This window comes from Allofournierella massiliensis (assembly GCF_004345265.1).
Classification (GTDB): Bacteria; Bacillota; Clostridia; order Oscillospirales; family Ruminococcaceae; genus Allofournierella; species Allofournierella massiliensis.
Genome location: NZ_SLUM01000014.1, coordinates 56793 through 103766 on the forward strand (window position 1 = coordinate 56793; position 46974 = coordinate 103766).

Below are 46974 nucleotides of genomic sequence, written 5' to 3' on the forward strand. Positions count from 1 at the left end.
GCCGAACTCTTCGCAGTAGGTGTCGATCAGTTCCTTCAGCTCCAGAACGGTCAGCTCTTTAACAGCGTCAATGATTTTGGTGATTTTCTCAGAAGCCATTGTCATATACCTCCAATGTACTCAATTTTAAAATGATGTTCGTTCAGCGGCAGCGCTTATGCGCACCGCCCGGACGGGAAATTGCGTAACTTACGCAGCGGGCTCTTCCTCGCACTTGTCGGCGTAGGCCTGCATAGCAACGGCCAGACCGCTGAGGGTGCTGGTGAGAGCGCCAGCAAACATGGACAGCATGCCTTCGCGGTTGGGCAGCTTGGCGATGGCCTCAACCTCTTCCTTGGGCATAACAGCGCCTTCCATGTAGCCGATCTTTACGTTGTAAGCGCCCTTGGACGCCTCAGCGTACTTGCACAGGATGCGGGCAGCAGCCATGGGATCCTCGTGGGCGATGGCGATGGCGGTGGTGCCTTCCAGCACTTCGCTCATAGCCTCCAGCTCGGTATCCTTCAGGGCCAGACGCAGCATGGTGTTCTTCACAACCGCATACTCAACGCCAGCCTCACGCAGCTCCTTACGCAGCTTGGTATCATCGGCCACGTTGATGCCTTTGTAGTCAACGACCACACCGGCAACGGAAGCGGCGATCTTCTCCTTCAGAGCGGCAACATAAGCCTGCTTCTCGCTCAGAATTTTTGCACTGGGCATTTCGATTCACCTCGTTTCAAACCTTCGTAACTTCTACTTCGCACAAAAAGCCCCTTTCCCGGCTTGGCCAAGAAAGGGGCATAAACATACACAAGGCAAATTTACGCGGCTTCTCGGCAGGCGGGCGGGATGGCCTCTTATGCTCCTTATATCACATGAGCACCTGCTGTCTTAAAAACAGCATGAATAGTATACCGCAAAGCGCGCGGATTTGTCAAGTGATTTTTTGCGATTTTTCGCAAAAAAACCGCCCCGCGGTTTGCGCGGGGCAGCGGTCTGCATCCTCGCAGCCGTCAGGCTGTGATTAGCCGCCGAACTTGGCGCCGTTCACCTTGATGCCAGGGCCCATGGTGGTAGCCACGGTGGCGCTCTTGATGTACTGGCCCTTCGCAGCAGCGGGCTTGGCCTTCACGATGGCGTCCATCACGGTGCGCAGGTTCTCGCCCAGCTTCTCAGCGCCGAAGCTGGCCTTGCCCACGGGCACATGGATGATGTTCTGCTTGTCCAGACGGTACTCGATCTTACCGGCCTTGGCTTCGGTAACAGCGCGGCCGATGTCGGGAGTAACGGTGCCGGCCTTGGGGTTGGGCATCAGACCACGGGGGCCCAGAACCTTACCCAGACGGCCAACCTGGCCCATCATGTCGGGAGTGGTAACCAGAACGTCGAAGTCAACAAAGCCTTCGTTCTGGATCTTGGCGATCAGGTCAGCGTCGCCAACCATCATCGCGCCGGCTTCCTCAGCGGCCTTGGCGGCATCGCCCTTGCAGATGGCGATAACGCGAACGTCGCGGCCGGTACCGTGAGGCAGCACAACAGCGCCGCGAACCTGCTGGTCAGCGTGGCGGCTGTCAACGCCCAGGCGGACGTGCAGCTCAACGGTCTCGTCAAACTTGGCCTTGGCGGTCTGGCAGCACAGAGCCAGAGCCTCGTCGGCCTCATACAGCTTAGAGCGGTCGATCAGCTTGGCGCTGTCGACATAGTGTTTACCATGTTTCATTACTTTTTCCTCCTGTGTGGTCTATCGGATTTAAGTTCCTCCCACGAATCCAGCGGGGTGATTACTCGGTTACGGTAACACCCATGCTGCGGCAGGTGCCGGCGATCATGCTGACAGCGCTTTCCAGGTTGGCAGCATTCAGGTCGGGCATCTTGGTCTTGGCGATCTCTTCCAGCTGAGCCTTGGTGATGGTGGCCACCTTGGTCTTGTTGGGAACGCCGGAACCGCTCTCGATGCCGCAGGCCTTCTTGATCAGCACAGGGGCCGGAGGAGTTTTGGTGATGAAGCTGAAGGAACGGTCAGCATACACGGTGATAACAACCGGGATGATGTAGCCCATGTCCTTCTGGGTACGCTCATTGAATTCCTTGGTGAACGCCATGATGTTCACGCCGTGCTGGCCCAGAGCGGGACCAACAGGGGGAGCCGGAGTCGCTTTGCCGGCGGGGATCTGCAGCTTAATATAGCCAGTTACTTTTTGCGCCATTTTAAATGCACCTCCAAAATTTGTGGTAAGCTAGCGGGCCGGGCTTATCCGGCCCTCCCACGGGCACCGGCAACCGCCAGCGCCCTATAAAAACCGCATATAGCGGCTCTTACCATAAGGGTTTTTGCTGTCACAGGGGTTTGACCTGATCCAGCTCCAGTTCTGCGGGCGTTTCGCGCCCGAACATCGAAACCTTCACGCGCACCTTGCGATGCTCCATGTCGATTTCTTCCACGAGACCCACGAAGCCCTCCAGAGGACCAGCGTTGATCTCCACATTGTCGCCCACTTCGTAGTCCACAGTGGGCTCGGCCACGGTCTCCACGCCCAGCTTGTCCACCTCTGCCTGAGACAGGGGCACCGGCTTGGACGAGGGGCCCACGAATCCGGTCACACCGCGGCAGTTGCGAACGATGTACCAGCTTTCGTCGGTCATGACCATCTTCACCAGCACATAACCGGGGAAGATTTTGCGCTCGACCATGCGCTCCTTGCCGTCCTTGATTTCGGGCTCCATCATAACGGGAACCTTCACTTCATGGATCAGATCCTGCAGGCGGCGGTTGGCCACGATGGTCTCAAGGTTCTGTGCCACTTTGTTTTCATAACCGGAATAGGTATGCACAACATACCACATTGCCTGTTCTGCCATACGTTTACTCCCTTCCGCGTTTCAGGATGCGGCCGCTTACAGGTTTGCGGCGGCCTGCAGCACCAGATGCATGACCTCGCCGAACAGCAGGTCAAGCAGCAGGATGACGACGGCGGCAATGATCATAACCACCAGCACCACGATGCTGTTGTTGATGATCTGGCTCTTGGAGGGCCAAACCACCTTTTTCAGTTCGCTCTTGGTGTCGCGGAAGAACTTCCCGATCCCTTTGAACCAATTTTTGACCTTAGCAAAAAAACCGGGCTTCTTGGCAGTATTTTCAGCCATGGATGTTCCCGCCTTTCTTACTTGGTCTCGCGATGGACAGTATGCTTCTTGCAGAAACGGCAATACTTCTTCATCTCGAGCCGGTCGGGGCTGTTCTTCTTGTTCTTCATGGTGTTGTAGTTGCGCTGTTTGCACTCAGTGCAGGCCAGGGTGATTTTCACTCTCATTTGTCTTCGGCACCTCCATTTAACGGTTTGTTTAGCCTCCCTCGTGCTTGCAGGCCGTACCCTGAAAAAAGGCACAAAAAAATAAGCCTGCAAAATGAGGTGTAATCATCATAGCACATCCCGCCGGGGCCGTCAATACCAATCCCACAGATTTTTTTGCGGCCTGCCACCAAGGCTTTTACCTTTTGCCCATAGCCTGTCAGGCATTTTTATGGTATTATTAGAGTACTTATGTGCAACCGCCTTTGACCGGCTTTTCGGGCCCGGTCAATGTTGGATGAATTTGTGTTTATTTCCTTGGAGAGAAAGGTCTTTGCAGCTATGAACAAACTGAATGTGGCGCTGCTGTTCGGCGGCGTTTCCAGCGAGCACGAGGTGAGCCGCGTTTCGGCCAGCACCATCGCCCGGGCGCTCAAGCCCTCCTCATACCATCTTTACACCGTGGGCATCACCAGGGATGGCCGCTGGCTGTACTACTCCGGCCCCATTGAAAAAATGGCGGACGGCAGCTGGGAGCAGGACCCCTCCTGCGTACCCTGCATGATCAGCCCCGACCGCTCGGATCACGGCCTGGTGCTCTGCCGTCACGACGGCACCTGGGCGGTGCTGCCCATGGATGTGGTGATCCCCGCCCTGCACGGCAAGAACGGCGAGGACGGCACCATTCAGGGCCTGCTGGAGCTGGCAGGCATTCCCTATGTGGGCTGCGGCGTACTGGCAAGCGCCGTCTGCATGGACAAAGCGGTGGCCAACACCCTGATGGATGCGGCAGACATCGACCGCTGCGCCTGGGACTGGGCCAGCCGGCACGACTGCGCGGATTTTGACGCGCTGGAGGCCCGCCTGGCCGAAAAGCTCCACTACCCCATCTTCGTGAAGCCCGCCAACGCGGGCAGCAGCGTGGGCATCAGCAAGGCCGCGAACAGGGCCGAGCTGGAAAAGGCCATTCAGGTGGCCCTGGCCGAGGACAACAAGGTGGTCTTTGAGCGCTTTGTGCAGGGCCAGGAGGTGGAATGCGCGGTAATCGGCAACCAGGTCTGCGTCTCCACCCGCCCCGGCGAGATTCTGGCCAGCGAAGCCTTCTACACCTACGAGGACAAATACGTGCTGGGCACCAGCCGCACCGTGATCCCCGCTCACCTGAGCGAGGAGGTGCTGGACCGGGTGAAGGCCCAGGCGGAAAAGGCCTACCGGGCCCTGGGCTGCGAGGGCCTTGCCCGGGTGGACTTTTTTGTGGAAAACGGCGACACCATCCTGCTCAACGAGATCAACACCCTGCCCGGTTTTACCTCCATCAGCATGTATCCCAAGCTGATGGAAGATGCGGGCAAGCCCATCGACCAGCTGCTGGATGAGCTGATCGGCCTTGCGCTGGAGCGCGCGGGGGTTCGCCATGGATAAGCGGCCCATCGGCGTGTTCGATTCCGGCATGGGCGGCCTGACGGCGGTACGTCAGCTGCAGGTCATGCTGCCCGGGGAGGACATCGTCTACTTCGGCGACACCGGCCGGGTGCCCTACGGTACCCGCAGCCCGGAGACCATTCGCCAGTACGCCGAGCAGGACATCCGCTTTTTGCTCAGCCAGGACGTGAAATTTCTTCTGGCCGCCTGTGGCACGGTGAGCAGCACCCTGCCCAAATCCTACACCGAGGCACTTCCTGTGCCCTATGTGGGCGTGGTGGGTGCGGCGGTAGCCGCGGCAGCGGCCGCCACGAAAAATGGCCGCATCGGCGTGATTGCCACCCCGGCCAGCATCCGCAGCCGCAGCTACGAGACCCGCATCCGGGACATTCTGCCCGACGCCGAGATCTTCACCAGAAGCTGCCCCATGTTCGTGCCGCTGGTGGAAAACGGCTATGTGGGCCCGAACGACCCCATCACCACCGCCATTGCCCACGAGTATCTGGACGAAATCCGCGCCAAAGGGGTGGACACCCTGATTCTGGGCTGCACCCACTACCCGCTCATCGCCCACATCATTGCACAGGTGATGGGCCCCGATGTGACCCTGATCGATTCCGGCCGGGAGGCAGCCCTCAAAACCCGGGATATGCTGACCCGAATGAATCTGCTCAGTGACGCCGGGCAGGGCACCACCCGCTATTTCATGAGCGACTCCCCGGAGAGCTTCTCCTCGGCGGTCCGGCTGTTCATCGGCCCTCAGGGCGAGGGTACAGCCAGCCAGATCGCCATTGAGCAATACTGAACCCAAAAGGAGGTCCCCGCCATCCCATGAACGAGGATTTTCTCATCCGAATTGACGGCCGCATGGAGCAGGCCGGCGAGACCGATTCGGTGGAGCTGATGACCCGCGGCAGCTTTGTGCGCCGGGGCGGCAGCTTTTTCATCACCTACAAGGAAAGCGAAACCACCGGTTACGCCGGCTGCACCACCACTGTGAAGGTGGCTGAGGACGGCCGGAAGGTTGCCATGCTGCGCTTCGGCCCCGCCGCCAGCCAGCTGATCATTGAAAAAGGCACCCGCCATCTGTGCCACTACGAAACCGGCTACGGCTCCATGACGCTGGGCGTGGCCGCTGACGAGATTGAAAGTCAGCTCTCCGACGAGGGCGGCCAGGTGAAGTTCAGCTACACGCTGGATGCTGATCAGGATGTGGTCCTCAGCCGCAATCTGGTAACCATCACCGTGAAAAAAGCCGAGCGCACTCCCCTTTGATGTTCCCGGCGCGGCACGCGCCTGCAAAGTTTAAAAGGAAAGGAATACCGATCACTATGACCAATACGGAATACGAATCCATGATCGCCGAGATGAAGGAAACCTACAAGAATTACAACCCCCGCAAGGCTGCGCTGGACGAGGCCCGCGCCCTGCTGACCCAGGCCGCTCAGGCTGCCATGGCCGCCGGTGAGCTGCCCCAGACCGATCTGCCCGACTTCATCGTGGAGATCCCCGGCGACGTGAAGAACGGCGACGTGGCCAGCAACCTGGCCATGGCCGGCGCCCGGGTGTTCAAAAAGGCTCCCCGCCAGATTGCCGATGCCATTCTGGCCCATCTGCCCAGCCTGGAAAACAGCATCTTCTCCAAAGTTGAGGTGGCCGGCCCCGGCTTCATCAACCTGTTCCTGGCTCCGGGCTGGTTTTCCAGCGTGGTTTATGGTGCAACCCTGAACGAGCAGTACGGCCGCACCGATTTCGGTGAGGGCAAGAAGATCAACGTGGAATTCGTTTCCGCCAACCCCACCGGCCCCATGCACCTGGGCAACGCCCGCGGCGGCGCTCTGGGCGACTGCCTGGCCGCTGTGATGGACTGGGCCGGCTACGACGTGACCCGTGAGTTCTATGTGAACGACGCGGGCAACCAGATCCAGAAGTTCGGCAAGAGCCTGTCCGCCCGCTATCTGCAGCACTTCAAGGGCGAGGAGGCCGTGCCCTTCCCCGAGGACGGCTATCAGGGCGAGGACATCAAGGTTCTGGCCAGCGAATTCGCCGCCATCGAGGGCGACAAGTATGTGGACGCCGACGAGGAGACGCGCAAGCAGGCCCTGATCAACTACGGCCTGCCCAAGAACATCGCCGGTCTGGAGCGGGATCTGGCAAAGTACCGCATCACCTACGATGTGTGGTTCCGCGAGAGCACCCTGCACGACTCCGGCGCGGTGCAGGCCGTGATCGACAAGCTGCTGGCCACCGGCGCCTGCTACAGGGCCGAGGACGGCGCCATCATGTACAAGAGCGCCCAGTTCAGCGAGAAGTACGGCGCAGCCAACAAGCGCAAGGATGAGGACGAGGCCAAGGACGAGGTGCTGGTGCGCGCCAACGGCATTCCCACCTACTTCGCGGCGGACATTGCCTACCACTACAACAAGCTGGCCGTGCGCGGCTTCGACAAGGCCATCGACATCTGGGGCGCCGACCACCACGGCCATGTGGCCCGCATGAAGGGCGCCATGGACGCTGTGGGCCTGAACGGCGAGGATCTGGACGTGATCCTGATGCAGCTGGTCAAGCTGGTGAAGGACGGCCAGCAGGTGCGCATGAGCAAGCGGACCGGCAAGGCCATCACCCTGACCGACCTGCTGGACGAGGTGCCCATCGATTCCGCCCGCTTCTTCTTCAACCTGCGTGAGGCCGGCAGCCAGATGGACTTTGACCTGGATCTGGCCGTGAAGGAGGACAGCGACAACCCGGTATACTATGTGCAGTATGCCCACGCCCGCATCTGCTCCATCGTGAAGAAGCTGGCCAGCGAGGGCATCTCCTACGAAGGCCACACCGCCTGGGCCGGTTACCAGTTCACCGAGCCTGCCGAGCTGGAGCTGATCCGCGCCGTGAGCGCCTTCCCCGCCGAGATCGTGACCAGCGCCAAGAACTACGAGCCCGCCCGTATCACCCGCTATGTGATCGATCTGGCCGGCTCCTTCCACAAGTTCTACAACGCCTGCCGCATCAAGGACGCGGAGCCCGCTGCCCGTCAGGCCCGTCTGGCCCTGTGCCTGGCGGTCAAGCAGGTGATTGCCAACGTGCTGACCATGTTCAAGGTCACCGTACCCGAGAGCATGTAATCTGCAAAAACATAAAACGCCAAACGGCCCGTTTCCTCAAGGGGAGCGGGCCGTTTCTTTTCTGGACACAGTGCGCGGCCGTATGCTATAATAAGGAAAAAGTGTCTTCTCTTGGAAAGGAAGTGTCTGTATGCTCTGGTGTTCTCACTGTCGGTGCAGCGCACCGGACGGCTCTCTGGTCTGCCCCCGGTGCGGAGGCCCTCTGGAGCCGATGCCCCGCGCGGAATGGAACTTTTCCCTCAAGAACCGGCCCGGCCATCACACCCTGCAGGATCCGGTTCATCTGGCCAACCTGCCGGACTATGCGCTGGCCGGAATGCTGGCGGAAATTCTGGAGGACAACGGCATACCCTGTCATATTCAGGAATCCGGCACACTGGGCAAGGCCTCCAGCACTTATCTGGGCACCTCCCTGCTGGGGTATGATCTGTATGTGGAGCGCGACCGGCAGCAGGAAGCCGGGGAATGGATGAACGCCTTCCTGAATGCGCCCGACGAAACGGCTGATTCCGAAGATTCTGAATTTCCATCCTGTTAACCGGGGATTTCTGCCCCGGTCAGGACTTTGGCCAGTCTGCCAAAAATCTTTTTCCTGTTTTATGCAGATTGACAAAGCCCCCCTTCTGTTTCATAATAAAAGCCAGAGTGTCGCCCGGAACCTTCCGATGCGTGCTCTGGCTTTTTTCTGTGCCGCCACGGCACATCCCAATGAGATTGTTAGGAGGAATCCCCTTATGCGTATGAAAGAAGGCAAGCTGGTGCTGATCGGCGCCGGCATGGTGGGCAGCGCTACGCTGAACGCCATTCTGGCCCAGAGTGTGGTCAGCGAGATCGTGGTGATCGATGCCAACGAGGACAAGGCTCTGGGCGAGGTGCTGGACGCTCTGCACACCACATCCTTTGCCTACTCCACCAACACCACCATCCGGGTGGGCAGCTACGCTGACTGCGCGGATGCCTCCATCATCGTGATGACCGCCGGCCCCAGCATTCAGGCCGGCGACAACGACCGCCGGGTGCTGGCGGAGAAGAACATTGCCGTGATGGACGCGGTGATGGCCGAGATCACCCGCTACACCCGCAGCGCCATCCTGATCGTGGTCACCAACCCGGTGGATCTGGTCACCTACTTCGCCCAGACCAAATACAACTACCCGGCCGACAAGATCTTCGGCACCGGCACCCTGCTGGACACTGCCCGCATGCGTCAGCTCATCGCCGCCCAGTGCGACGTGGACTCCAAGAACGTGCACGGCTATCTGCTGGGTGAGCATGGCGAAAGCGCCTTCATCCCCTGGAGCATGGTAAACGTGGCCGGCATCCCGGTGGATGAGCTGCCCCGGGCCTTCGGCCTGAGCGCCGCGCTGGACAAGGAAAAAATTCTGGCGGACACCAAGGCCTCCGGCCTGCGGGTGCTGAAGCTGAAGGGCTTCACCTCCAGCGGCATTGCCCAGAGCGTGGCCCGTCTGGTTCGTGCCATTGTGCTGAACGAGCGCTGCGTACTGCCAGTAAGCTGCGTGCTGCAGGGCGAATACGATCTGGAGCAGGTAGCCATGAGCGTGCCCTGTGTGATCGGTGCGAACGGCCGTGAGCGGGTGCTGGAAGTGACCCTGCTGCCCGAGGAGCAGGATCAGCTGGCCGCCTGCTGCGAGAGCCTGCAGAAAATGCTGCTGCAGCTGGGCCTGTAATTTCTGCCCCACAAACAAAAGCGCATCCCGTCAGGGATGCGCTTTTGTTGTTATCAGATTCTAAAAAGCAGGCAGGTTTTCCACAAACTTCGCCCGGGACTGTTTAAAAGTAGCTGCGGATCTGGAACTTGTCCACCTTTTCCACCTTTTCCTCGATCAGGGCGGTGTGGTCCTCGTTCCAGTGCACCGGAATGGCTTCGTTGCGGGTCAGCCGCAGCAGCTCGTCCACCCGTTTCTGCTCCTCGGCGGTGTACAGCAGGTAGGACACGCCCTCCCGCTTGGCGCGGCCGGTGCGTCCGATGCGGTGGGTGTAGTGCTCATTGGCGCCGGGCACATCGTAGTTGACCACCGCGTCCACGTCGTCCACGTCGATGCCGCGGGCGGCCACGTCGGTGGCCACCAGCACCGCGATGTTGCCCTCCCGGAAGCTGGCCATGATCTTGTTCCGGTCGCTCTGGGAAAGGTCGCCGTGCAGGCAGTCCACCACAAAGTTCAGCCGGGCCAGCTGGTTGGTCAGGATGGCGGTGGTGAACTTTGTGTTGCAGAATACCATCACCCGCTTGTACTCGCCGGAGATGATGATCTGGGCCAGATCCGCCAGCTTGTTGCGGCCGTTGGTGAGCAACTTATACTGGTGGATCTTGGGCTGGCTTTCCAGCACCGGCTGCACGCTGATCTCCTCCGCATCCCGCTGGTAGAGCCAGCCAATGTCCATCACCTCGCGGCTGATGGTGGCGCTGAACATGCACAGGCTCTTGCGTGCCTTCATGGAATCAATGATCCGGCGCACGTCCTTGTAGAAGCCCATGTTCAGCATCTCGTCCGCCTCGTCCAGCACGATGCTGGTCACACCGCTCACGTCGATGTTCTTGTGGTGCATGTGGTCCATCAGGCGGCCGGGGGTGGCCACCACGATCTGGCAGCCCTTCTTCAGCTTCTCGGCCTGACGCTGGATGTTGGCGCCGCCGTACACGCAGACGATGCGTACCTTGGGCAGGAAATGGGCCAGCTCGGTGAGCTCCTCGGCAATCTGCTGGGCTAGCTCACGGGTGGGGGCCAGAATCACCGCCTGGGGCTTGTTGCTCTCGGGATTGATGCGCTCGATGATGGGAATGCCGAAGGCGCAGGTTTTGCCGGTACCGGTGGGGGCTTTTGCAATGACGTCCTTGCCGGCCATCATCACCGGGATTGCCTTCTCCTGCACCTCGGTCATCTCGGTGAAGCCCATCCGCTCCACCGCCTGCAAAATTTCGGGGCTGCATTTCAGCTCGCTGTATAACATATTTTATTTTCTCCGTTTCGTATAGCCCCGCCCGGTCCCGTGCGCTGCTGCGCACATCCGGCCGCGGGGGTTTTCTTTTTTGTGCATACATGGTTATTATAGCATGCCCGGGCTTGAAACGGAATAGCTCGCCCTCAGCCCTGTTCCGAATCGGTCGCGGGATGCTGCCTCCGCAGCGCCCACACCAGCAGAAACAGCGCAATGGCAATGGACAGATAATCCGCGGTGGTCTGGGTGAAATTAATGCCCTTCAGACCAAACACCTGCCCCAGCACAAACAGCAGCGGAATGAAAAACAGCCCCTGACGGAACAACGAAAGCAGCGTGGCCGGAATCGGCCGATCCATGGCCTGCAGGCTGTTGATGGTCAGAAACAGCAGTCCCAGAATCGGCCCGGCCAGCGAAGTGGCAACCAGCATATCGGCGCCGTATTCGATCACCTAGGCGTCGTCGATGAACACCCGGATCACCTGAGGGGCAAATCCGATGTAAATTCCGCTGAGCAGTGTGCCGCACACCAGCGTGAGTGCTCCGCTGAACCACAGAATGTCCCGGAATCGCTTTGCTGCCCCGGCCCCGTGGCAGTAGCCCAGCAACGGTTGAATGCCGTTGGTGATCCCCATGTGAACAAATACGATGAACATGTATACCTTGGTTACAATGCCCATGGCTGCCACCGCTGTGTCGCCATAGGGCACCAGCGCGTTGTTCAGCAACACGGTGGAAATGCTCATCAGGGCTGAATTGATTCCCGCCGGAATTCCGATGCTCACCACCCGCCGGGCGATCCGGCCACAGCCGGCCAGATACCGGGGATTCATGGAGAGCATTGCACTTTTACGGGTCAGATACCAGATATAATATACGCAACCGAACACATTGCCCAGCACCGTGGCAATGGCTGCACCGGCAGTGCCCATGTCCAGCGTCAGAATGAAGATGGGGGTCCAGCACAATGTTCACCACCGTACCGATCATGCCGCCCAGCATGGAGGCGTTGGCCGCACCCTCGCCCCGCACCACATGGCCGAAGGAATTGGCCAGCAGAATAAAGGGTGCGCCCACCGCAATATAAAACAGGTAATCCCGGGAAAATTCCCAGGTGTCCGGCGTGCTTCCCAGAATGCGCAAAAGCGGTTCCATGCCCAGCAGGATGGCTGCCGTAGCCAGTAGCCCCACAGCCAGCGAACTGTAAAAGCAGAAGGCCGAAGCCGCCCTGACCCGCTTTTCCTCCTTCTGCCCCAGCAAAATCGAGATGGTCGCACTGCCGCCAATGCCGATCAGATTGGCCACCGCCATGTACATCACAAACACCGCGTTGGTCAGCGAAACCGCCGCCACCTGGCAGGCATCGTGGGTCTGGCCCACAAAAAAGGTATCGGCCATATTGTAAATCACCAGCACCAGCGACGAAATCACCGTGGGGATGGCCATGCGCATCACCGCTTTTCGTACCGGCGTGCGCAGAAACAGTTCCTGATCACTTTTCATTTCTTTCCCTCTTCCCTCTTTTGTTTGGTAGCAAACAATTGGCGGACAACTGCCCCTTTCAGGGCCGCCCGCTTACAGGTTGGCCTGCATGCGGGCCAGAAAACGGCGCAGCTGCTCCAGCTCCTCCGGGGAGAAGCCGTTCACCAGTTGTCGTTCCAGCTCCTGCCGGATGGCGGAATACCGCTGCTGCAGCTGACGGCCCGCAGGCTCCAGCTGCAGCGCCTTGCGCCGGCCATCCTGTGCGTCACTCACCCGCCGGATCAGGCCCTTCTCCTCCATCAGCGCCAGCATTTTGGAGGCAGTGGCCCGGTTGATGGCAAACTCCTCCTCCACATCCCGCTGGAACACCGGCTCACCCATCTGCTCCTGATGGAACAGAAAATCGGTGATCCACATGTTCTGCAAGGTACACTCCTTCATCTGCCGCCGGTCATACAGCGAATGGATGCGCCGCAGAATCTGGTTATCCAGCTTTTTGATCTGAAGGCTCACGTCCTGATTCTGAGGATTTTGCTGCACGATCCATTCCCCCTGTTTTTGTTTGCTTGCAAATCAATTGTAGAGAGATGTGCCCGGCTTGTCAACCCTTTTGTTCTGCCTCACACAAAAAGGCACGGCGTTTTTCCACAAAACGCCGTGCCGGGGATGCTTATTTGTATTCTCAGCCGGGCAGCTGCTGTTGTGCCGGGGCTGTGGGTTCAGGCTGGCGGTTCAGGATCTCCATGAATTCCTCGCCGGTGATGGTCTCCCGCTCCATCAGGAAGGTGGCCAGCTCGTGCAGCTTGTCCACGTTGTCCTTCAGGATTTCCATGGCCTTGGCGTGGGCAGATTTGATCAGCTCCAGCACCTCCTGGTCAATCTTCTCCGCAGTGCCCTCGCTGCAGGCCAGCGAAGCATCGCCACCCAGATACTGGCTGTTCACGGTGGCCAGCGCCATCATGTCGAACTCCTTGCTCATGCCCAGACGGGTCACCATGTTCCGGGCCAGACGGGTGGCCTGCTCAATGTCGTTGGAAGCACCGCTGGTGTAGCTGCCGAAGATCAGCTCCTCGGCGGCACGGCCGCCGGTAAAGGTGGCAATCTTGTTGAAGGCCTCCTCCCGGCTGAGCAGGTTGGTCTCCTCCTCCGGCACCTGCAGGGTGTAGCCCAGTGCGCCGGAGGTGCGGGGTACAATGGTGATCTTGGCCACCGGGGCGCTGTTGGTCTGCTTGGCAGCCACCAGCGCATGGCCGATCTCGTGGTAGGCCACAATTCGCTTTTCCCTGGGGTTCAGCACCTTGTTCTTGCGCTGATAACCGGCGATTACCGTTTCCACGGCCTCCATCAGGTCGCCCTGATTCACGATGCGGCGGTTCTGCTTCACCGCCCGCAGCGCGGCCTCGTTCACCATGTTGGCCAGCTCGGCGCCGGAAGCGCCGCTGGTGGCCCGGGCAATGGCCATGAAGTCCACGTTCTCGTCCACCATGACCTTTTTGGCGTGCACCTTCAGAATGGCGGCACGGCCTTCCAGATCCGGCAGCTCCACCGGGATGCGCCGGTCGAACCGGCCGGGACGCAGCAGGGCCTTGTCCAGGGTTTCCGGGCGGTTGGTGGCCGCCAGAATGATCACACCCTTGCTGCCGTCAAAACCGTCCATCTCGGTGAGCAGCTGGTTCAGGGTCTGCTCCCGTTCGTCGTTGCCGCCGCTGATTCCGGCCGCATTGTCACGGCTCTTGCCAATGGTATCGATCTCGTCGATGAACACGATGCAGGGGGCCTTCTCCGCGGCCTGCTTGAACAGGTCACGCACTCGGGCCGCGCCCATGCCCACGAACATCTCCACAAATTCGGAACCGGCGATGCTGAAGAAGGGCACGCCCGCCTCACCGGCGACCGCCTTGGCCAGCAGGGTTTTACCGGTACCCGGAGGGCCCACCAGCAGCGCACCCTTGGGCAGGGTGGCGCCGATGCTGTTGTACTTGCTGGGGTTATGCAAAAAGTCCACGATCTCGGCCAGGGCTTCCTTGGCTTCGTCCTGCCCGGCCACATCGGCAAAGGTCTTGCCGGTCTGGGCCTCCACATACACTTTCGCATTGGATTTGCCGAAGCTCATGGCGTTGGGGCCGCCCATCCGCTTCATCATAAAGCGCATGAGCAGCTGGCCCAGCAGCACCATGAACAGCACCGGCAGCACCACGCTGAACAACAGGTTCATGATGGGCGAGGTCTTGGTGGGGATCACGCCGCCGTACTCCACCTCGCCGCCTTCGGGATTTTTAGCCTCCAGCAGCCGTTCCACGCGGTCCGGGTCATTGACCCACGCGGTTTGATAGATCCGCTCCTTGCCGTTTTCATCCAGTGCCTGATAGGTGATGGTGCCATTGGACGCATCCTCCTGCACCACGCTCACCTTACCCTCTTCCAGATCGGTGACGAAGCGATTGTAGCTCACCTCGGTCACCGATCCGCGCATGATGTTGGGGAACACCAGCGCATTGAGCAAAAGCAGGATCACCACCGCGGCCACATAGTAATAAATCAGTGCCTTTTTGGGATTTTTGGGTCCTGTCGTTTTCATATTCACTCCGCCTTTTTCAAGTGGTATCGGTTCAATTCTACTATTCTAGGATACATTCCCGATATGAAGAATATATGAACGTTTCTAAAAGATTTCGCGCACAATTCAGGGCAGCTCCACTTCGCCCAGTTTCAGTGGCATTTCGCCGTAGGGATCCAGTGTGATCTGAACGGTTTTGCCCTCCATTTCCTCCGGGTCCACCTCCAGAATCAGCTCCACATCTCCGATGCAGCCCACCGGCACACAGGGCTCGGTTTCCATCGTTACATTTTCATCCCAGGGCTCCCACACATCCACCGCATAACGGTCGCCTTTTGCCGGAGCTACCCCCAGATTCCACCCGGCAATAAAGATGTCCTGATTGCTGTTGTTGGTGAGCACGAAGCGCAGGCGATAGTAGTTGTAGCCCTCCTCTGCTCCCTCAGGCTGCACCGGCTCGATTTCCACACCCTCCATGGACGCATACCAGCCGGGGGCCATGTTCAACGCACTCAGATGCACCGCACCCCATATACCTACCCCCAGCACCGCCAGCACCAGAAGTCCGGCCAGCACCCAGAGACCCATTCCCTTTCTGGTATCCTCAATCATTGCCGGCCACCTCCTGCGCAAAGCTCACAGGCACGCCTGCCGCCTGCACGCTTTCGTTGTTGTAGTCCTCGTCCTTTTCCAGCCAGTGCATCCAGAAGGTGCCCTCGCTCACGGATTCCGGCACCAGAAAATATACCCAGCCTTCCTCCATGCCGCTCTCGCACAGCTCATAGCCGTCCAGTGCCCGCATGGCCCATTCCGGATGCTCCTGCTTCAGCCGATAGCCCCCCAGATTGGGATAATAGGTTCCGCCGCACTGCAGATAAAAGGCTCCGCTGCAGTCCCACACGGCATCGTTCACAGCGCCCATGCGCAACGCTACCCGGACGATTTTCTCATCCTGTGCCGCACCGGTGATTCGGCCCATGTCCTCGCCCTGACCGCTCACCTTCATGGCGCGCTGCAGCGGGCCGAAGGAAAAGCTCTCGTCCGCCGGGTAAACGTTTTGCTCTGCACTGGGCACATAAACCGCGTTATTGCGCTGCATCTGGGCGCTTTTGCCCCAGATAAAAACACCCTCCACCAGCAAAACCGCCAGCAGGATGGCGCAGATGACCAAGGGAACCAGCCTTGCCGATCCCCCGCCTGCCCGCTCCGGGGTTTCGCCGGAAAAGTGATCCGGCTCCTGCCAGGGCTCTCGTTCCGGTGCCTGCGCGTTCCAGGCATCGGAATGTGGTGCGTTTCGCTTCATGGACCCCGCCTCCTCTTCCGGCACATGCCCCGCTGGGGCAGCCGGTTTTCGTTTTCTTTTATTATACCGGTTCGAACAGATTCTGTCAGCAAAATGCATAAAGAAAACGCCGCCGGCATTTAGCCGGCGTGACATAAGAAAACAACGCCGGAAAAGGGCTGTTTTTGCGGGATTGCAGCGTCAAAGCCCCTTGACAACCACCAAGGGTGCCTGCGGGTCTTTTCCTTGCACTCCCATCAAAATCAGCTCTTTTCCGGTGCTGTGCAGTTCTGCCCCAGGATTTTGGATGCAGAAAGTGCGAAAAGGGGCGGCGCAAGCCTTGATGGCTTGCCCGCCCCTTTGAACATTTTGTGCGCCAAAATCCTACGGCAGAACCGTCGTTTTCTTGTGCCACACCGGCTTTGCCGGCGGCGTTTGAAAAAGCGGAATTTTTCCCTTACAGGGTGGAGATGTCGATCAGCTCCACATCGTCCAGTGTGGCGCCGCTGCGCAGGGTCTCCACCAGCACCTTGGCGGTGTCGATGGCGGTCAGGCAGGGCACGCTCAGCTCCACAGCCTTGCGGCGCATCTTCACGCTGTCCAGATCCGGGTCACGGCCATGGTCGGAGGTGGAGATCACATAGTCCACCAGACCGCTTTCCAGCAGGTCCAGAATGTTGGGATGCTCGTCGCTGATGCGGCGCACGGTGTTGCAGGCAATCATGTTGCTGTTCAGGGTCTTGGCGGTGCCGCTGGTGGCATAGAGCTTGTAGCCCATGTCCTTCAGCTGCCAGGCGGTGTCCAGAATCTCCAGCTTGTCCGCGTTCTTCACGGTGATCAGGCAGCAGCTGCCGCTGCGGGGCTTCTGGAACTTGTAGCCGGCGCCCACCAGACCCTTCAGCAGCGCGTCGCTGAAGTTGCGGGCGATGCCCAGCACCTCGCCGGTGCTCTTCATCTCGGGGCCCAGCTGGGTGTCCACGCCGTGCAGCTTCTCAAAGCTGAACACGGGAACCTTAACGGCCACATAGGGTGCATCGGGACGGATGCCGGTGCCCCAGCCCATATCCTTCAGCTTCTCACCCAGCATGCAGCGCACGGCCAGTTCCACCATGGGAACTCCGGTCACCTTGCTGATGTAGGGCACGGTACGGCTGGAACGGGGGTTCACCTCGATGACGTAAACCTGATTGTTGTACACCACATACTGGATGTTCACCAGACCCACAACCTTCAGCTCGCGGGCCAGACGGCCGGTGTATTCCACCAGCATCTGCTTGATACGGGCAGACAGGGTGCGGGGCGGGTAGACGCTGATGGAGTCGCCGGAATGGATGCCGGCACGCTCCACATGCTCCATCATACCGGGAATCAGGTAATCCTCGCCGTCACAGATGGCATCCACTTCACATTCGGTACCCATCAGGTACTTGTCCACCAGAACCGGGTTCTCCATATCGGTGTGCTCGGCGATGATGGCCATGTACTCGGTCACATCGTCGGGGCCGTAGGCGATGATCATGTTCTGGCCGCCCAGCACATAGCTGGGACGCAGCAGAACCGGGTAGCCCAGCTCGCTGCCGGCGGCCAGCGCCTGTTCGGTGGTGAACACGGTGTGTCCCTTCGGGCGGGGAATGCCGCAGCGCTCCAGCAGCTCGTCGAAGCGCTCACGGTCCTCGGCCTCGTCGATGGCGTCCGCCGGGGTACCCAGCAGCTTCACGCCCAGCTCGGTCAGGTGCTTGGTGAGCTTGATGGCGGTCTGGCCGCCGAACTGTACCACGCAGGCCCAGGGCTTCTCGGTCTCCAGAATGTTCTCCACACTCTCGGGATCCAGCGGGTCAAAGTACAGCCGGTCGCCGGTGTCGAAGTCGGTGGAAACCGTCTCGGGGTTGTTGTTGGCGATCACAGCCTCGTAGCCGTATTTTTTCAGGGTCCACACGCAGTGCACGCTGCAGTAGTCGAACTCGATGCCCTGACCGATGCGGATGGGGCCGGAACCGAATACCAGCACCTTCTTTTTGTCGGTGGGATGGTCGGCGATAAACTGGGCGGCCTCGTTCTCCTCGTCAAAGCTGGAGTAGAAGTAAGGCGTGCGGGCGGCGAACTCGGCGGCGCAGGTATCTACCATCTTGAAGCCGGCGCGCAGGCGGGCGGGCAGCTCGGTGCAGCCGCTGATGCGCTTGATGGCCTTGTCGGTGAAGCCCTGGCGCTTGGCCAGCTTGTACAGCTCCATGCTCATCTCACCGGCAGCCAGACGCTTCTCAGTGTCGGCCAGCTTGGCGAGCTTGGACAGGAACCAGTAGTCGATCTTGGTGGCGGCGTAAATTTCTTCAAAGCTGAAGCCGCGCTTGATGGCCTCGAACACCACAAAGCTGCGGTCGGAATCGCACACATGCAGCTTCTGATGAATCTCCTCGTCGGTGCACTCGGCCAGATGGGGCAGATCCATGGTGTCCAGACCCAGCTCGATGGAGCGAACCGCCTTCATCAGGGCTTCCTCGAAGCTCTGGCCGATGGCCATTACCTCACCGGTGGCCATCATCTGGGTACCCAGATCCTTCTTGGCGTAAACGAACTTGTCGAAGGGCCACTTGGGGAACTTGACCACGCAGTAGTCCAGCGCAGGCTCGAAGCAGGCGCAGGTCTGGCCGGTGATGTCGTTGGTAATCTCGTCCAGGCTGTAGCCGATGGCGATCTTGGTGGCCACCTTGGCGATGGGGTAACCGGTAGCCTTGGAGGCCAGCGCGGAGGAGCGGCTCACGCGGGGGTTTACCTCGATGACCGCATACTCAAAGCTGTCCGGCTTCAGGGCGAACTGGCAGTTGCAGCCGCCCTCGATGCCCAGCTCGGTGATGATGCGCAGCGCGGAGGAGCGCAGCATCTGGTATTCCTTATCAGACAGGGTCTGGCTGGGGGCCACAACGATGGAGTCGCCGGTGTGCACGCCCACCGGGTCGAAGTTCTCCATGTTACATACGGTGATCACGTTGCCCTTGCCGTCGCGCATCACTTCGTACTCGATCTCTTTCCAGCCGGCGATGCACTTTTCGATCAGCACCTGATGGATGGGAGACAGACGCAGACCGTTGGTACCGATCTCGCGCAGCTGGGCCTCGTCCTCACAGATACCGCCGCCGGTGCCGCCCATGGTGAAGGCGGGGCGCACGATCACGGGGTAGTCGATCTCTTTGGCGAAGGCCAGAGCGTCGTCCAGGTTTTCCACCACCTTGCTGGGGATGCAGGGCTCGCCCAGCTTCTCCATGGTGTCCTTGAACAGCTGCCGGTCCTCGGCCCGGTCGATGGTCTCGGGCTTGCAGCCCAGCAGGCGCACGCCCTCGGCCTCCAGGAAGCCTTCCCGGGCCAGAGTCATGGCCATGTTCAGGCCGGTCTGGCCGCCCAGGTTGGGCAGAATGGAGTCCGGCTTTTCCTTCTGGATGATGCGCTTGATGACCTCGGGGGTCATGGGCTCCACATACACCCGGTCAGCGATGTTGGGGTCGGTCATGATGGTGGCGGGGTTGGAGTTCACCAGCACCACCTCAATGCCTTCCGCCTTCAGCGCGCGGCAGGCCTGGGTGCCGGAGTAGTCGAACTCGGCCGCCTGGCCGATGATGATGGGGCCGGAGCCGATCACCAGAACTTTTTTAATGCTCGTATCCTTTGGCATGGCTCAGCAGCCTCCCTTCATCATGTCCACAAATTCATCAAACAGGTAGTCGGTATCCTTGGGGCCGCCGCAGGCTTCCGGGTGGAACTGCACGGTGAAGCAATCCATGTTGTTGTAGCGGATGCCTTCCACGGTGCCGTCATTGGCGTTCACATGGCTCACCTCGCCCAGAACTTTGTCCAGGCTGTCGCCCACCACGGCGTAGCCGTGGTTCTGGCTGGTGATGTAGGTGCGGCCGTGGGCCAGGTCGGTGACCGGCTGGTTCACGCCGCGGTGACCGTACTTCAGCTTTTCGGTCTTGGCGCCCTGCGCCAGCGCCATCAGCTGGTGGCCCAGGCAGATGCCGAAGATGGGCAGGCCCATTTTGGCAATCTCTTTCAGGTTCTCGATGATCTCCACGTTTTCCGCCGGGTCGCCGGGGCCGTTGGAGAGCATGATGCCGTCCAGACCCATCTCCTTCAGCTGGCTGGCGGTGGTGGTGGCGGGCACAACGCTCACCTTGCAGTCCCGCTTGACCAGGCTGCGCTGGATGTTGTTCTTGCAGCCGAAGTCGAACAGGGCCACATGATACTTGCCACCCTCGTTGAGCACGGTGGTCTCGGTGCGGGTCACGTTGGCCACGGCCTCGGTCACGTTGTACTCCCGGATGGCCTTCATCAGGGCCTCGTCCGCCAGAGCTTCCTCAGCGGTGGCGTACTCGGTGGTGAGCGCGCCGTTCATAACGCCGCTCTCCCGCAGCAGGCGCACCAGGCTGCGGGTGTCGATGCCCGCCAGGCCGATGATGTTCTGCTCCTTCAGGTACTGATCCAGAGTTTTTTTGCAGCGGAAATTGCTGGGCGCGTCGCACAGCTCCCGCACGATGTATCCAAAGGCCCAGATGCGGTCGGACTCGGCGTCCTCGCCGTTGATGCCGTAGTTGCCCACCAGAGGATAGCTCTGGGTGATGATCTGACCGTAATAGCTGGGGTCGGTCAGGGTCTCTTCGTAGCCCACCATACCAGTGTTGAACACCACTTCACCCACGCGGGTGCCGGTGGCGCCGAACTGCTGGCCTTCCAGCACGGTTCCGTTGGCCAAAACCAAAAAAGTTTTCAAGGCTCTAATCCCTCGCTTTCAGCGTTGTTTCAAAACTGCGGCCTTTGCTCTGTTGCCGGGCAAAGGCCGGCCCGGCCGGGCGAAAAATGCCCGGTCGGGCTCAGAAAAATGATCACAGGGTCTGCTTTGCCTGCTCCTTCATCTTGCGGCTGCCCAGGTGCACCAGAGGCAGTTTGCCCTCCTTGCAGATGGGGCACTCCTCGGGCAGGTAGTTGGGCAGGTCCAGCTTGGCAGCGCTGGCCAGGATGGGAATGGGAGAGGGAGCGTCGGCCTTGGTGCGGTCCACCACGCAGACGATGCCCAGGCACTCGCCGCCGGCCTCTTCGATCACACGCTTGGTCTCCAGGCTGGAGATACCGGTGGTTACCACGTCCTCAGCGATGATGCACTTCTCGCCGGGCTTGATGGCGAAGCGCTTCAGGGTCATCACATTGTCCACACGCTCGGTGAAGATGGCGCGCTTGCCCAGCTGGCGGCCCAGCTCGTAGGCGTACACGATGCCGCCCATGGCGGGGCCGACGATCACATCCACGTCCAGATTCTTCAGCTTCTCGGCCACATTCGCCATCACCTTGGCGCACTGGTCGGGGTACTGCTGCAGGAAAGCCATCTGGCAGTAGGCGCTGGAATGGCGGCCGCTGCTCAGCAGGAAGTGGCCTTCCAGAAAGGCCTCGCACTCTTTCAAAATCTCGATGGTGTTGTTCATGATAACCTCTCCTCTACTCTATCTGAAAACAATTGATAACGGATCTGTCTTTGGTAGTCTTTATACCATCAGTTATAAATCGACTTTATTTTACGCAAACTCCCCGCCGCGTATCCGGATACGCAAGGGGTGATAACGCAAAAGCCGCCGGTCAGAAATTGGATGGATTTTGCGCGAAGCAGCGCCCGCCGTGTATCTGGATACACAAGGGGGCGATGAACGCAAAAGCCGCCGGTCAGAAATTGGATGGATTTTGCGCGAAGCAGCGCCCGCCGTGTATCTGGATACACAAGGGGGCGATGAACGCAAAAGCCGCCGGTCAGAAATTGGATGGATTTTGCGCGAAGCAGCGCCCGCCGCGTATCTGGATACGCAAGGGTGCGATGAACGCAAAAGCCGCCGGTCAGAAATTGGATGGATTTTGCGCGAAGCAGCGCCCGCCGCGTATCTGGATACGCAAGGGTGCGATGAACGCAAAAGCCGCCCAAAAGCCGCCGGTCAGAAATTGGATGGATTTTGCGCGAAGCAGCGCCCGCCGCGTATCTGGATACGCAAGGGTGCGATGAACGCAAAAGCCGCCAATTTTATACCCGGGCGCAGCCGCGGATCTCGTCCAGAGTCTCTACTCCATGTGCTTCCATCCATGCGGCGATCTCGTCGGTGATGGTCTCGCAGGCGCGGGGATTCATGAAGTTCGCGGTGCCCACCTGCACGGCGGTGGCGCCCGCCATGATGAACTCCAGCGCGTCGGCGCCGGTCAGGATGCCGCCCAGGCCGATCACCGGCACGTTCACCGCGCCGCAGACCTGATAGACCATGCGCAGGGCGATGGGCTTGATGGCCGGGCCGGACAGGCCCGCAAAGATATTGTTGAATACCGGGCGGCGCTTTTCCAGATCAATGGCGCAGGCCTGGAAGGTGTTCACCAGGCTCAGCGCGTCCGCGCCGGCCTCCACGCAGGCAGCGGCCATCTGGCAGATGTCCTCGGCCTGGGGGCTCAGTTTCACGATCAGGGGCTTTTTGCAGACCGCACGCACACGGCTGACCACCTCTTTGGCGCTGTCGGCCTTGATGCCGTAGGCGATGCCGCCCTGCTTCACGTTGGGGCAGCTGATGTTCAGCTCCACAAAATCCACGCTGGTGGGGTTCAAGAGCTCGGCGCCCTTCTCGTAGTCCTCGATGCAGCCGCCGCCCAGGTTGGCCCAGATGGTGGTGCCCAGAGTTTCCATCACCGGCAGCTCATGGTCGATGAAGTGCTGCACACCGGGGTTCTGCAGGCCGATGGAGTTGATCAGGCCGCTGGGGGTCTCCAGCAGGCGCTCGCCCTGGTTGCCCGCCTTGGGGATCAGGGTGATGCCCTTGCCGCTGATGCCGCCCAGCTTTTTCAAATCCACCATACCGGCGTATTCCTCGCCGAAGCCGAAGGTGCCGGACGCACCCACCACCGGGCCGGCCATTTCCTTGCCCAGCAGGTTTACCTTCAGGGATACGCTCATGCGCCGAACACCTCCTTGGAGTCAAATACAGGGCCTTCCTTGCACACGCACTTGCCGCCGGTCTCGGTGTGGCAGGTGCAGCCCAGGCAGGCGCCGATGCCGCAGGCCATCTTGCGCTCCAGGCTCACGATGCAGCGGGTGCCCGCAGCGTCGCAGAGCTTTGCCACTGCCCGCATCATGGGTTCGGGGCCGCAGCAGAGCACCAGATCGTACTCTTCGGGCTTGAGCAGCTGAGTCACAAAGCCGTGGAAACCGAAGCGGCCGCTGTCGGTGGCCAGCTGAACCTTGCCGCACACCTTGGTGAAGCGGTCCATGCCGTAGGGCTCATCCCGGAAGCCGCAGAAGTAGTCGGCCTTGGTGCCCGCTTCGCACAGCTCCTTCGCCAGCTGATACAGGGGGGCGGTGCCGATGCCGCCGCCCACCAGAGCGACCCGCTTGCCCACAGCCTCGGCCACGTTGAAGCCGTTACCGGAGGGGCCAACCAGGCTCAGGGTATCGCCGGGAACGAGGGCAGCCAGCTTTTCGGTGCCCTTGCCCCGCACCTCATACAGAAATTCCACCACGGCCAGCTCGGGGTCGTAGGAATGCACGCTGATGGGGCGGCTGAGCACCGGGGCCACATCCGCGGGCCAGCAGCGCAGCATGAAGAACTGACCGGCCTTGGGAGCCTTGTCCCGCTGAGGCCAGCTCACGGTCATCAGGCGGATGGTATCGGTCAGGCGCTGGTGATCCAGAACCTTTACATCACAGGCGATCGCAGGCATTCTTGATGGCCTCCTTCATGTTCACGCACTCGTTGTAGGCAGCCTGGGCGAATTCCACACCGGGCTGCTTCTTGTAGGCCAGCAGGATGCCGCGGCTGGAGTTCACCACGCCGCCGTTGCCGGCGCTCAGATACTGGGCAATGTCCTCGGCGGTGCCGCCCTGGGCGCCGTAGCCGGGGATCAGGAAGAAGCTGTCCTTGTAGCGGGCGCGGATCTCGGCCGCCTCCTCGATGTGGGTGCCGCCGATGACCAGACCCAGGCTGGAGTAGCCGTGCTCGCCCATGCAGCTCTTGCCCATCTCATTCAGCTTGTCGCCCACCATGTCGTACACATGGCGGCCGTCGGCCAGCTTCTCGTACTCGAAGTCCTTGGCGCCGGGGTTGGAGGTGCGCACCAGCACGAACACGCCCTTGCCTTTCTCTTCCACAAACGGCATGTAGGGCTTGATGGAATCCAGACCCATGTAGGGGGCCAGAGTGATGAAGTCGGCCTCGAAGTCACCCGCGAAATGAGCCTTGGCGTACATCTCGGCGGTCTTGGCAATGTCGCCGCGCTTGATGTCGGCGATCACCGGCACGCCGGTGGCCTTCACATAGTCCAGGGTCTTTTTGTAGGCGTTCAGGCCGTCCAGACCCAGGCTCTCGTAGTAAGCGATCTGCACCTTGAAGCAACCCGCCACAGCCTTGGTGGCATCCACAATGGCCTGATTGAACCGCACGATGTTCTCACCGGCGGTGAGCTCGGCCTTGGCGAAGCCCTCCGGCAGATAGGAAATATCGGTGTCCAGTCCCACGCACACCGGGCCGCGGGCGGCAACAGCTTCGTACAGTTTGTCCATGTTGGTCATTGTGAACCTCTCCTTTTCATCTCAGCCCGGCAGTGCCGGTTTTTTTATTTCTCGTTTCAAGTGCGAGGATTCTCTTCCTCTATTATAAAGGACAGGGGCGTTTTTCGCCAGACTCAGCGCTGGTAAGTTACACGCCCGCCCCGGATGGTCAGATCCACCCGGCCATAGAGTGTTGCGCCATCGAAGGGGGTGTTGTGACTCCTGGAGTGCATGACGGAGGCATCCACCACATATGGGGTATCCAGCTCCACCAGCGTCAGGTCGGCGTCCATGCCCACCTGAACGGCGCCCTTGCCTGCAAGGCCCAGAATCGCCGCCGGGAAGCGGCTCATCAGCGCCTCCAGATAGTAGAGATCCAGTCCCTGCTCCCGGCACAGCTTGGTGTAGCACACGCCGAAGGCGGTCTCCAGCCCGATCATGCCCGCCGCGCCGTTCGCCTTGTCCTCGTCGGAATGGGGGGCGTGGTCGGTGGCGATGGCGTCCACCACGCCGGTGCGGATGGCCTCCACCAGCGCCTGCACATCCTCGGGCTGGCGGATGGGAGGATTCACCCGGTAATCGGTATCTGCGAACCACAAGTGATGGGGGGTCACCTCGCAGGTGACCGGCACGCCCCGACGCTTGGCGTCGCCGATGGCGGCCACGGCTTCCCTGGTGCTCACATGGCACATATGCAGCCGGGTACCGTAGTACTCGCTCAGGTGCAGGTTGCGCACGGTCTCGATGTTCTCGGCCAGACGGTAATCCCATTTGGAGATCTGCATATCCTCGGCGTGGCTCATGAGCACCAGATCCCGCTGGGCGCAGATGGCGAAGGCCTTGGCCATCACCTCATTGTTCTGCACGCCCTTGCCGTCCTCGGTGATGAAGCGCAGATCCTCAGGCAGGCTCTTCAGGTGATCCAGGGTCTGGCCATCGAAGTTTTCGGTGATGGACACCGTCTGGTTTGCCCCGCAGATGCCAAGGCGCTCGGCCTCGTCCATCACGGCATGGGCCTGAGCGGCGCTGGAGCACACGGGCCTGGTGTTGGGCATCAGGTTCACAAAGGTGTAACCGCCCGCAGCCGCGGCCGCGCTGCCGGTGGCGATATCCTCTTTATATTCAAATCCCGGGGTGCGCCAGTGGCAATGCAGGTCGATAAAACCAGGCATCAGGGTGCGGCCCGCGGCATCGATCACCTCTTCGCCATGGGCGGGCATATTCTGCATCAGGCCCGCGATCTTCCCGTCCCGAATCAGCACGTCCACCTGGGTGCCATCGGATAATTTTGCATTTTTGATCAGCATCAGAGCGCCTCCTCTCAGCGAAAAAAGACTAAAAAAAATGACTCTTCCCAAAAAAGGAAAAGTCAAACAAAGACCCCTTGCACCAGCAAGAAGAATACCGAAGCCAGAACAAAAACAGACTGCTTGCAAATCATCTTGTTCATGGATCCGCCTCCTTGCCGTCGGGTCATTTTAAATCGTCTGATTTTATCACAGTTCGCCCTGCTTGTCAACCCGATCGACGAATTCTTCCCGGCAAAAAATCGGGCGGCCCCTTTGCGGGGCCGCCCGAACACTGTTATGCCTGTTTTTTCGGTTCGTTAATCTGCCGCAGTGCCTTGCGGAACTGGATGCTGAACAGAATCACCGTGAAGGTTACGGCCAGCACGTCCGCCACCGGCTCGGCCATATAGACCGCCATGGTCTTGTCCGCCGGGAAGAGCACAGGCATCAGATAAATCAATGGAATCAGCAGAACGAACTTGCGGGTCACCGCCACCGCAATGGAGGCCTTGGCGTAACCCAGAGAGGTGAAGGTCATCTGGCAGGCAATCTGCGCGCCGAACACCAGCAGCACCGCGCAGTAGCAGCGGATGGCCGGCGCCGCAAAGGCGATGAGCTGCTGATCCGAGGTGAAGATTCCGGCAAACGTATGGGGGAACAGCATCAGCGCGGCCCACAGCAGCACAGAATAGGTCAGGCTGGAGCGCAGCAGCAGAAAATAGGTTTTCTTCACCCGGTCCGCATTGCCCGCGCCGTAGTTGAAACTCACAATGGGCTGTGCGCCCTGACCAAGGCCCTGCAGCGGCAGCAGTGCAAACTGCATCAGGCTGGTGAGAATGGTCATGGCGCCCACCGCCAGATCGCCGCCGTAAGCCCGCAGCGAGGTATTGAAGCAAACCGAGATCACGCTCTCGCTGGCCTGCATGATAAAGGTGGCCAGGCCCAGCGCCACACAGGGCAGAATCACCGCCGGGCGCAGAATCATGTTCCGGGGGCGGATCTTCCAGATGGTACGTTTGCCCATCAAAAAGCTCACCACCCATACGCAGGAGACCGCCTGGCTCAGCACGGTGGCCAGCGCAGCGCCCCGCACACCCATGGAAAAACCGAAGATGAAAATGGGGTCCAGCACGATGTTGCACACCGCGCCGATCAGCACCGACAGCATACCCGTTTTGGAAAAGCCCTGGGCGATGATGAAGGAGTTCATGCCCAGTGTCAGCTGCACGAACACAGTGCCCAGCGCGTAGATGTCCATGTAGGCGGTGGCATAGCCGATGGTATTCTCGGTGGCACCGAAGGCCATCAGAATCGGCCGGTTAAACACCAGCAGCACCCCGGTGAGTGCCGCGGACACGATCAGCAACAGGCAGAAGCAGTTGCCCAGCACCTGCTCGGCAGCCTCGTTGTCGCCCCGGCCCATGGCGATGGACGCCCGGGGCGCGCCGCCCGCTCCCGCCAGCATGGCGAAGGCGGAAACGATCATGATCACCGGCATGCACACGCCCATGCCGGTGAGAGCATAGGCTCCCTCGCCGGGAATGTGGCCGATGTAGATGCGATCCACCAGATTGTACAGCATGTTGATCAGCTGCGCCACCACCGCCGGGGCGGCCATCTTTACCAGCAGCCGGCCCACCGGCTGGGTGCCCAGCTGGCTTTTGTTGTCATTCATTGCGGTTTTCTCCCTTCCCTGCCAGATTGTTTACAATCCGCCCGTACAGGGCGGCAAAGCAGGCGGCATCTTCCGCGGAAAAATCCCGGAAGGCCTGCTCCCAGAAGGTCTGCTGGGCCGCCAGCAGCTCGGGCATCAGCCGGTCCGCTTCTTCGGTCAGGCTCAGATGCACCCGCCGCCGGTCCTCGGCATCCTGTCGGCGCGCCAGCATTCCCTTGCCCATCAGCACCTCCACCGCCTGGGACACATTGCTCTTGGGCAGCCCGCGCAGGGCCACAATATCCCGCGCGGTGTCCCGCCCCGGATTGTTGTGCAGAAAGACCAAAATGTCAAATTCCATCTGGGAGATACCCAGCCGGCGGCAGACCGCCCGGCGCTGGGTATCGTAAAAGCGGGTGATCACCCGCAGGCCGTTCACAAGCTCCATGTGGTTGTTCACAGCCTCTCGCCCCTTTCTTTTTGTTTGTTAAGCGAATTGTTTGTTTTTATAACTATTTGCCATTATACTCTTTTTCTCAAACAAGTCAACACCCCCGGCAGCAGAGCAAAAGCCCGCTGCCGGGGGTGTTGGGAAACTATTATTCGGTTGCGGTGCGCAGCCGGCGGTAAAACAGCCACGCCGCCAGCGGGAACAGGGCCGCCGCGCCCAGCGCCACCCGCGATGCGGTCTGCTGGGAAGCGCCCAGCGCCAGCAGACCATCCGCTCCAAGGCCGGTGAGCCAGCCGCCCAGCGAAGCGCCCAGATCCCCACCGGCGCTGAGCAGTGCAAACATGGACGCCCCGGCCAGCGGCATTTTGCAGGAAGCCACCACCAGCGTGCCCGGCCACAGGCCCGCCACGAACAGGCCGGTGGCAGCGCAGGCCACCACCGCCACTGCGGGCAGAGCGGCCGCCGTCAGATAGCACCCGGCTGCCAGCAGGGCGCTGGCACCCAGCACCCGGGGCAGATCCCACCGGTCGCCCCAAAGGCCCAGCAGAGTGCGCCCGATTCCCATGAGCAGGGCAAAGCCGCACATGCCCGCCACATCGCCGAACAGCTTGGGAATGCCCAGCCCCAGATCCAAAAACGAGGAGGCATACTGGGCCATGGTGACCTCTGCCGCCGCGCCGCAGATAATGGCTCCCAGCGCCAGCCAGAACACCCGCTGCCGGGCAAGCCCCCGGATGGGCAGCGTTTCCTCCGGCGATTTGTGGTTCAGCGGCGCACGCCAGAACAGCGCCAGATCCGCAGCGGGCAGCAGCATCCACCCCAGCACGATGGCCTGCCAGGGTGCACCCAGTGCCAATGCTGCCGTGGTGACAAGCACCACGCCCGCCTGCCCCCAGCAATACATGGAATGCAGCAGCGCCATGGCCCGTGTCTTTTCCTCACCGGGCAGCGCATCCACAATGGGACTGAGCAGCAGCTCCAGCAGCCCGCCCGCGCCGGAAAAAATCACTGTGCCCACAAAAAAGCCTGCCAGCGGGTACGCCGGGAACAGCAGCGGAGCGGCGGCAAACACCCCCAGCCCCACAAGGCTCAGAGCCCCGGCCGCCAGCACAAAGGGACGAAACCCGTGCCGGTCCACCGCCTTGCTGAAGGCCACATCCGCCCCCACCTGGGTGACAAAATTGGTGAGCACCAGAAACCCCAATGCCCCGTAGCTCAGGCCATATTCCCGGAGCAGCACCGCGAACAGCACCGGCGTCAGGTTGATCAGCGCCGCCTGGGTTATGCTGCCCAGGTAGCAGGCGTATACCGTGGTTTTATAACTCCGCATGGTTTCGCTCCTTTCCCTCCCACTCCCCGCCGGGATACAGAAGATCCATGGCCAACCGGGTCAGACCGGTCAGATAATCCTGCCGGTATTCCCGGGAAATATGAATCCGGGGCGCCGCCTGCGCGGGCAGGTACTGCCTGCAGGCCTGTTCCAGCGCGTCGGCATTTTGCAAATAAGAAGTCTCGTAGACCACCAGCTCCTCCGGGTTCAGGAACACGCTGGCGCTCACCACCAGCCGGGCCAGATAGTCCACCGGGTCCACCCCGGTCAGTCCCCGCAGCGCCATCTGCTGCATGTTTTCCCGCCCGCTGCCGGGCAGATAGCCCACCTCACCCACCAGACCGGCAAAGCCGCTCAGCGGCCTGCCGTGCACCAGCACGCCGCAGCCGGGGCCGTTGTCCGAAAGATGCAGGCAGACCGCGCTCTCCCGCTGCAGCCATCCTCTGCGGGCCGCCATGCCGTAGACCGCCGCCCGCATGTTGTTTTCCACCCGCACGGGAAGGCCGCAGGCCTGCTCCAGCTCGGCGCACAGATCCCGCCCGGCCAGCTCGTCGTATCGGTCGATGTACAGCACCTTTCCCTCGGCCACGCCACCGGGAACGCCCACCGCCAAAGCTGCCAGCGCCGGATAGGCCCGGCGCTGCCGCTCCACCACCGCCAGAATGGTGGGGACATAGCCGCCCTCCTCCGGGCCGCAGCTGCCGGAGCACACCGGATGCCCCAGCGCATCCGCCACCGCCCAGCAGACAGCTCCGTCCTCAAAAAAGAGGGTGAGAGCATAGGCGCTGGCCTCGTTGAACCGGTACCGCATGGGCCGCCGGCCGCCGGCTCCCGTTTCCAGCCCGGCCTCCAGCACCATGCCCCGCTCCATCAGCTCATCCACCAGCTTGCCTGCCGTGGGAAAACTGAGGCCGCAGCGTTCCGCCAGCTCCTGCCTGGTCACCACACAGCCCTGTCGCAGCACCTGGAGCACCTGCCGTTCGTTTGCGCTTTTTACTGCCCGGGTAAACACGGGGCAATCCCCCTCTCCACTTTTTAAAACAGTTTTAAAATATAGTTAAATAATAATCTGTTCCGCTTTTTCTGTCAAGGGGAAACGTCATTTGCGCAGGAAAGCCCCGGCAAATGGCCGGGGCTTTCCTCTTTTCAGTATTCTATGGTGGCCCGGTTGTGGTTCACTGCCGGTTCCCGGCGCATGCTCTCCACATAATCTTTGTAAAAAGCGCCGGACTGCTGCCACACATCAAACATCGGGTCCTCCCGGTCATAAAGATCCGGTCTGCCCTGGAAGTAATCCAGATTTATCTGGGCAAAAAAATCCGCCATTTCCTCGGCGTTCTCCTCCTTTTGCAGCCAGCCGATCACCTTGCTCCGATTCACCTGGCAGAAAAAGTCTGCCGAATAGGTGGAAAAGTCCAGCAGGTTTTCGTCGGTGCTCTCCTGCTTTTCGGCCCAGCCGGAAACATCCACCGGCACCGTCTGATAGTCCATCCGGTGGGGCCGCAGCGTCAGCCGGGCGTATTGATTGGGCGATACCGCCAGCGAGCCGGTGGCAGCCTCGAAAAAGCCGCTCTCGCTTTTGGCGGTGTGCTGCATGTGGATGTGGCCGCTCAGGTTGCAGATCACATCATACTCCTCATACAGAGCCAGCAGCTCCTCGGCGCCGCCCATCACAAAGCCCGCGCTGATCGATTCGCTGTGGGCCAGCAGATTCTGATGGCTCACGGCCAGCACACGGGCCCCTGCCTGCCGGGCTTCCTCCAGCTGGTTCTTTACCCAGTCCAGCGTCTCAGGTTTCAGCACGCCCTCGTTGCCAATCGTATTCACATCCACCATCAGCACTCGCAGTTCATCGCTCAACGGGAACACATAGCTCCGGGATGTCTCATCCCGGGAACTGGCTCCATTGTAGCCAAATTCCGCGTACACCTCATCGAACTGGGCAGGCTTCAGGTTTTCCACCGGTTCGTAGGTCTTGCCGGTGAAGCGCACCGCATACCCGTTGTTCAGGTCATGGTTGCCCGGCAGCACCAATACCGGAATGCCGCAATCGGTGATGCTCCGCAGCTTTTGCGCCAGATCCAGATGGCTCTGCTTTTCCCCGTTCAGGGTCAGATCCCCCGAAAGGATCAGCGCCGCAGGCTTCTCCCGGATGACCTGCTCCACAAAGGCGTCGGTCAGCTCGTCGATGTAGGCCAGCGCCTTGCCGTCGCCGTTCAGAATGGTCTTTTCAAAGCAGACGCCGTGGTCGTTCAGAGAAGGCGAAAGATAATGGATGTCCGTCGCCACCAGAATCTTTGTCGGGCGGTTCTGATATCCGAGCACTCCGGCCACCACCAGCACCAGCAAAAGCGCCGCCACGGCCAGTAAGACACGCCGTTTTCCCGCCTGTTTCATTTCTCATTCCTCCCTTTGGGGGCACCCCTCGCCCCCTTTTCGGACATAAAAATGCAGGCCCCGCCAAAAGGCAGGGCCTGCCGCAAATGCCGGTTTTGTTATACCAGATTCGCCACATGGGTGCGCACCAGCGCCCGCTTCAGGCGGGCCTGTGCCAGTTCCAGTTCTCGGGCATCGGCGCCCTGCTGGCCCAGAACGGTCTCCGCCCGCTGGCGGGAGGCCTCGGCCCGGGCCTTGTCGATGTCCTCCGCCCACTCGAAGGTGGTGGCCACCAGCCGCACCTGACCGGCGCGCACGGTGAGCATACCGCCGATGCAGGCGCCCCGGCGAACGGTGCCGCCCTCCAGGGTCACCCGGGCTTCACCCATGCCCAGCGCCGTGATGTAATCACAGTGACGGGGCAGGATGCAAACATCCCCGGCGATGGTGCGGCAGATCACCCGGGCGGCCGGGCCGTCGTAGACCTGGCCGTCCGGCGTGACGATCTGCAGATGGAAGGTGTTCATACTCATTCACCCTGCTTTGCCTTGGCGACCACCTCGTCGATGGTGCCCGCGAACAGAAAAGCGGACTCGGGCAGGTCGTCGTGTTTGCCCTCCAGGATCTCCTTGAAGCCCCGGATGGTCTCCTTCAGCGGAACATACTTGCCCTCCATGCCGGTGAACTGCTCGGCAACGGTGAAGGGCTGGCTGAGGAAGCGCTGGATCTTACGGGCCCGGTTTACGGTCACCTTATCCTCCTCGCTCAGCTCATCCATACCCATGATGGCGATGATGTCCTGCAATTCCTTGTAGCGCTGCAGCACCTGCTGCACGCCGCGGGCCACCTCGTAGTGCTCGATGCCCACCACATCCGGCGAAAGGATGCGGCTGGTGGAATCCAGCGGATCCACCGCCGGGTAGATGCCCAGCGAGGAAATGGCACGGCTCAGAACGGTGGTGGCGTCCAGATGGGCAAAGGTGGTGGCGGGGGCCGGGTCGGTCAGGTCGTCGGCCGGCACATAAACCGCCTGCACCGAAGTGATGGAGCCGTTCTTGGTGGAGGTGATGCGCTCCTGCAGGGCGCCCATCTCGGTGGCCAGGGTGGGCTGGTAGCCCACGGCGCTGGGCATACGGCCCAGCAGAGCCGACACCTCGCTGCCCGCCTGGGTAAAGCGGAAGATGTTGTCGATGAAGAGCAGCACGTCCTGATGCTCCCGGTCACGGAAGTACTCGGCCATGGTCAGGCCGCTCAGGCCCACGCGCATACGGGCTCCCGGGGGCTCGTTCATCTGGCCGTAGACGAGGGCGGTCTTGTTGATAACGCCGCTCTCCTTCATCTCGTTGTACAGGTCGTTGCCTTCGCGGGTACGCTCGCCCACGCCGGTGAATACCGACAGGCCGCCGTGCTGCTTGGCAACGTTGTTGATCAGCTCCATGATGAGCACGGTCTTGCCCACGCCGGCGCCGCCGAACAGGCCGATCTTACCGCCCTTGGCGTAGGGGCAGATCAGGTCCACAACCTTGATGCCGGTTTCCAGAATCTCGGTGGTGTTCTGCTGTTCCTCGTAGCTGGGCGGATCGCGATGGATGGGCCAGCGCTCCTTGGCCGGAGGCGCGGGCAGATCGTCCACCGGCTCACCCAGCAGATTAAAGATACGGCCCAGGCATTCCTCGCCCACGGGCACGGTGATGGGGCCGCCGGTGTCCACGGCTTTGGTGCCGCGCACCAGACCGTCGGTGCTGCTCATGGCGATGCAGCGGGCCACGTTATCGCCGATCAGCTGTGCCACCTCGGCCACCAGCTTGTGATCGCCTTCGCCCACCTCGATCGCGTTGAGCAGATCCGGCAGCTCGCCGTCTGCAAATTTGATATCCAGCACCGGGCCGATGACCTGGGCCACGATGCCTTCGTGGTTATTCGGCATGGATCTATCTCCTTTACTGGCGGGAAAAGGCCATCAGGCCTCGGCGCCCGCCACGATCTCTGTGATTTCCTGGGTAATAGCCGCCTGCCGGGCCCGGTTGTAATGCAGGCTCAGCGAGTCGATCATCTCACCCGCGTTCTTGGTGGCCGCATCCATGGCGCTGCGCCGCGCACCCAGCTCACTGGCCACGGATTCGCACAGCGCACCGTAGATCAGCCCCGCCAGGTATTCCGGCACAATGGCGTCGTACACCTCTTCGCTGGAAGGCTCGTAGAGGGTCAGGCCGCGGGGCCCGGCGCCCGGTTCCGGCCGGGATACGTCCAGCGGCAGCAGGCACAGGGTGGCCGGCTGCTGGCTCAGCATGGACACGAAGTTGGTGTAGGCCAGGCGGATCTCGTCGTACTCGCCGGCCAGAAAGCCTTTGGCCAGCAGCTGGGCCATGGAAAAGCAGTCGCTCACGGTCACATCCGCCGCCTCGGCATACTGTTCGGTGATGCGCTCGACGCCCCGGCGCTGGTAATGCTCCAGCGCCTTTTTGCCCACCGGCAGCACGCAGATTTCCTTGCCCTCAGCCTCGGCTGCCACCGCCTTCAGAATGTTGGCGTTGTAGCCGCCTGCAAGGCCGCGGTCGCCCGCGATCACCACATAGCAGGTCTTTTTCACCAGCCGCCGGGCGATGTAGGGCGAGGAAAGCTCCGCGTTGGAAGCTGCAATGTCGGACAGGGCCGCATGCAGTACCTCAAAGTAGGGGCGGCTTTTCTCCACCCGTTCCTTTGCCCGGCGCAGCTTGGAGGAGGCCACCAGCTCCATGGCCTTGGTGATCTGCATGGTGCTTTCCACGCTCTTGATGCGCAGCTTGATGTCCTTCATGGACGCACCTGCCATTGGGATCTCCTCCTTACTTGGTCTTTAAAAACTCCGTGGTGTACTCCGCCAGAGCGGCTGCCAGAGCGGTCTCGGTATCCTTTTCCAGCTTGCCGCTGGTACGGATGGTCTCCAGCACGTCTGGGGCATGGCCGTCCATGTAGGCGTACAGACCATGCTCGTACTCCTTCACATCCTCCACGGCCACGTCCTTGAGCAGGTCGTGGGTTACAGCGTACAGGATGCACACCTGATGCTCCATGGAAATGGGGCTGTTGCGATCCTGCTTGAGCACCTCCACGATGCGTTCGCCCTGGGCCAGACGTGCCTTGGTGTCCGCATCCAGATCGCTGCCGAACTGGGCGAAGCTCTGCAGCTCACGGTACTGGCTGTACAGCAGCTTCAGGGAACCGGCCACCTTCTTCATGGCCTTGGTCTGGGCGTTGCCGCCCACGCGGCTCACCGAGATGCCCGGGTTTACCGCCGGCATGACGCCGGAGTGGAACAGCTCGGTCTCCAGGAAGATCTGGCCGTCGGTGATGGAGATCACGTTGGTGGGGATGTAGGCGGAAACGTCGCCCGCCTGGGTCTCGATGATGGGCAGAGCGGTCAGGCTGCCGCCGCCGTATTCCGGTGCAAGGCGGGCCGCACGCTCCAAAAGACGGCTGTGCAGATAGAACACGTCGCCGGGGTAGGCCTCGCGTCCGGGCGGGCGGCGGATCAGCAGGCTCAGCGCACGGTAAGCCACCGCGTGCTTGGACAGATCGTCGTAGATCACCAGCACGTCCTTGCCCTGCGCCATGAAGTATTCGCCCATGGCGCAGCCGGAATAGGGCGCGATGTACTGCAGGGGCGAAAGCTCGCTGGCCGTGGCGGACACCACGATGGTGTAGTCCATGGCGCCGTTCTCGGTGAGGGTGTTCACCAGCTGGGCCACGGTGCTCTGCTTCTGGCCGATGGCCACATAGATGCAGATCACATCCTTGCCCTTCTGGTTGATGATGGTATCGGTGGCAATCACCGTTTTACCGGTCTGCCGGTCGCCGATGATCAGCTCGCGCTGGCCACGGCCGATGGGAATCATGGAGTCGATGGCCTTAATGCCGGTCTGCAGGGGCACCGATACGCTCTTGCGCTGGATGATGCCCGGCGCAGGGGACTCGATGGGCCGGTACTCCTTTGCGTCGATGGGGCCCTTGCCGTCGATGGGATGGCCCAGCGCGTTCACCACGCGGCCGATCATGGCTTCGCCCACCGGCACGCTTACCACCTTGCCGGTGCGCTTGACCACGCTGCCCTCCTTGATGCCCACATCGCTGCCCAGCATAACGATGGACACCGAGTTCTCCTCCAGGTTCTGGGCCATGCCGTACTCGCCGTTGGAAAACTGCACCAGCTCGCCGCTCATGCACTCCTCCAGGCCGGTGGCCCGGGCGATGCCGTCGCCCACCAGGATCACGGTGCCGGTCTCGCTTTGCTGAATGGAGTTTTCATAGTGCTTGATCTGGGCCTTTATGATCTTGGAAATCTCTTCCGGTTTCAATTGCATCGTTTCACCTTCTTACTTATACCGTGGCGGCCAGGCTGCGGCGCAGCGCGTCCAGCCGGGCCTGCACCGTGCCGTCGAACTCGGCGCCGCCCATTTCCAGGCGAACGCCGCCCAGGCAGGCCGGATCCACCTTCACTGCAAGCTGCACCGTTTTGCCGGTGAGTTTGTTCAGCTTTTCGGTCAGAGCCGTTTTCTGGGCCTCGCTCAGCGGCACCGCCGCCACCGCCGTCGCCTCCAGAATGCCATGGGCCGCGTTGTAGCGGGCCCGGTATTCCTTGCGGCAGTCACGCAGGGCACGGATCTGGCCCCGCTCGGTCAAAATCTTCAAAAAATTCAACAGATACGGCTGAATGCGCCCGCGCAGCGCCTCGTCCAGCGCCTGGCAGCGCTGGGCCTTGGGCACGCTGGGCAGCGCCAGCAGCTTTTCGTAGTCCGGCCAGGCGGCAAACAGCTGCTCCACCTGTTCCAGCTCCTCCAGCATCTGGGCCTCCAGCCCTTCCTCGGCAGCCAGCTCATACAGCGCGCCGCCGTATATCTTGCCGATCTTGGTCATGAGGCGTCTCCTACCTTCTCGATGAATTCATCGATCAGCTGCTGATGATCCTTCTCCTGGATCTCCCGCTCCACCACCTTGCTGGCGATGGCCATGGCCATGCCGCCGATCTCGTCCTTCACCTCGTTCAGCGCCTTCTTGCGCTGCTGCTCAATCTCCTCGCCCGCCTTGCGCTTGATCTCGGCTGCCTGCGCACGGGCGGCGTTCAGGGTCTCCTCGCTGTTGCGGGCGGCGGTCTGGCTGGCCTGATTCAGCAGCCGGGCTGCCTCTTCCTTGGCACCCGCCAGGCTCTTTTCATACTCCGCCTGCATCGCCTCGGCCTGTTCCTTGGCCTGCTTGGCGTCGGCAATCAGGGCATCGGCCCTGCGCTGGCGCTCGTTCAAAATCTTCTGTACGGGCTTGAACAGGAAATGCTTGACCAGCAGGGTGAGGATCAGCAGGTTGCCCAGCATGAAGATCATGTGCCAGGGCGTCAGCGTCACCAGGTCTTTAAACTGTTGCAATGGTCATTCCCCTTTCTGGCTGGCTTGTGGGCCAAATCAGCCCAGCATACCAGTGAACATGCCGGGCGCCACGAAGATCAGCAGCAGGCCGGTCACGAAGCCGTAAATACCGGTGGTCTCGGCAATGGCACAGCCCAGCAGCATGGTGCTGGTCACATCGCCCTTGCACTCGGGCTGGCGGCCGATGGCGGAGCAGGCCTGGCCAACCGCGTAACCTTCGCCGATACCGGGGCCGATACCTGCGATCAGGGCAAGACCTGCGCCGATAGCACAACCGGCCAATACAATAGCTTTGTCCAACATAATAGTGTCCTCCTAAAAAATGTTCAAAATATAAACTACCTGGGATTATTTTTTACTCCGACCGCTGCTTGCGTGCGGCGGAGCGCTTCGATCGCAGCCTGAGGCCGCAATGGAATTCAATGGAATCATTCGTCGGTCTGGGCTGCATTCGCGATGTACAGCATGGTCAGCATACAGAAGATGAATGCCTGCATCAGGCTGCTGAACAGGTCAAAATAAACCGACAGGATAGCCGGGATGCCCAGCTGGAACAGCGGAATCAGGCTGAGGATCTCGCCCAGCGCGCCGGGCAGCAGCCCGAACACCGCCTGGCTCAGCACCGCCAGCGCCGCGTAGACCAGCGTGCTGATGACGCCGCCGGACATGATGTTGCCGAAGTGACGGAAGGCCATCGAGATGGGGGTGGCCAGCTCGCTGATGATGTTGAAGGGGGTGAACACCGGGATGGGTGTGGTGAAGCCCTTCAGATAGCCGCCCACACCATTGGTGCGGATCTTGGTGTAGGTGATCATCACAAACACCAGAAGCGCCCAGGACAGCTCGGTGGACAGATCACTGGTTGCGGGGTACAGCCCCACCAGGCTGGACAGGCTGCACAGCGCGGAATAGCTGAACAGTGCCCCGATAAAGGGGGCAAAATAGGCGTATTTTTCGCCCATGTTGCCGTTCACGAAATTCTGGCAGGTGGTCACCAGCAGTTCGGCCACCGCCTGCTTTTTGCTGATGTTTTCCACCGTGAGCCCACGGCCAAGCCACCAGCACAGAACCCCGATCAGCACCAGGATGATCCAGGCGTCCACCAGGCTTGCCGTGATCTGCAGCTTGCCCAGCAGCGGAACTGACCAGCTGGATTCCCAGTAGATCTGCGGGCCGTTGATCGAAACGTTCATTCCTCTGCGTTCCCTCCTTCAGTTGCGGGCGTGGTTCCGCCCGATTCCTTGTGATACATTCCGGTCGCCTGCATCACCGCAATGGTGAGGCGTGGCATCAGCAGCGGCACAAGCGCCGCGATCCAGTTAAAAAACGGCACAGCCAGCGCCACGATCAGCCACACAACCATCAGCAGCATGCGCATGTTGTAGGAAAACTGCATCCATTTGCGGGCGCGATCCTCCGGCTCACCGTTGGCGATCTTCTGCACGGTCAGCCCCAGCAGGAAAAAGTTTGCCACAGCCAGCGCGCCGCCCAGAATGCCGCTTACCGCTACCCCGGCATCAAAACGCCCCAGCACGGCAAACACCACCAGCATAATCGCCACGCCCACCGCGGTGCCCAGGGCAATGTGCCCGGTTTCTTTTTTTACAGCAGGTGCTATCTTCATGGAATATCCTCTCTTTTTCGTTCAGGAATGCCGATTGAACGCCGGCGGCGCTTTTTTATGGGCAGCCTTGCGCTGCATCAGGCGATAAAAACCCCATGCACTGGCAACCGAACCGCCAAACCCCAGAACCAGTGCCGGCAGCATGATCCAGGCAGGCATGTCCATACGGGTCCAGAGCCACCAGGCCGCACCGGCACATAAAAAAGGAGGCGCTGCCAGTGAAATTCCCAATTGAGTCAGCCAGGCAAGATCCTGCATAACCTTCATCCAGCTTTTCACCGCGCCGCTCCTTTCGCCGGGCCTTTATTGCAAATCCGGCACACAATCGTATAACATAGTATACCAAAAAGCTTGCACAAGAACAATCATTTTTTGGTTTTCTTTCGATATATCTGCCCTCATATCATGAAGTATACCATACTCTTTCATCGGAACAATCAGTCAAAACTGCTCCTGGTGTCAAAAATGCAAGAAATTTAAAATTTTTCATTCATTATGAATATTATTTCACACGCATTTTGCAGGGTTTGTTCTTTTGTTCGCGGTGTGCTATAATAGAAAACACCCGTGCCTCAGCAAACGGGTTTTTTCCGAGAAAGGCGGTAGTCGCATGCTTGTCTCCATCATCGTTCCCTGCTATAACGAGCAGGAATCTCTGCCGCTGTTTTACAGGGAGATCACCCGGGTAGCCGGGGAAATGAAAGAAAGCCACAACGCGGATTTTGAGTTCATTTTTGTGGACGACGGCTCCAAAGACAATACCCTGGTCATTGCCCGTGAGCTTCACAAGCAGGATAAGCGGGTGCGCTACATCAGCTTTTCCCGCAACTTCGGCAAGGAGGCGGGCATTCTGGCCGGCCTGCAGGCCGCAAAGGGCGATTATGTAGCCATGATGGACGCGGATCTTCAGGATCCGCCGGCCCTGCTGCCCCAGATGCTGGACGCCCTTCTGCTTGAGGATTACGACTGCGCCGCCACCCGGCGCACCAACCGCAAGGGCGAGCCGCCCATCCGCAGCTTTTTCGCCCGGATGTTCTACAAACTCATCAACAAGATGAGCGACGCGGACATTGTGGACGGCGCACGGGACTACCGGCTGATGCGCCGCAGGATGGTGGACGCCATTCTCTCCATGCCCGAATATAACCGGTTCTCCAAGGGCATCTTCGGCTGGGTGGGCTTCAAGACCAAATGGCTGGAGTATGTGAACGTGGAACGGGTGGCCGGCGAAACCAAGTGGAATTTCTGGAAGCTGTTTCTTTATTCGCTGGAAGGCATCATCGGCTTTTCCACCGCCCCGCTGGCCATTGCCAGCCTGATGGGCATGTTCTTCTGCCTGCTGGCCTTTATCATGATCATTGTGATCATCGTGCGCACCCTTCTGTTCGGCGATCCCACCAGCGGATGGCCCAGCATGGTGTGTATCATCTTTCTGTGCAGCGGCGTGCAGCTGTTCTGCATGGGTGTTCTGGGCCAGTATCTGGCAAAAACCTATCTGGAAACCAAGCACCGCCCGGTGTACATCACCCGGGAAACCGAAGAGGATCTGGATGACTGACTTTTTGTTTGCCAGCCGCCGGGCCTGATCTGTTTGCTTTTCTAACTTTCTTATATAAAACCGAACGGCAGGTGTTCAGCCTGTCTGAATGAAAAGGGAAACGGGTAATCAATCCCGTGCGGGACCGCCGCCGTGTGGGCCAGCGCCCCGGCCATCTGCCACTGTTCCAATGGGAATGGGAAGGCCGGCCGGGCGCGCGCTTTAACGCCCACGAGCCGGAAGACCTGCCTGCCGTTCGCATCCGCACCAGTAAACTTCTTTCTGGCGCGGAACCCCGCTTCGTGGACGGACCAAACACGCGGCAGGGCGGCAGTCTGGCCTGGGGGCAGTGCGCCTCACGGGGTCTTTTCTGTCGTGCCTGTTTTGCCGCAGCTGCGCCGCTCCGCCTTGCCGGGGCGGCGCTTCTTTGTTCTTTGCGGCAATCCGGCCGCATGGAAATACATCCCCCATAAACCATTTCAGGAGGAACATTTATGAAACGTATTCTTTCCGCACTTGTCGCCGCGGCTCTGGCTTTCAGCATGGCTGCCTGCTCCGCACCGGCTGCCAGCACATCCGCGTCGGTTTCTTCCACCGCCGCATCTTCCGCTTCGACAGGCGCTTCCAGCGAAACCGCTGCGGTGGCCAAGCCCACCGAGGATCGCAGCGGCGCTGCCATTACCCTGCCGGACAATGTGGAGACTGTGATCTCCATGGCTCCCTCCATCACCCAGACCCTGATGGACCTGGGCTGCACCGATCAGATCATTGCTCTGGACGCTAACAGTGCCAAGATGGAAAATGCCCCTCAGGGCCTGCCCGTTTTTGACATGATGACCCCGGATGCCGAGCAGATGGCCACCCTGGTTCCGGATGTGATCTTTGTGTCATCCATCAGCTCCTCCGGCGGCGAGGATCCCTTCCAGCCTTTGCAGGAGCTGGGCGCCACCGTGGTCTGCATCCCCACCAGCTCCTCCATTGAGGACATTTACGAGGACGTGACCTTCCTGGGCCAGGTCATGGGAAAAACCGAGCGCGCTGACGAAATCAACCAGAACCTGAAGGCCGAGATCGACCGGATTGCCGCACTGGGCGCCTCCATCCCCGAGGATCAGCGCAAGACCGTTTACTTTGAGATTTCCGCTGCTCCCTCTGCCTACAGCACCGGCTCCGGCACCTACATGGACGAGATGATCAGCCTGATCGGCGCCAATAACATGATGGCCGACAAGGCCGAGGGCTGGACCAGTGTGGACAGTGAAGTAGTCGTGAGCGGCAACCCGGACGTGATTCTCACCAATGTGGACTACATCGAAGATCCCGTGGGCGAGATCAAGAGCCGTGAAGGCTGGGAAGCCGTGACCGCCGTAAAGAACGGCGACGTATACCAGATTGACAAGCAGTCCTCCTCTCTGCCCAACGAGAACATCGTGAGCGCTCTGGAAGAGATGAGCAAGGCCGTTTATCCGGAGGTATTCGGCGAATGAGCCGTTTTTCCCGCCCGGGGCGGTTCGGCCTGTTGTGCCTGGCCGCGCTGGCTGCGGTGATTCTGGGCATCGGTGTGGGCAGCGTGCCCATCTCCCCTGTTGAAATTCTGCAGGTTCTCGCCAACAAACTGTGGGGCGCCGCACTGCCGGACCAGATGAATCCGGTGATCCCGGGGCTTGTGCGGAGCATCCGCCTGCCCCGGGTGCTGCTGGCTTTCTGTGTGGGCGCTTCGCTGGCGGTAAGCGGCGCGGTGATGCAGTCTCTTCTGCAAAACCCGCTGGCTTCCTCCTACGGTCTCGGCGTTTCCTCCGGTGCAGGACTGGGCGCGGCGGTCCTCATCGTCACCGGCGTGGCCGACAGCGCTGCCGGCACCTTCCTGCTGCCGGCGGTCTGCCTGTGCTGCGGTCTGGCCACCATGGGCGGCGCGCTGGCCATCTCCACCCGACTGGATCGGAATCTTTCCAACAACACCATCATTCTCATCGGCATGGTGCTGTCGCTCTTTCTCAACGCCATCATGACCACCCTCTCCACCGCCAACCCGGACTACACCCAGCGCATCACCCTGTGGCAGCTGGGCAGTCTTTCCATGAAAACCTGGAAACAGCTGGGCCCGGTGGCGCTGGCGGCAGTGGTGTGCATTCTGGCCTTCTGGCGGCTGGCTTCCGAGCTGGATCTGCTCAGCTTCGGGGAAGAACAGGCCTCCGCCATGGGGCTGGAGCGCAAACGGGTCAAGTGGATTCTGGTTCTGCTGGTGGCACTGCTCACCGGCACCGCTGTTGCCTTTGTGGGTGTAATCGGTTTTGTGGATCTGGTTGCTCCCCACATTGTGCGGCGGATCTTCGGGCCCTCTCACCGGATGATGATCCCGGCCTGTGCCATATTCGGCGGAGGCTTTTTGTCCCTGTGCGATCTGGCCGCCCGGACTCTGGCTTCTCCCTCCGAGATTCCCATCGGATCCATTACGGCCCTGATCGGCGCACCCTTTTTTCTGTATATCTTTTTCTCCAGCCGAAAGGAGGCCCGCTGATGCTGCACGCCGAACACATCACCTGTGGCTATGGGGGCAAGCCTGTGGTACGGGATCTTTCCTTTTCGGCCCATCGCGGCCAGATTCTCTGCATTCTTGGCGCAAATGGCTGCGGCAAGACCACTCTGCTGCGTGCGGTGGCCGGTCTGCTGCCCAGTACCGGAAGCATCCGTGCAGCAGGGCTGGATCTGCGCACTGCGCCCCGCCGCCAGGTGGCGCAGACGGTTGCTTTTCTCAGTCAGATGTCCAATCTGTATTTTTCTTATACAGTATATCAGACTGTAGAAATGGGACGGTATGCGCACCGCTCTTCCGGCTTTTTGGGCGGCGCTTCTGCCGGTGACGGCGAGATGGTGCGCGCCTGCCTGGAGCAGACCGGCCTCTGGGAGCTGCGGAATCAGCCCATCACCGCCCTGTCCGGCGGTCAGCTGCAGCGGGTTTTTCTGGCCCGGGTGTTTGCTCAGGATCCGAAAATCATTCTGCTGGACGAACCTACCAATCATCTGGATCTGAAATATCAGATTGAACTGATGGAACAGCTACGCCGCTGGGTTTCCCAGGGCGAGCGCTGTGTGGTGGGTGTACTCCATGATGTGAATCTGGCCCTGAACTATGCCGACCAGTTGCTGCTCATGCAGGATGGTCAGGCCCTCTGCCAGACTGCCGCTGACAATCTGAATCCCGCTCTGCTGGATCAGATTTACGACCTGGATGTGCGTGGCTATATGCGCCGTGCGCTCCAGCGATGGGAGTGAACTGCAATGGAACTGTATCACAGCCCCTGGGAGGCCTACCCTTTTCTGAGCGATGAACCGGAGGATCTGCGCTGTGACTTTGAGCTGCTGACTGACGGAATCGCCAGCCAGACCGGCCTGCTGCGGGCACAGGTAACGGATGAAGCCCTGAAGGCCGAACTGTTACAGGTATGCGAACTGGTGTACCATGCCAATCCTACGCTGCGTACCCGCTTCACCGTCAGCCCCGACGAAATTTACTGGCTATCCGCCGCCTGTGAGAGACTGCGCGGGCAAAGCGAAGGGCGCTGCTCCCGCTTTGTGCTGCCCCAGGGTTGCCCGGCCGCCTGTACCGCTCATATCCTGCGGGTACAGTGCAAGGAACTGGTGCGTCTGCTCTACCGCCACGCTCATCAGGGACATCCGGTGGAGCCTTTGCTGCTGGATTTTGCAAATCTGTTGTCCGGCTATTTCTTCCTGCTGGCTCTGGTGCTGAACGCACAGGCCGGGCAGGAGGAGGTGGAGTTTGTCAGCCGGAACTACTAAACCATCTCCCCATTCTGTTTCATACAGGAAAAGCCGAAGAGCATGTGTCAAGCATGCTCTTCGGCTTTTTCCATTCAGTTTAATTTTCCATGTTTAAACAGCCAGTATGCAATGCCAATGGCCATTGCGCCGGACAGCAAAATCAGGAAGGAAACACTTCCAATCAGCCCCGGAGCCGCCACAAAGAGAATGCACATGAATACCAGCGGAATAATGGCAATGTTCATATTGCGATAGAAATACTTGAAGGCCAGTGCACCAAACAACGCCGGAATTACATTGTTGAAGGCCGGCTGCAGAGCCGGCGCCTCCAGCACCGGCGTAAGTGGTACCAGGCACAGCACACCGATGGCCAGCACCAGCGTGGTTATCAGACTGCTTGCAGCCACCGACAAAGTGGAGATCACATCGTTTTCCGGCGTGCCCACCTCGGTGCCGCAGATTTCGCGGGCATTCACCGCACAGGGAACCTTCAGGTTCAGCACGTTGCCGGTAATGAAGGTCAGGTAGCTGGCGCCGGAACCCAGCAGCGGAGAATAGACGAGAAATTCCACCACACCACTGGTCCAGTAGATGATGGCAACCTGGAAAAAGCCCATGCCGAAGGCAGCCCAGTCCGGGCCTGCTCCCAGAACCCATCCCATGGCCAGAGGAGCCGCCAGCATCAGCAGGATCCCCACACTCAGTCCGACCCGACCAATCACATGGATACCATTCTCATAGCGCTCATAAAAGGCGCTGCGTTCGGTTTCATTCATTGCCCCATTCCCTCCTTCACACAATGCCGCCCAACAGCACAGCTGCGGCCATTCCAACCAGCATACTGCCCGCCATGGAGAAGTTGTCCAGCCAGGTCACCTTTCTCACCCGTGCAAAATACTCAAACACTGCCATGGCAGCGGCGCTCACCAGCGCCACAATCAGCGGCATGAAGTTATTCAGGCGCACGCCCTCGCCCAGATAGGAACCAATATAAGCGCTTACCAGGCCCACAAACATGGCGGTGAACATATAATCGCCAAAGCTCTTCTGGCCCTTTTCCTTTTTGGCAGTAGCCTTTTTGACCCGCTTCATATACCGTTTCAGGCAGAAGATGCACAGCAGGCAGCCGGAGAGGATACCTGCGGTCATCACAAGACCGATGGTCACAAATACCGGAGCTGTCAACTCCTGGCTCCCCAGACCACCGCTCATGCCTGCGGCGCGGGCAGCGATGTCTGCAACGTTACCCTCATAGTGCAGTGCACCCACCACCGAGAGCCGCATCCAGGGCAGCGGAATGCCAAGGCTGCCACTCAGCGCAATAACACCCAGAAGAATCGAAATACTGGGCAGCAGCGTAAAGGTAACGCTGGAAGTAATGGCCCGGCGCATCCTGACCCGATCCATTCCCAAAGCCACCCCCGCACGGTAGCTTTTTACCATAAACACTACACTGAGCCCCAGAATAAACAGGACAACCACACCCACAATCGCAAACATGGGCAGGCTGTTCAGTTGTTCCAACAACGACATATTGCTTCCTCCTATCACACAGTTGTGTACTGCTTTATCATAACATATTTTTAAATTCCGCGCATCTGCCACTTCTGCTTTAAAGCCGATCTTTCCCTGCAACTCTTTTCCACAGAAAAGTTCTTCCCTTGTGGAAAATCCGGCCGGTGAGATCGAAAATGCATTCCCTTTCTTTTCAACAAGAAGCCTCCATACTCGTAGAGAACAACCCTTCATCTTCAAAAGAAAAGCCCGGTCAGAGACCGGGTTTTATTCGTTCTGCTCTGCTTGGCCGGATAAACAAAAAAAGCCCAGCAAAATAGCTGAGCTCTTTGAATAAAATGCAGTTCATCCTGCCGGGGCGTTCGTTTTCCCCCGGCAGTGGGGCCCCCGCAAAAGTTTGCCTTGCAAAGTTTTGTGGGGAAAAGGAGGAATGACGAAATGGTATGAGAAAAGCCCAGCCGAATGGCTGGGCTTTTTGAATGGAATGTAGTCCATTCTGCCGGGGCGTTCGTTTTCCCCCGGCAGCGGGGCCCCCGCAAAAGTTTGCCTTGCAAAGTTTTGTGGGGAAAAGGAGGAATGACGAAATGGTATGAAAAAAGCCCAGCCAAATGGCTGGGCTTTTTGAATGGAATGTAGTCCATTCCGACGTGGTGACCCGTGGGAGAATCGAACTCCCGTTTGCGGCGTGAGAGGCCGCCGTCTTGACCGCTTGACCAACGGGCCATCTATATAAAAAAGCCGAACTCCAAGAGCGGGAATGCCCATCGGCATTCGGCTTTATTCGCATTTGCGAGCCGGCGTCTACCTATCTTCCCAGGCCGTCTCCAGCCAAGTATTTTCGGCACAACGGAGCTTAACTTCTGTGTTCGGAATGGGAACAGGTGGGACCTCCGCGTCATCGACACCGGCCGATGCGAATGAAAAGAATAAAGAGAAGAGAAAAGCCGGCGCCTACCTATTTTCCCAGGTCGTCTCCAACCAAGTATCTTCGGCACAACAGAGCTTAACTTCTGTGTTCGGAATGGGAACAGGTGGGACCTCTGCGTCATCGGCACCGGCCATATATGCTCAGCATATCAGCCTTACATATTCTCTTTACCCGAGGGATGCACCCTCAAAACTGAATAATAAACTGCTTGCAAATTAGAAGTACCATAAAGACTTGTGGTCAAGCCCTCGACCTATTAGTACACGCTAGCTCAACGCGTCACCGCGCTTACACTTTGTGCCTATCAACCTTGTAGTCTTCAAGGGGTCTTACCTGATTGACTCAGTGGGATATCTTATCTTTGGGCCGGCTTCACGCTTAGATGCTTTCAGCGTTTATCCGATCCGCACATAGCTGCCCAGCTGTGCCACTGGCGTGACAACTG

The 46974-nt window shown here is 60.1% G+C and carries 51 protein-coding genes, 1 tRNA gene, 3 rRNA genes and 1 riboswitch (1 of these 56 cut by a window edge); of the genes, 12 read left to right on the plus strand and 43 right to left on the minus strand.

Features of this window, described 5'->3' with window-relative positions; translation table 11 throughout:
- The 7 genes from rplL to rpmG all read right to left on the minus strand — a co-directional run.
- A protein-coding gene (gene rplL, locus EDD77_RS09395; RefSeq protein WP_058963490.1) for a 50S ribosomal protein L7/L12 crosses the window boundary here: on the minus strand, window positions 1-99 show its 5' end (the start). Its footprint begins 276 nt before the window's first position; the window shows 99 of its 375 coding nt (coding positions 1-99); it begins with the start codon at window positions 97-99; its stop codon lies off the left edge, out of view.
- 90 nt (window positions 100-189) lie between these two features.
- Entirely contained in the window at window positions 190-702 is a 513-nt protein-coding gene (gene rplJ / locus EDD77_RS09400) for a 50S ribosomal protein L10 (protein WP_058963489.1), read from the minus strand.
- Window positions 703-1006: 304 nt separating this feature from the next.
- Window positions 1007-1702, minus strand: coding sequence for a 50S ribosomal protein L1 (rplA, locus tag EDD77_RS09405; RefSeq protein ID WP_058963488.1), 696 nt, complete (start codon window positions 1700-1702; stop codon window positions 1007-1009).
- A 61-nt stretch (window positions 1703-1763) separates the two neighbouring features.
- Window positions 1764-2189 carry a 50S ribosomal protein L11 gene (gene rplK, locus EDD77_RS09410; RefSeq protein ID WP_058963487.1) on the minus strand — a complete coding sequence of 142 codons (426 nt, stop codon included), beginning with the start codon at window positions 2187-2189 and terminating at the stop codon, window positions 1764-1766.
- Window positions 2190-2319: 130 nt separating this feature from the next.
- On the minus strand, window positions 2320-2841 hold the full coding sequence (gene nusG / locus EDD77_RS09415) for a transcription termination/antitermination protein NusG (RefSeq protein ID WP_058963486.1): 522 nt from the start codon (window positions 2839-2841) through the stop codon (window positions 2320-2322).
- Between the two features lie 36 nt (window positions 2842-2877).
- Window positions 2878-3129, minus strand: a complete 252-nt coding sequence (gene secE / locus EDD77_RS09420) for a preprotein translocase subunit SecE (RefSeq protein WP_058963485.1) — start codon at window positions 3127-3129, stop codon at window positions 2878-2880.
- 17 nt (window positions 3130-3146) lie between these two features.
- A complete protein-coding gene (gene rpmG / locus EDD77_RS09425) occupies window positions 3147-3296 on the minus strand; it encodes a 50S ribosomal protein L33 (RefSeq protein ID WP_058963484.1) in 150 nt (49 codons plus the stop codon).
- Between the two features lie 321 nt (window positions 3297-3617).
- Between rpmG and EDD77_RS09430 the strand changes: the two genes are divergently transcribed.
- The 6 genes from EDD77_RS09430 to EDD77_RS09455 all read left to right on the plus strand — a co-directional run bounded on the left by EDD77_RS09430 (window position 3618) and on the right by EDD77_RS09455 (window position 9507).
- Window positions 3618-4697, plus strand: coding sequence for a D-alanine--D-alanine ligase family protein (locus EDD77_RS09430; RefSeq protein WP_058963483.1), 1080 nt, complete (start codon window positions 3618-3620; stop codon window positions 4695-4697).
- Window positions 4690-5502 (plus strand): glutamate racemase, encoded by an 813-nt coding sequence (gene murI, locus EDD77_RS09435; protein ID WP_058963482.1) that lies wholly within the window; start codon window positions 4690-4692, stop codon window positions 5500-5502. The genes EDD77_RS09430 and murI overlap by 8 nt, the downstream gene beginning before the upstream one ends.
- A gap of 26 nt (window positions 5503-5528) precedes the next feature.
- Window positions 5529-5972 carry a DUF1934 domain-containing protein gene (locus EDD77_RS09440; RefSeq protein ID WP_058963481.1) on the plus strand — a complete coding sequence of 148 codons (444 nt, stop codon included), beginning with the start codon at window positions 5529-5531 and terminating at the stop codon, window positions 5970-5972.
- A gap of 56 nt (window positions 5973-6028) precedes the next feature.
- Entirely contained in the window at window positions 6029-7819 is a 1791-nt protein-coding gene (gene argS / locus EDD77_RS09445) for an arginine--tRNA ligase (RefSeq protein ID WP_242868318.1), read from the plus strand.
- Window positions 7820-7949: 130 nt separating this feature from the next.
- Window positions 7950-8357, plus strand: a complete 408-nt coding sequence (locus EDD77_RS09450) for a hypothetical protein (protein ID WP_058963480.1) — start codon at window positions 7950-7952, stop codon at window positions 8355-8357.
- Between the two features lie 196 nt (window positions 8358-8553).
- On the plus strand, window positions 8554-9507 hold the full coding sequence (locus tag EDD77_RS09455; protein ID WP_058963479.1) for an L-lactate dehydrogenase: 954 nt from the start codon (window positions 8554-8556) through the stop codon (window positions 9505-9507).
- A gap of 103 nt (window positions 9508-9610) precedes the next feature.
- Here the strand turns inward: EDD77_RS09455 and EDD77_RS09460 are convergent, their stop codons facing one another.
- The 11 genes from EDD77_RS09460 to pyrE all read right to left on the minus strand — a co-directional run bounded on the left by EDD77_RS09460 (window position 9611) and on the right by pyrE (window position 21563).
- Entirely contained in the window at window positions 9611-10789 is a 1179-nt protein-coding gene (locus tag EDD77_RS09460) for a DEAD/DEAH box helicase (protein ID WP_058963478.1), read from the minus strand.
- Between the two features lie 134 nt (window positions 10790-10923).
- Complete coding sequence (locus tag EDD77_RS18280) at window positions 10924-11229, minus strand: hypothetical protein (RefSeq protein ID WP_197410501.1); 306 nt, start codon at window positions 11227-11229, stop codon at window positions 10924-10926.
- Window positions 11230-11745: an MATE family efflux transporter gene (locus EDD77_RS18285; RefSeq protein ID WP_243117492.1), complete on the minus strand. Its 516-nt coding sequence runs from the start codon at window positions 11743-11745 to the stop codon at window positions 11230-11232.
- Window positions 11627-12280, minus strand: coding sequence for an MATE family efflux transporter (locus EDD77_RS18290; RefSeq protein ID WP_197410499.1), 654 nt, complete (start codon window positions 12278-12280; stop codon window positions 11627-11629). Before EDD77_RS18290 ends, EDD77_RS18285 begins: the two co-directional genes overlap by 119 nt.
- Before the next feature lie 72 nt (window positions 12281-12352).
- Entirely contained in the window at window positions 12353-12799 is a 447-nt protein-coding gene (locus EDD77_RS09470; protein ID WP_058963477.1) for a MarR family winged helix-turn-helix transcriptional regulator, read from the minus strand.
- Window positions 12800-12941: 142 nt separating this feature from the next.
- Entirely contained in the window at window positions 12942-14837 is a 1896-nt protein-coding gene (ftsH, locus tag EDD77_RS09475) for an ATP-dependent zinc metalloprotease FtsH (protein WP_058963476.1), read from the minus strand.
- Between the two features lie 105 nt (window positions 14838-14942).
- Entirely contained in the window at window positions 14943-15428 is a 486-nt protein-coding gene (locus tag EDD77_RS09480; RefSeq protein WP_058963475.1) for a hypothetical protein, read from the minus strand.
- Window positions 15421-16119, minus strand: coding sequence for a hypothetical protein (locus EDD77_RS09485; protein ID WP_058963474.1), 699 nt, complete (start codon window positions 16117-16119; stop codon window positions 15421-15423). Before EDD77_RS09485 ends, EDD77_RS09480 begins: the two co-directional genes overlap by 8 nt.
- Window positions 16120-16555: 436 nt before the next feature.
- A complete protein-coding gene (gene carB, locus EDD77_RS09490) occupies window positions 16556-19762 on the minus strand; it encodes a carbamoyl-phosphate synthase large subunit (protein WP_058963473.1) in 3207 nt (1068 codons plus the stop codon).
- Between the two features lie 3 nt (window positions 19763-19765).
- Window positions 19766-20857, minus strand: coding sequence for a carbamoyl phosphate synthase small subunit (locus EDD77_RS09495; RefSeq protein ID WP_058963472.1), 1092 nt, complete (start codon window positions 20855-20857; stop codon window positions 19766-19768).
- A gap of 112 nt (window positions 20858-20969) precedes the next feature.
- A complete protein-coding gene (pyrE, locus tag EDD77_RS09500; protein WP_058963471.1) occupies window positions 20970-21563 on the minus strand; it encodes an orotate phosphoribosyltransferase in 594 nt (197 codons plus the stop codon).
- A gap of 215 nt (window positions 21564-21778) precedes the next feature.
- Between pyrE and EDD77_RS09505 the strand changes: the two genes are divergently transcribed.
- Complete coding sequence (locus tag EDD77_RS09505) at window positions 21779-22129, plus strand: hypothetical protein (RefSeq protein ID WP_132587379.1); 351 nt, start codon at window positions 21779-21781, stop codon at window positions 22127-22129.
- An 18-nt stretch (window positions 22130-22147) separates the two neighbouring features.
- Here the strand turns inward: EDD77_RS09505 and EDD77_RS09510 are convergent, their stop codons facing one another.
- From EDD77_RS09510 to EDD77_RS09600, 19 genes are all read right to left on the minus strand, one after another.
- Complete coding sequence (locus tag EDD77_RS09510; protein WP_082669528.1) at window positions 22148-23059, minus strand: dihydroorotate dehydrogenase; 912 nt, start codon at window positions 23057-23059, stop codon at window positions 22148-22150.
- Entirely contained in the window at window positions 23056-23823 is a 768-nt protein-coding gene (locus EDD77_RS09515) for a dihydroorotate dehydrogenase electron transfer subunit (protein WP_058963470.1), read from the minus strand. The genes EDD77_RS09510 and EDD77_RS09515 overlap by 4 nt, the downstream gene beginning before the upstream one ends.
- A complete protein-coding gene (pyrF, locus tag EDD77_RS09520; protein ID WP_058963469.1) occupies window positions 23804-24670 on the minus strand; it encodes an orotidine-5'-phosphate decarboxylase in 867 nt (288 codons plus the stop codon). Before pyrF ends, EDD77_RS09515 begins: the two co-directional genes overlap by 20 nt.
- Before the next feature lie 113 nt (window positions 24671-24783).
- Window positions 24784-25956, minus strand: coding sequence for a dihydroorotase (locus EDD77_RS09525; protein ID WP_058963468.1), 1173 nt, complete (start codon window positions 25954-25956; stop codon window positions 24784-24786).
- Between the two features lie 277 nt (window positions 25957-26233).
- Window positions 26234-27613, minus strand: coding sequence for an MATE family efflux transporter (locus tag EDD77_RS09530; RefSeq protein ID WP_058963467.1), 1380 nt, complete (start codon window positions 27611-27613; stop codon window positions 26234-26236).
- A complete protein-coding gene (locus EDD77_RS09535) occupies window positions 27606-28052 on the minus strand; it encodes a MarR family winged helix-turn-helix transcriptional regulator (RefSeq protein WP_082669527.1) in 447 nt (148 codons plus the stop codon). The genes EDD77_RS09530 and EDD77_RS09535 overlap by 8 nt, the downstream gene beginning before the upstream one ends.
- Before the next feature lie 139 nt (window positions 28053-28191).
- Window positions 28192-29373 (minus strand): MFS transporter, encoded by a 1182-nt coding sequence (locus EDD77_RS09540; RefSeq protein ID WP_058963466.1) that lies wholly within the window; start codon window positions 29371-29373, stop codon window positions 28192-28194.
- The gene (locus EDD77_RS09545) at window positions 29360-30385 is read right to left on the minus strand and encodes an ROK family transcriptional regulator (RefSeq protein ID WP_058963465.1); all 1026 of its coding nucleotides are present in this window, start codon (window positions 30383-30385) and stop codon (window positions 29360-29362) included. Before EDD77_RS09545 ends, EDD77_RS09540 begins: the two co-directional genes overlap by 14 nt.
- Window positions 30386-30519: 134 nt before the next feature.
- Window positions 30520-31770: a metallophosphoesterase gene (locus tag EDD77_RS09550; protein ID WP_058963464.1), complete on the minus strand. Its 1251-nt coding sequence runs from the start codon at window positions 31768-31770 to the stop codon at window positions 30520-30522.
- Between the two features lie 98 nt (window positions 31771-31868).
- Window positions 31869-32276 carry an ATP synthase F1 subunit epsilon gene (gene atpC / locus EDD77_RS09555; protein WP_058963463.1) on the minus strand — a complete coding sequence of 136 codons (408 nt, stop codon included), beginning with the start codon at window positions 32274-32276 and terminating at the stop codon, window positions 31869-31871.
- Window positions 32277-32278: 2 nt separating this feature from the next.
- Complete coding sequence (gene atpD, locus EDD77_RS09560; RefSeq protein WP_058963462.1) at window positions 32279-33676, minus strand: F0F1 ATP synthase subunit beta; 1398 nt, start codon at window positions 33674-33676, stop codon at window positions 32279-32281.
- Between the two features lie 33 nt (window positions 33677-33709).
- Window positions 33710-34561, minus strand: coding sequence for an ATP synthase F1 subunit gamma (gene atpG, locus EDD77_RS09565; RefSeq protein WP_058963461.1), 852 nt, complete (start codon window positions 34559-34561; stop codon window positions 33710-33712).
- Between the two features lie 13 nt (window positions 34562-34574).
- Complete coding sequence (atpA, locus tag EDD77_RS09570) at window positions 34575-36089, minus strand: F0F1 ATP synthase subunit alpha (protein ID WP_058963460.1); 1515 nt, start codon at window positions 36087-36089, stop codon at window positions 34575-34577.
- 16 nt (window positions 36090-36105) lie between these two features.
- Window positions 36106-36642, minus strand: a complete 537-nt coding sequence (gene atpH, locus EDD77_RS09575) for an ATP synthase F1 subunit delta (protein ID WP_058963459.1) — start codon at window positions 36640-36642, stop codon at window positions 36106-36108.
- Window positions 36639-37145, minus strand: a complete 507-nt coding sequence (atpF, locus tag EDD77_RS09580) for a F0F1 ATP synthase subunit B (RefSeq protein WP_242868316.1) — start codon at window positions 37143-37145, stop codon at window positions 36639-36641. The genes atpH and atpF overlap by 4 nt, the downstream gene beginning before the upstream one ends.
- A 36-nt stretch (window positions 37146-37181) precedes the next feature.
- Window positions 37182-37448 carry an ATP synthase F0 subunit C gene (gene atpE, locus EDD77_RS09585; protein ID WP_058963458.1) on the minus strand — a complete coding sequence of 89 codons (267 nt, stop codon included), beginning with the start codon at window positions 37446-37448 and terminating at the stop codon, window positions 37182-37184.
- A gap of 125 nt (window positions 37449-37573) precedes the next feature.
- Window positions 37574-38338, minus strand: coding sequence for a F0F1 ATP synthase subunit A (locus EDD77_RS09590; RefSeq protein ID WP_058963457.1), 765 nt, complete (start codon window positions 38336-38338; stop codon window positions 37574-37576).
- Complete coding sequence (locus EDD77_RS09595; protein ID WP_058963456.1) at window positions 38335-38769, minus strand: ATP synthase subunit I; 435 nt, start codon at window positions 38767-38769, stop codon at window positions 38335-38337. Before EDD77_RS09595 ends, EDD77_RS09590 begins: the two co-directional genes overlap by 4 nt.
- A gap of 21 nt (window positions 38770-38790) precedes the next feature.
- Window positions 38791-39048: an AtpZ/AtpI family protein gene (locus tag EDD77_RS09600; RefSeq protein WP_058963455.1), complete on the minus strand. Its 258-nt coding sequence runs from the start codon at window positions 39046-39048 to the stop codon at window positions 38791-38793.
- A gap of 331 nt (window positions 39049-39379) precedes the next feature.
- On the opposite strand from EDD77_RS09600, the gene EDD77_RS09605 reads away from it, so the two are divergent.
- From EDD77_RS09605 to EDD77_RS09625, 5 genes are all read left to right on the plus strand, one after another.
- Window positions 39380-40327, plus strand: coding sequence for a glycosyltransferase family 2 protein (locus EDD77_RS09605; protein ID WP_058963454.1), 948 nt, complete (start codon window positions 39380-39382; stop codon window positions 40325-40327).
- Between the two features lie 52 nt (window positions 40328-40379).
- Window positions 40380-40573, plus strand: a riboswitch (cobalamin riboswitch).
- Between the two features lie 227 nt (window positions 40574-40800).
- Entirely contained in the window at window positions 40801-41793 is a 993-nt protein-coding gene (locus tag EDD77_RS09610; protein ID WP_058963453.1) for an ABC transporter substrate-binding protein, read from the plus strand.
- Complete coding sequence (locus tag EDD77_RS09615) at window positions 41790-42824, plus strand: FecCD family ABC transporter permease (protein ID WP_058963452.1); 1035 nt, start codon at window positions 41790-41792, stop codon at window positions 42822-42824. Before EDD77_RS09610 ends, EDD77_RS09615 begins: the two co-directional genes overlap by 4 nt.
- Window positions 42824-43579 (plus strand): ABC transporter ATP-binding protein, encoded by a 756-nt coding sequence (locus EDD77_RS09620; protein WP_058963451.1) that lies wholly within the window; start codon window positions 42824-42826, stop codon window positions 43577-43579. Before EDD77_RS09615 ends, EDD77_RS09620 begins: the two co-directional genes overlap by 1 nt.
- 6 nt (window positions 43580-43585) lie before the next feature.
- The gene (locus EDD77_RS09625) at window positions 43586-44104 is read left to right on the plus strand and encodes an ATP:cob(I)alamin adenosyltransferase (protein WP_058963450.1); all 519 of its coding nucleotides are present in this window, start codon (window positions 43586-43588) and stop codon (window positions 44102-44104) included.
- 74 nt (window positions 44105-44178) lie between these two features.
- Here EDD77_RS09625 and EDD77_RS09630 read toward each other — a convergent pair whose 3' ends face one another.
- The 6 genes from EDD77_RS09630 to EDD77_RS09655 all read right to left on the minus strand — a co-directional run.
- Complete coding sequence (locus tag EDD77_RS09630; protein WP_058963449.1) at window positions 44179-44862, minus strand: hypothetical protein; 684 nt, start codon at window positions 44860-44862, stop codon at window positions 44179-44181.
- 16 nt (window positions 44863-44878) lie between these two features.
- A complete protein-coding gene (locus EDD77_RS09635; RefSeq protein WP_058963448.1) occupies window positions 44879-45619 on the minus strand; it encodes a DUF5058 family protein in 741 nt (246 codons plus the stop codon).
- A gap of 630 nt (window positions 45620-46249) precedes the next feature.
- A tRNA-Glu gene (locus EDD77_RS09640) sits at window positions 46250-46324 on the minus strand.
- 69 nt (window positions 46325-46393) lie between these two features.
- Window positions 46394-46510, minus strand: a 5S ribosomal RNA gene (gene rrf, locus EDD77_RS09645).
- Window positions 46511-46543: 33 nt separating this feature from the next.
- Window positions 46544-46660: ribosomal RNA gene (gene rrf / locus EDD77_RS09650) — 5S ribosomal RNA — on the minus strand.
- A 105-nt stretch (window positions 46661-46765) separates the two neighbouring features.
- A 23S ribosomal RNA gene (locus EDD77_RS09655) occupies window positions 46766-46974 on the minus strand; the annotation flags it as partial.

Coding starts and splice junctions, on each gene's coding strand:
- rplJ (WP_058963489.1), bottom strand. CDS start 702: ATGCCCAGTGCAAAAATTCTGAGCGAGAAGCAGGCTTATGTTGCCGCT.
- rplA (WP_058963488.1), bottom strand. CDS start 1,702: ATGAAACATGGTAAACACTATGTCGACAGCGCCAAGCTGATCGACCGC.
- rplK (WP_058963487.1), bottom strand. CDS start 2,189: ATGGCGCAAAAAGTAACTGGCTATATTAAGCTGCAGATCCCCGCCGGC.
- nusG (WP_058963486.1), bottom strand. CDS start 2,841: ATGGCAGAACAGGCAATGTGGTATGTTGTGCATACCTATTCCGGTTAT.
- secE (WP_058963485.1), bottom strand. CDS start 3,129: ATGGCTGAAAATACTGCCAAGAAGCCCGGTTTTTTTGCTAAGGTCAAA.
- rpmG (WP_058963484.1), bottom strand. CDS start 3,296: ATGAGAGTGAAAATCACCCTGGCCTGCACTGAGTGCAAACAGCGCAAC.
- EDD77_RS09430 (WP_058963483.1), top strand. CDS start 3,618: ATGAACAAACTGAATGTGGCGCTGCTGTTCGGCGGCGTTTCCAGCGAG.
- murI (WP_058963482.1), top strand. CDS start 4,690: ATGGATAAGCGGCCCATCGGCGTGTTCGATTCCGGCATGGGCGGCCTG.
- EDD77_RS09440 (WP_058963481.1), top strand. CDS start 5,529: ATGAACGAGGATTTTCTCATCCGAATTGACGGCCGCATGGAGCAGGCC.
- argS (WP_242868318.1), top strand. CDS start 6,029: ATGACCAATACGGAATACGAATCCATGATCGCCGAGATGAAGGAAACC.
- EDD77_RS09450 (WP_058963480.1), top strand. CDS start 7,950: ATGCTCTGGTGTTCTCACTGTCGGTGCAGCGCACCGGACGGCTCTCTG.
- EDD77_RS09455 (WP_058963479.1), top strand. CDS start 8,554: ATGCGTATGAAAGAAGGCAAGCTGGTGCTGATCGGCGCCGGCATGGTG.
- EDD77_RS09460 (WP_058963478.1), bottom strand. CDS start 10,789: ATGTTATACAGCGAGCTGAAATGCAGCCCCGAAATTTTGCAGGCGGTG.
- EDD77_RS18290 (WP_197410499.1), bottom strand. CDS start 12,280: ATGAAAAGTGATCAGGAACTGTTTCTGCGCACGCCGGTACGAAAAGCG.
- ftsH (WP_058963476.1), bottom strand. CDS start 14,837: ATGAAAACGACAGGACCCAAAAATCCCAAAAAGGCACTGATTTATTAC.
- EDD77_RS09480 (WP_058963475.1), bottom strand. CDS start 15,428: ATGATTGAGGATACCAGAAAGGGAATGGGTCTCTGGGTGCTGGCCGGA.
- EDD77_RS09485 (WP_058963474.1), bottom strand. CDS start 16,119: ATGAAGCGAAACGCACCACATTCCGATGCCTGGAACGCGCAGGCACCG.
- carB (WP_058963473.1), bottom strand. CDS start 19,762: ATGCCAAAGGATACGAGCATTAAAAAAGTTCTGGTGATCGGCTCCGGC.
- pyrE (WP_058963471.1), bottom strand. CDS start 21,563: ATGAACAACACCATCGAGATTTTGAAAGAGTGCGAGGCCTTTCTGGAA.
- EDD77_RS09505 (WP_132587379.1), top strand. CDS start 21,779: ATGAACGCAAAAGCCGCCGGTCAGAAATTGGATGGATTTTGCGCGAAG.
- EDD77_RS09510 (WP_082669528.1), bottom strand. CDS start 23,059: ATGAGCGTATCCCTGAAGGTAAACCTGCTGGGCAAGGAAATGGCCGGC.
- EDD77_RS09515 (WP_058963470.1), bottom strand. CDS start 23,823: ATGCCTGCGATCGCCTGTGATGTAAAGGTTCTGGATCACCAGCGCCTG.
- pyrF (WP_058963469.1), bottom strand. CDS start 24,670: ATGACCAACATGGACAAACTGTACGAAGCTGTTGCCGCCCGCGGCCCG.
- EDD77_RS09525 (WP_058963468.1), bottom strand. CDS start 25,956: ATGCTGATCAAAAATGCAAAATTATCCGATGGCACCCAGGTGGACGTG.
- EDD77_RS09530 (WP_058963467.1), bottom strand. CDS start 27,613: ATGAATGACAACAAAAGCCAGCTGGGCACCCAGCCGGTGGGCCGGCTG.
- EDD77_RS09540 (WP_058963466.1), bottom strand. CDS start 29,373: ATGCGGAGTTATAAAACCACGGTATACGCCTGCTACCTGGGCAGCATA.
- EDD77_RS09550 (WP_058963464.1), bottom strand. CDS start 31,770: ATGAAACAGGCGGGAAAACGGCGTGTCTTACTGGCCGTGGCGGCGCTT.
- atpC (WP_058963463.1), bottom strand. CDS start 32,276: ATGAACACCTTCCATCTGCAGATCGTCACGCCGGACGGCCAGGTCTAC.
- atpD (WP_058963462.1), bottom strand. CDS start 33,676: ATGCCGAATAACCACGAAGGCATCGTGGCCCAGGTCATCGGCCCGGTG.
- atpG (WP_058963461.1), bottom strand. CDS start 34,561: ATGGCAGGTGCGTCCATGAAGGACATCAAGCTGCGCATCAAGAGCGTG.
- atpA (WP_058963460.1), bottom strand. CDS start 36,089: ATGCAATTGAAACCGGAAGAGATTTCCAAGATCATAAAGGCCCAGATC.
- atpH (WP_058963459.1), bottom strand. CDS start 36,642: ATGACCAAGATCGGCAAGATATACGGCGGCGCGCTGTATGAGCTGGCT.
- atpE (WP_058963458.1), bottom strand. CDS start 37,448: ATGTTGGACAAAGCTATTGTATTGGCCGGTTGTGCTATCGGCGCAGGT.
- EDD77_RS09590 (WP_058963457.1), bottom strand. CDS start 38,338: ATGAACGTTTCGATCAACGGCCCGCAGATCTACTGGGAATCCAGCTGG.
- EDD77_RS09595 (WP_058963456.1), bottom strand. CDS start 38,769: ATGAAGATAGCACCTGCTGTAAAAAAAGAAACCGGGCACATTGCCCTG.
- EDD77_RS09605 (WP_058963454.1), top strand. CDS start 39,380: ATGCTTGTCTCCATCATCGTTCCCTGCTATAACGAGCAGGAATCTCTG.
- EDD77_RS09610 (WP_058963453.1), top strand. CDS start 40,801: ATGAAACGTATTCTTTCCGCACTTGTCGCCGCGGCTCTGGCTTTCAGC.
- EDD77_RS09615 (WP_058963452.1), top strand. CDS start 41,790: ATGAGCCGTTTTTCCCGCCCGGGGCGGTTCGGCCTGTTGTGCCTGGCC.
- EDD77_RS09620 (WP_058963451.1), top strand. CDS start 42,824: ATGCTGCACGCCGAACACATCACCTGTGGCTATGGGGGCAAGCCTGTG.
- EDD77_RS09625 (WP_058963450.1), top strand. CDS start 43,586: ATGGAACTGTATCACAGCCCCTGGGAGGCCTACCCTTTTCTGAGCGAT.
- EDD77_RS09630 (WP_058963449.1), bottom strand. CDS start 44,862: ATGAATGAAACCGAACGCAGCGCCTTTTATGAGCGCTATGAGAATGGT.
- EDD77_RS09635 (WP_058963448.1), bottom strand. CDS start 45,619: ATGTCGTTGTTGGAACAACTGAACAGCCTGCCCATGTTTGCGATTGTG.